This window comes from Candidatus Poriferisodalis sp., assembly GCF_965262965.1.
Classification (GTDB): domain Bacteria; phylum Actinomycetota; class Acidimicrobiia; order Acidimicrobiales; family Poriferisodalaceae; genus Poriferisodalis.
Genome location: NZ_OZ253573.1, coordinates 3,272,459 through 3,328,430, shown reverse-complemented (window position 1 = coordinate 3,328,430; position 55,972 = coordinate 3,272,459). Strand labels below are relative to the sequence as shown.

Sequence of the window (55,972 nt, the reverse complement as noted above, 5' to 3'; positions counted from 1 at the left end):
CGAGGCGGCCGCCGCAGGCGCCAAGGTGATGTGCTTCCAAGAGTTGTTCTACGGGCCCTACTTCTGCCAGGTGCAAGACGCCGAGTACTACTCCTACGCGGAAGCCATCCCCGATGGCCCGACCACCAAGCGCTTCTGTGAGCTCGCGGCCCAGCACGAGATGGTTCTGGTCGTGCCCATGTACGAGCGCGAGAAGGCCGGATTCCTGTACAACACCGCAGCCGTGATCGACGCCGACGGGACATATCTCGGCAAGTACCGCAAGAATCACATCCCGCAGGTCAAGGGGTTCTGGGAGAAGTTCTATTTCCGACCCGGCAACCTCGGCTACCCCGTATTTGAGACCGCAGTCGGCACCGTCGGCGTGTACATCTGCTACGACCGCCATTTCCCCGAAGGCTGGCGGGCCCTCGGACTCGCCGGAGCAGAGATCGTGTTCAACCCCTCCGCCACCAGCCGTGGACTGTCCGCCTACCTGTGGCAGCTGGAGCAGACCTCCGCTGCGGCGGCGAACATGTACTACGTCGGTGCCATCAACCGGGTCGGCGTCGAGCCGCTCGGCGACAACGACTTCTACGGCACGTCGTACTTCGCCAACCCGCGCGGCCAGATCGTGGACAAGGCCGCGTCGGACCAAAAGGACGAGCTCGTGGTGTGCGACCTCGACCTCGAGATGGTCGACGAGGTCCGCAACCAGTGGGCCTTCTACCGGGACCGCCGCCCCGACTCCTACGGGCCGCTGACGGCGCCCTGACCCAGGTGATCCAGATCCGGATCACCTACGACACCGCCACAACGCTGAGCTAGCCGCACAGGGGGACACGAAGATGGCGACGCTGATCACCGGAGGCACCGTTGTCAGCCCGACCGGGGCAGATCCGGCTGAGGTGCTCATAGACGGCGAGCAGATCGTGGCCGTTCTGCAACCAGGCAGCGATATCGCCGTTGCGGCCGAGCACGGCGCCGAAGTGGTCGACGCCAACGGACGGCTGGTGGTGCCCGGCGGGGTGGACGTGCACACCCACATGGAGCTGCCCTTCGGAGGCACCTACGCCTCCGACACTTTCGAGACGGGCTCGCGGGCCGCGGCCTGGGGCGGCACCACCACCATCGTCGACTTCGCGGTGCAAAAGACCGGCGAGAACGTGCGTGAGTGCCTTGACACCTGGATGGCCAAGGCCGAAGGCAACTGCGCCGTCGACTTCGGCTTCCACATGATCATCGGCGGCGTCGACAACGACTCACTCAAGGAAATGGACCTGCTGGTCAACGAGGGCATCACCAGCTTCAAGCTGTTCATGGCCTATCCGGGAGTGTTCCTCGCGGACGACGGACAGATCCTGCGGGCCATGCAGCAGGCCGCCGGCAACGGCGGGCTGATCATGATGCACGCGGAGAACGGCCTGGCTATCGACGTTCTGGCCGCGCAGGCCTTCGAGCGGGGCGAGACCGCACCGGTCACCCACGGCTACGTGCGACGCCCCGAGCTGGAGTCCGAGGCCACCCACCGGGCCATCCAGCTGGCCAAGGTGGGGGCATCACCGCTGTACATCGTGCACCTGTCGGCGGCCGAGGCCCTCGAGCAGGTGGCCTTGGCGCGCGACGCCGGCATGAACGTGTTCGCGGAGACCTGCCCGCAGTACCTGCACTTCAGCCTGGAGGAGCACCTCAACCGGCCCGGCTTCGAGGGCGCGGCCTATGTGTGCTCGACACCGATTCGCTCGCGGGCCGAAGGCCACCAGGACACACTTTGGAAGGGCCTGCGAACCAACGACTTGGCCGTCGTGTCCACCGACCACTGCCCGTTCTGCATGAAGGAGCAAAAGGAGCTGGGTCTCGGCGACTTCCGGGCGATTCCCAACGGAATCGGCGGCGTCGAGCACCGCATGGACATGATCTACCAAGGCGTGGTCACTGGCGAGATCGGCCTGGCTCGCTGGGTCGAGCTGTGCTCCACCACACCGGCCCGCATGATGGGCCTGTACCCACGCAAGGGGATCATCGCGGCAGGTGCCGACGCTGACGTCGTGATCTACGACCCCGACAAGCGGTGGACCATCAGCGTGGACAACCATCACATGAACATCGACCACTCTGCGTACGAGGGTGTCGAGGTGACCGGCCACGTCGACACCGTGTATTCGCGGGGCCGCAGGATCATCGACAACGGCCAGTACCTGGGGCGCGCTGGCGACGGGCAGTACCTGCCCCGTGGTCTCTGCCAATACCTGCGGTAGGAGGCGACGCCAAGACCCAGCTCGACCACACGTAATTCCCGCTGATCAGATCGGAGGATTGAGAACATGGACTTTGGCGTTGTTCTGCAAACGGATCCCCCCGCGTGGCGCGTGATCGACCTGGCCCGGCGGGCTGAGACCTTGGGCTTCTCCTACGGGTGGACCTTCGACAGTCACGTGCTGTGGCAGGAGCCGTACGTGATCTACAGCCAGATGCTGTCGGCCACGAATCGCATGGTCGTCGGCCCGATGGTCACCAACCCGGGCACCCGGAACCCGACGGTGACCGCTTCGATGTTCGCCACGCTCAACGACATGTTCGGCAATCGAACGGTATGCGGCATCGGCCGAGGCGACTCGGCCATGCGGGTGCTGGGGCACACCCCCACCAGCCTCGCCACTCTGGCCGAGTCGATGAAGGTCATCAAGGGCCTGGCCGAGGGCCGCGAGGTGGAATACAACGGCACCCGGCAGCAATTCCCGTGGTCGGCGGGCAGCCAGCTCGACATCTGGATGGCCGCCTACGGGCCGCGGGCGCTGCAGCTCTGCGGCGAGCAGGCCGATGGCTTCATCCTGCAGCTCGCCGACCCACAGATCACCGAGTGGACCGTCGCCGCCGTCCGGCGGGCCGCGGCAGAGGCTGGTCGCGATCCCGACGATCTCTATATATGCGTCGCCGCGCCTGCCTATGTCGGCGACGACCTCGCCCACCAGCGCGACCAGTGCCGGTGGTTCGGGGGCATGGTCGGCAACCACGTGGCCGACCTCGTCGAGCGTTACGGAGACACCGGCGGCGGGGTGCCTCAAGCACTCACCGACTACATCTCCGGGCGCCAGGGCTACGACTACGCCGAGCACGGAAAGGCCGGCAACATCCACACCGACTTCGTCCCCGACGACGTGATCGACCGGTTCTGCATTCTCGGCGACGCCAGCAGCCACATCGCCCGGCTCGCCGAGCTGCGTGATCTCGGCGTTGACCAGTTCGCCATCTACCTGATGCACGACGCCAAAGACGAGACACTGAGCGCCTACGGCCAACAGATCATTCCGGCATTGGGAACCTGACCGGCGCGTCGTGCAAGCTGACACCGCTGCCCCGGCGACGATCGACCCGATCGTCGGAGACCAGTTTCTTCGACAGCAGGCGGCCCGCGAGCGCCGCCGCGTCCGAGCCCGCCAAACCGTGCGGCAGGTGATCGTGCTGGCGCTGTTCGTGTGCCTGCTGGGCCTTGCCTATACCGCCTACAAGAAGGTGGGAACAGCCATCGACGACGGTCAGTCCAGTTGGCCTGTGATCGGGTCGTTCCTGCCCGAGACCAACGACCTGAAAATGCCCCCAATGCTGGACATCGTCGCGGGGATCTTCGCTGAGCCCAGGGGCACCGGCCAAGCCTTCTGGACAATCATCGCCACCGAAGCCGCCTTCACGCTGCGAGAGGCAGCGGTGGGGTTCACCATCGGGGTATTGGTCGGCTTGGGCATCGCCATCGTGCTCACCACCTCGGGGCGCTTGGAGCGTGCGTTCGTGCCCCACGTCATCGCCAGCCAGACCATCCCGCTGATCGCCATCGCGCCCATCATCGTGATCTGGGGCCGCAAGAGCTTGGACTTCCTGCCCTTCGATTGGCAGGACTGGATGTCGGTTTCGGTCATCGCTACCTACCTGACCTTCTTCCCGGTGACGATCAACGGCCTGCGAGGCCTGCAGTCCCCCCGGCCCGAGAACCTCGAGCTGATGGACTCCTACGCAGCACGATGGGGCCAAACGCTGTGGCGGCTGCGCTTGCCGGCGTCGCTGCCCTACTTGTTCGCTGCGTTCAAGATCGCAGCCACAGCCAGCGTCGTGGGCGCCATCGTGGGCGAGATCTCTGCCGGGGTGAGGGGCGGTTTGGGCCGCCGGGTGCTGCTGGAAGCCCAGCGCTACACGACGGGACCTGAGCGCCTCTATGTGGCCGTGCTCGGTGCGGCGGTTTTGGGGATCTTCGTCTTCGCGGTGATCTCATCCGTCGAGTACGCGCTGGTGGGACGCAAGGGCCGGGAAGCTGTCACATGAGCGACGGGCACATGAGCGACGGGCACATGAGCGATGCGGGCGAGAGCAACGACCTCGACGGCGCGGCGAACGCCGCCACGGCCGCCGTCGAGGTGGAGAACGTCTCCAAGGTGTTCAACCCGGGGCGCCCCAACGAGGTCGTCGCACTCACCGACATCGATCTCCGGATCGGCTCGGGCGAGTTCGTCACGCTGATCGGCCCGTCCGGCTGTGGCAAGAGCACCCTGCTGCGGCTGATCGCTGCGCTGATCGACGTGAGCGACGGGTCGGTCAATGTCAACGGCAAGCCGGCCGACCGTGCCCGCCTCGACCGCGACTACTCGATGGTGTTCCAGAGGGCAGGTCTGTTCGACTGGCGCAACGTGTCGCGCAACATCGAGTTGCCGCTCGAGCTGATGGGCTGGAAGGCGGCCGACCGTCGGCAGCGCTCAGCCGAAATGCTCGAATTGGTGAAGCTGGGCGAGTTCGCCCGGCACCACCCCGCAGAGCTGTCCGGCGGCATGCAGCAGCGCGTCGCCATCGCTCGGGCGATGTCGTTCGATCCGAAGCTGCTGTTGATGGACGAACCGTTCGGCGCGCTCGACGAGATGACGCGCGAGCACATGCAGAACGAGCTGCTGCGGATCTGGACCGAGACACAGACCACGGTGATCTTCGTGACCCACTCCATCAGCGAGGCGGTTTTCCTGTCCACGAGGGTGGTGGTGATGTCGCCCCGGCCGGGGAGGATCTCCGCTGTCATCGACACCGACCTCGGGGAGCGCAGCGAGACAACCCGCGACGACCCGGCGTACTTCGCCAACGTGACCGCGGTGCGAAACGCACTGCGAGGAGGTCACGAATCGTGACCGCGGCAAGGGCGCTGCTTCGCTCGTGGCTGCCGCCGGTGGTGGCCGCGCTGATCATGTTCGCCGGTTGGGAGGCACTCCTGGCTGTGCTGAACCCTGACGGCTTCGTGCTCCCGCCGCCCTCGCGCATTGGCAGTGCGGTGGCCGAGAACTTCGAAACCATCGCGACAGCCACCGGCATCACCGGTTTCATCATCGTCACCGGACTCCTCGCTGGGGTCGTGGCGGGAGCAACGGCTGCCGTGCTCGTCACAGCCTTCCGCTCGGCCAACGAGACGATCACACCGCTGGCTGTTGCCGTCAACGCAGTGCCGATCATCGCGCTGGCACCCATCTTCAACGCCTGGTTCGGGATTCTGTCGCCCCGCTCCAACCAGGCCGTCGTGGTCGTGCTGGTCTTCTTTCCGGTGTTCATCAACACAACCAGAGGGCTCGGACAGCCCGAACCCAGCCAGATCGAGCTCATGGAGTCCTACGGCGCCGGCAAGTGGAGGATCATGCGCGAAGTGCGAATCCCGAACGCCATGCCGTACTTCTTCACTGCGCTGAAGCTGGCCACGTCGCTGGCGGTGATCGCGGCCATCGTGGCCGAGTACTTCGGCGGCCGCCAGGACGCGCTCGGCAACGTCATCACCAACTCAGCGGGTTTGACCCGCTACGACGACGCGTGGGCCGCGGTGCTGGCGGGCTCGCTGGTGGGCATCGGCCTGTACGCGATTGCTGCGGTGCTCGAACGGCTGATCATGCCGTGGTACTTCGCAGCGCGGAAGGCGTCATGAACCGATTGCTGTTTGTGAGATCCCATTTGGGAACCTAATAGGGGGGAAATATGAAGGCTAAGAAAAATTTGATCCGGCTGATGGTGCCGCTGCTGGCGCTAGGCCTACTAGCCGCGGCCTGCACCGGCAGCGATGACGCAACCGATGAGCCCGAATTCGAGCCCATTTCCGAAGTGTCGCTGCAGCTGCAGTGGTTCACGCAGGCACAGTTCGCCGGCTACTACGCGGCCCAGGCGCTCGGCTTCTACGAAGACGTCGGACTCGACGTGGAGATTCTCGAGGGTGGCGTTGACATCGTTCCGGCCTCGGTTCTGGACTCAGGCGCTGCTGAATTCGCGGTCTCGTGGGTGCCGAGAGGTTTGGTGCCGCGAGAAGAGGGTGCCAACATCACCAACATTGCCCAAGTGTTCCAGCGAAGCGCCACTTTGCAGGTGTCCTTCGTTGGCTCCGGCATCACGGGGGTTAGTGACCTCGAGGGCCGCACGGTTGGCAACTGGGGATTCGGCAACGAATTCGAGCTGCTGGCGGGACTTCGCAAGAACGGGCTCGACCCGGATTCCGACGTCCAGTTGGTGCAGCAGAACTTCGACATGCTGGCTCTGATCGATGGACAGATCGATGCAGCGCAGGCAATGATCTACAACGAGTACGCCCAAGTGCTCGAGACGGTCAACCCTGACACCGGCGAGCTCTTCCAGCCTGGAGATCTCAACGTCATCAACTGGAATGACGTGGGCACGGCGATGCTGCAGGACGCTCTGTGGGCCGACGCCGACCGCCTCGACGAGGATCCGGCCTACCGCGATGCGGCTGTTCGGTTCGTTGAGGCCTCGTTGCGCGGCTGGATCCACTGCCGGGACAACCCCGCCGAGTGCGTGCAAATCGTGCTCGACAATGTCTCGACGCTGGGCGAGTCGCACCAGACATGGCAGATGAACGAGATCAGCGCTTTGATCTGGCCGTCTCCATTGGGCGCGGGCATCATGGATCCTGATCTGTGGGCACAGACCGTTGACGTGGCCACCAGCGAGGGCATTCTGGCTTCAGCTCCCACCGACGGCGCCTACCGCACCGATATCGCCGAAGAGGCGGTGGCGAATCTGCGGGAGGCCGGCATCGATGTCGTGGGCGACGGCTGGCAGCGAGTCACCGTCGAGCTGCTTCCCGGCGGCGAGTAGCCGCTCGCGCACTCACCAGACCGACTTGGGGGCGGCGGCGAGTCAATCGCCGTCGCCCCTGTCGGCCAGAGACCGCTTTGCGGGGAGTATTTGGGACGCTCGGGTCAGGATCTGGCCGGGCCTCGTCAAAGATGCGCCGGATCTTCACGGCGAATCGCGGGATGTCCTCGGTGATCGCGATATAGATCGACATGAGATGAGACTTGGCGATTGGCTCACTGCTCGACGGGTGGATCTGCTCCTGGCTGTCGCGGCGACAGTGGCGGCCGGGACTGGGCTGGCGTCCTGGGCGGTGGGTACCGGCTGGGCCCGCTGGTTAACGGTCGTGCACGCCCTCGCCGGCCTGAGCTTGCTGGCGCTGGCCCCGGCCAAGCTCCGGGGCTCGGTGCGCACCGGGCTGAAGCGCCGCCGCGCTACCCGGTGGCTGTCGATGCTGCTGGGAGCGCTGGTAACAGCCACCGTCGTGCTCGGCGTCCTCCACGCCACCGGGCTGTGGCACGGCGTGGGCTACTGGTCGGCGCTGTGGACCCATGTTCTGCTGGCCGCGCTGCTGGCCCCTTTGCTGGTGTGGCATATCGTCAGCCGACCAGGACGCCCGAAAGCGACCGACCTCGACCGCAGGGCACTGATCGGCGGGGGCATCGCACTGGCAGCCGCTGGCGCGGTGTATTGGATTCAGCAGCTGGCGGTAGGCGACAATCGGCGATTCACCGGCTCACACGAGATCGCCTCGTTCAACCCGGCAGATATGCCAACGACCATGTGGCTCAACGACCAGTCGCCCCGAGTGGCCGCTTCGGACTGGGACCTCACTGTCGCAGGCGAGCCGGTGACGCTCGAGACCTTGGGGGCCCGAGCCACGCCGGTGACGGCCGACCTCGACTGCACCGGCGGGTGGTGGAGCCGCCAGTCGTGGGACGCGGTGCCGCTGGCCGAGCTGATGCCGTCGGTGGACGCGCCCACGCTGGAAGTCACATCGCTGACCGGCTACAGCCGCCTGTTCCCCGCTCGCGACGTCGCCAACCTGTATCTGGCCGTCGGCTACAGCGGTAAGCCGCTGCGCCGCGGCCACGGCGCCCCGGTGCGACTGGTGGCACCTGGACGGCGGGGCTTCTGGTGGGTCAAGTGGGTAAGCCGCATCGATCCCGTCGACCGTCCTTGGTGGCTCCAACTCCCATTCCCGCTGGAATAGCTGCCCATTGCCGGCCGACGCCTCGCCTGGCCCCGCCGGGCGAGGCGAATGCAGCCGACTCACCTATATCTACATTCTCGATGTTATGGTCGAGAGTGTGAGTAGGTCAGCGCCGGCTCTGGCACCGCTCTTCAGGTCAGACCAGCAGCTTCGGATACTCGGGGTTCTTTTCGCCGGTACGGGAGACGAACTCACCGTCGGGGCAATCGCCGAACGGGCGCGCGTGGCACAAGCCACGGCGAGCAGAGAAGTGGCGCGCCTTGAAGAACACGGGCTCCTGGTCACCCGACTGCTGGGCCGCAACAGGCTCGTCCGCCCCAATTGGGATCTGCCGTGGGCCCCGGAACTCCGCTCCATACTGCTCCAAACTGTCGGCGTGCTGGGACGTCTCGGTGACGCTCTGGCCGGTGTAGAGGATGTGGACGATGCGTTTGTCTACGGCTCGTGGGCACGCCGCTTTGTCGGCGAGCCCGGCCTCTTTCCCAACGACATCGATGTCGCTGTGATTGGCATCGCGCCGCTGCGGGTGGTTCGCGCGGCATGCCGTGACGTCGAAGAGGATCTGCGGGTAGAGGTCAACCCCATCGTGATCGATCATGAGAGCTGGGACTCCCCTTCGCCGGAACCATTCGTCGCTCAAATTCGAGAGCAGCCCCTGGCGCCGATCATGCTAGAAGTCGAGCGTGACGTCTGACTGGCTCGCTGAAGCGATCGCGACCCGCCGGATCGAACGAGTCAAGGCCAACATGGGAGCGGCTGGCGAACGCGTCAACGACGCCCGACGACACATCGCGTCGGCGCGCAAACTCGCTGAGAGCGACACAACCCTCGCCATGTCCGCATGCCACGACGCCATCCGCAAGGCCGTGGTTGGGCACATGTCGGCAAACGGGCTCCGAGTACGCTGTGGCGGAGGCGCCCACCGCTTGACGATTGACTGCGCCAGGCGCGAATTGGCAGGGTCCATTTCCACGAGCGACCTCGTCGATGCGAACGAGATCCGCCAGGATCGAGCGCTCGCAGAGTACGGGGACTTTGCTTCCAGGAAGCTCAACGCGACTCATGTCCGCGCAGCAGCCGATGTAGCCGAACGCATCGTCAACGCCGTCGCGCGTGCGCTCGCTTCTTGAGCCGCCCGGATAAGGCACGGTCGAGGCTGCAGACCTCGGCAAGGCCGAATCAGCACCCGACCAGCGCTTAGGAAACAGCAGCGCCGTCGCTCGCGCAGATCCCGTTATCCCGCCCGGGCCACAGCCCGGCGATCAATCTCCCAATGGTTGGAGCCTTCGGCGACCCTCACCGCCAGCCGCTCAGGCGCGTCGACCGCCACCTCCAGCATCCTGAGGCGCGACAGCCACAGCCGCACCAACACAACATCACTCGCCATCGAGGCCCTCCAGGGTTCGACGTCTCCAAACATCGATCCCAGCAGGGCCTCGCCCCCTACAAACGGAACCTCAAACCACCGTCATCCCACACAACCGCGAAGAGCCGGAAAATGTCACCTCCGTGCCCGCGTATGCGGGCCAAGAGACTCACACGCGAGCGTCGAAGGCGCCGCGTTGCTGCACCACCGGAAACGGGGCGGTCCTAGGTGCGGCTGTCATTTGGCGATCGACCCGTCTTGAGGGAGTCGATCGCGCGTGACGCGTCCCCCTTGGTGATGCCTTCGAGACTCATCGTCTGACGACGCTCTTGCAAGAGGAGCCTCAAATAATCGATCTGTCTTGCAGTCGCTGGATCCGTGCTCGCGTACATCGCCCGGCGTACGGATGCCTCGCGCCGCTCACGCCAGCCAGTGTCGGACCGTACAACCAAGGCTTGGAAGCTCCGTTCGTCGGATCGGTCATACAGTGCAGCGGCGAGCAGCAGGACGGCTTCAGCGTCGCTGGCAGCACGGTGCGCGTTCGGGATTTCGATGCCGAGATCCCGGCAGAGTGCTCCGAGAGTGAACTTCCCTACACGGTCTGAAAGCACCAAATCGGCGATCCGCAGTGTGCATGCATGCGTCGACGGCTCCCAGTCGATCCTGTAGTGGCGCAGCGTCTTGGCAATGCAATCGATGTCGAACTCGGCGTTGTGCGCCACGATTCCCCGCTCACCGATCTCGTCCCGCACCTGAGGCCATATCGCCGAGAATCGAGGAGCAGCGTTCGTATCAGCGGCAGTGATGCCATGTACGTCAATATTCGCCCTCTCGTACCGGTTTGCTGGCGGCTGCGCCAGCCAAGATCGACGCCGAAGCGCTCCCCCGCTGTTCGCTGTCACGACGGCTATTTCGCAGATGCTCCGGCGTTGCTCATTCGCAGTTTCGACATCGACGGCAGCGAATCCGCTGAGGGCATTCAAACGTAGGTTCGACGTTGACCCGATTTCTTTGACGTCTGCGGTGCCGGTCCAGTCGTTGCCCATGCCGTCTCCCCGGATCGTTGGGCATCTGTATCCACAGCGTGCCACGCGTGCCAGCAGAATCTCCCAACGCCCATACACACGGTCTGATGCGCGCGTGAAGTGCCGCCGTTGTGGGTGCACAGATTCCGGGAATGACCGTACCCAGCACCGAATAGTGAACCACTTAATGTCGCTGAGTGACCGCTCGTGGCCAGTGTGAGGAATGCCCACTCAACCTACGTACGGACTCGATCGAGCCATGCAACGGAGCCATCGCCGTCATCTTCCTTCGGCACCCCGGCGCTCAGTGATTCACGGCCATCAGCCGTCTCACACCACGTTGACAGAGGGGGGGCGAACTCCATCGGTGGTTGCAAGTGAACGGTCATGATGACCGTTGCCAACACATGCAGCCGACCGATGGAGGTGTCGAGTATGGCAGCGAGGCTGAGTTTGGATGAGCGGGTGTTCATCGAGTCGTCGCTGGGGGCGGGCCGCAGCGTCGCGGACGCAGCGGCCCGGCTGGGCCGTGATCCGTCGACGGTGCATCGCAAGCTGGCCCGCTGCGGCGGGCGGGCGGGCTATGACGCCCGCGCGGCGCACGCGTGGGCGTGCGCGAGGGCGCGACGCGTTCGGGTCTCCAAGCTGGCGGATGATCCGGTGCTGGCCGCGGCGGTCACTGAGCGCTTGAAGCTGAGGTGGTCCCCGCACGCAGCGGCGGCGGACCTGCGCGAGGCGGGCATGAGCGTGTGCGCGGAGACGATCTATCGGGCGTGCTGCGCGAACGACGCGCGCAGCGGCCTGCCCGCCGGCTCCTGGGACAAGCTGCCGCGGCGCTGCCGGCGCCGTCGGCCGCGCAGCGTCGCGCAGGCCCAAAAGCCCAGCCCGCTGGGGCAATACCGGCCGATAGCCGACCGGGCCGCCGACGTCGAGGACCGTACAGAGCCCGGCCACTGGGACCGGGACCTCATCGTCGGCAAAGCGAACCTCACCGCCGCGGTCACCCTCGCCGAGCGCACCAGCCGCTACTGCTTGACTGCCGCGCTGCCCGACGGCTACAGCGCGCCCCAGGTCGCCGCCGCGGTCACCGCGGCGCTGGGCCGCCAGCCCGGCGGGCTGGTGCGCACCCTCACCTGGGACCAAGGCCGCGAGAAGGCCCGCCGGGCCGACATCGAAGCAGCGCTCGGCATCGAGGTGTTCTTCTGCGAGCCGCGCTCGCCGTGGCAGCGACCCACCAACGAGCAGACCAACGCGCTCATGCGCCGATGGCTCCCCAAAGGCACCAGCCTCGACATCGCGCAGCTGCGGCTCTCGGTCATCGAGGACAAACTCAACCACATGCCCCGCCGACTCCACCACTGGCAATCAGCCGCCGACATCTACACTCAACTCACTTGCAACCACCGCTAGAGCTTGCCACTGCACTGAAATGGGCAGCACGGACTACGAAGGCCTACCCCCGCTGGCGCGGGGAGCACATCACTGCGACTCGGCCGGGATCCGTGACCGAGGGCCTACCCCCGCTGGCGCGGGGAGCACGCTGGTCGCCGCGCCAGGCATCCCGCTGTTTTGGGCCTACCCCCGCTGGCGCGGGGAGCACCAGTACACCTTCACGCGGACGACCTACTTGGGGGGCCTACCCCCGCTGGCGCGGGGAGCACGGAAACGAGATCGCCTACCAGAACGGCCACTACGGCCTACCCCCGCTGGCGCGGGGAGCACCACTACGTAGTCGACGTCGACGGGGTGCGCCTGGGCCTACCCCCGCTGGCGCGGGGAGCACGACGGAACCGACTACGACGATCACGACTTCAATGGCCTACCCCCGCTGGCGCGGGGAGCACCCTGCTGCCCTGGGCCCGGGCGATCACACGTCAATATTAAAATCTAAGTTGGCGTGTCCGTAGCTTATATTTCTATCAAAATCTGATTTATTACAAAGGTCGAAGGTATTTAGCTGGTATGAGTTTAAGTTTTTAGTGTTCGGAATCCATAACGAGAGGTAAAGTTCAGTCCTATGGAAATTATAAAAGCTCCCACCTCCTTGACCGTCGCCGCTTATAAATAGGAAGGGACTCGTCCTTTCCTGCAGGGAACCGAGTTCACCGTAGCCGTTATTGGGAATGGGGTTGCCATTAATATCTTCTTGATTAGAAGCCCACGTACTTTCACCTTGGTCTATATTATCCGGAGTCCATCCCTTAATACCTTCTTTAGCTTCGTTTTCGTTAGTAATAGTAGCATGCGCTGTTGAGCCGGTATCCAGTATGCCAATGGCAGCATATGTGAATCCTAGAATAGCAACACCCGCTATGCCGACCGCTGTAGTTCGACGGGCAATTTGCGATAGACGAGATTTGCCCAAGCGCCTTTTTCTAAAATACACCTACATGTCCAATCTTTTGTGTTACTTTTTGTGCTTACGCTCAATAATATAGCAACAATTCTACCATCTAGAGAACGGATTGTATGCCCTAATCATATTTATTACAACACCCTGGAGAGGTGGCATATATCCAAGGCAATAATTAAAATATCTTAATTCCAATAATGCGGGAGGTAGCGTGGCGCAAATATATGTTGCAGTATAACTGACTGAAGCTTGGATGAATCGCATTAAATCTTAACGTTTAACTTTAATGTTGTGCCACCCCGCTCCCTCCCCTCGACAATTGCCGAGAGAAGGGGGCGGGGTGACCAAGAGCCTTCGTGTTCCTGAAAGAGTATCTAGGGAGGCACTCTTTTACCAGGAATTACTGATCCAATGGTCGCTACGCACTCCTCGGGGATCTGCTTCTTCAGGCTCGGACCGTGCACCATCTCTGTAATATTGGTCGTGATCCGGATGATAGCATCTTGAGTTTACTATGCCTTCTACACCCAATTGCGTCCGTCTCATAGACCAGCCTAGCGGACAGGCTTTGAGGATGCTGAATGCTGCCATTTCTGACGAGGATAGTTGAGAGCAACCATACCCCAACTCAAAATCTCCGCACCTATCGTCGTAGAATTCTTCTATCATCTGTACTAAGATTTGAGAATCTTCAGAATCGTCACACTCGGAGCGGCCATAAACATACCCGCATGCCAGTGCAAAATCCTCAATTGCCAGTTCTTCCGCCACCCATACAGGGCTAGCCCCAATTTCTAGCACAAACTCTGTTGTATCCTCCTCTTCCTCGGTCACGGTCTCCGTCTCGGAGCCGGTCTCCTCGGGTTCGGAAGTCTCGCCGTTGTTCCCTTCTTCAGGATCTTCGACAGATACCTCCTCCTCTTCCTCGGTCACGGTCTCCGTCTCGGAGCCGGTCTCCTCGGGTTCGGAAGTCTCGCCGTTGTTCCCTTCTTCAGGATCTTCGACAGATACCTCCTCCTCTTCCTCGGTCACGGTCTCCGTCTCGGAGCCGGTATCCTCGGGTTGAGTAGTGACTGGCACGGTGCTAGTTGTCGGCACTGTTTCGATCACTTCTGAGGTGTCTGTCTTGGCTTCAGCTGAACGCTCTTCGTCTGGTTGCACGGTGGTCTCAGGAGGCTCCGGAGAGTCCCGATTTTCCGCTACAACCACTTGTTCTCCTGGATCACCACCGCTGGCTGCCATCTGTATGACGACAACTGTGCCTGCGATTAACGAGACCGCAACCACCACCTTGAAAACGTTTGCCAGTTTAAACCAGCGCCTGCTTCCGGAGGGATTGACTGCGGATGGGTTGCTTGCTTGCTTTCTAGAATTCATGCCGTTCTCCTCCTTGTTAAAGTAGGCACGATTACAACAATCATTCCAGGCGGCTGCCTAAGATGATTGCCACCAGTCCGCTTCAGTTGTTGTTTAGAAACGGAAAAGGGGCAATCTCCTAGGGCAATACTTGCGAGCCAAGACGGGTAACCGTCGAGAGCGAACTCAGTATCTCGCTCTGCACCGCATCCAGCCTGATAGGCCACGCATAGCTCCTCGACCCGCTTGTGAGGCATGGTGGCCGAGAGCACCACAACCGGTGTTGCGAGTGCGGCGAGCCATTCCAGCGCCCTGCAGAGCAACTTGCGCATGTAGGGATCCAGCGAATGCGCCTCGTCGATGACCAGCACGCCCGTTGCGGCTCCAAGGATGCGCAAAGGAGAGTGCTTGGACCGCAGCGCCCCGAGCAGCACCTGATCGATAGTCCCGACACCGAAAGGAGCCAGCAGAGACTTGCGCGTCCCCTGCATCCAAGCTGCTGCCGCCCGCGTTGCAGCAGATTCGTCGGACACAGCGACATGTGCGTCGCCCTCGGTCAGCAGCGCTTGGGAGTGGACACGTCTGAGGGCTGGCGACTCTCCGGCCGGTATCAGCCGCTCCATGCATCGCTCCAACCGGCTGTACAGCCCTTCCGCGGTTGCAACCGTCGGCATGGCGAAGAACATCCCATACCGTTCGGATGCGACTGCGAGCTTGGAAGCAGCGAGCAATGCTGCCTCGGTCTTGCCCTCGCCTGTTGGAGCGCAGATCACGACGATTCCCGGACCTGTCGGACGGAACGCGTCGCTGACGCTTGACTGCAGATCGGTCCAGCTCGGTTCGCCGCGGTGGATGAGGTCTGCTGGAACTGGTCGCTTCCACATACCGGGAGCAACCAACCCCGTCGCTCGCAGATGGTCGCCAGACAGCGCCAGTGCACGCTTGTAGTGCCCGGCGGGGTCGAAACCTTCGGCGTCAAGTGCGTTCTGATGCTCATTGATGAGGTCGTGGGATGATGCGATCCAGTCAGCAAGTACCACGACGGCGAGCGTCATCGACGCAGCGGGTGTCGCAATGAGATGGCTCGGCATCTCGCCAAGCACCGAATCGAGTGTTGCCCAAAGCCAGCGACGGGCATGATCCAATTCCGGCGGCGGGCTCTGATCTGTCTGCGCTGCTCCACCCCACGCAGACAGCTCCTGAGCATTGAGTAGCGGTACGAGACCGTGGTGTCCGCCGATGATCTGAGCGACCCTCGCCCGTGCGCGCACCGGGATCGAATCGAGTCGGTCCCAAGTCAGCAGTGCCCCAATTCGATCATGCTTGCCAGCGCTGCTTGAGTCCCGATGCCCGCGTGCCCAGGCGGGGCAAGCCACCTTGTCGAAGTTCTGAAAGCCGCACGAGGCCTTCCCGATGTCATGCCATCCGGCCAACACACGTGCTACCTGAACCCACTCGTCAGGCGAGGCGCCCAAGTGACGCGCGATGGCTTCGATCATGCTGCGCGGAAGCATCTGAGCCGTGATCGCCTCCGCCGCCGCTGCTGTGTCCAACAAGTGGCATACCAATGGGTACGGCTCGTCGAGGGAGTGCGACTTTCCCCACAGCGACAGGCCAACTGGCCGAGTTCGGGTCACAGTGCACCTCCGATCGCCTTGGCACGAGGCTTGGTCAGCATCACCGTTCGGATGCACCGGCCTCGCACTGCTCGTTCCAGTCGATCTGCACGACATGCATCTTCGCGCGCGGGTGTGACACGCGCGAGGAAATTGTCCTCATGACTATTACTTGAGCGGCTTTCGGGCCAAGCATGCCGGGGCGCGATGCGTGCGCATCTGGCTGCGCTGCGCACTGCTGCAGCGAACCTCAGCGCTCTGCTGGGGCTTACGTGTCGGGCGCAACGGCGACCGGCTGAAAGCTGCATTGACATTGAAAGGCCCCGCCATTCCAAGTCAAGCGCGAGGCGTCCTGAAAGGCGGGGAAGATTGGACGCTGGCTACCCCGGCGTCGGCCGCGGCTGTGCCGGTTGAGTGCGCTCGCTCAGCTCTGCACCGGGGCCGACCACAGCGAACAGGCGCTCGGCGTGGGTGCTCAGCAGGGTGAGGCGGCAGGTCTTCGGCTCGCGTGCTGCGGTCTGTTCCAGGTAGGTGACCCGCAGGGCTGTTTGGCCGGTGCCGCCGAGCAGGCGGTTGCTTCGCGGTCCCTTGTCCCACCAGCGGAATCGAAACCCACAGCCGGATGGCATCCGTGACGTCATCGCCCTGCGGCACCGCCCCCGCGCACAGTCCAAGGATCCACGATATCGAGGCCCATGCCGGCGAAATCGGCCACTTGGCGCGTGGCCACCGACATCTCGGGAATGGGACGAATCAACTCCGAGACGACGTCCGTGTCCAGAACGAACATCGTCGTCTAGCTGAACACAGGCGGCACGCAGGCGCAGTCGCGCCTTGATCCGATCGTCAAGGTTGCGGATGGTGATGCTTGCCATCGCTCCAGATCCCCCCGGCGGTGGCTCTCTGCCCTCAGACTGAACCTAGCGGGGTGATTGCAATGCAATCATCAGTTGCGCACCGCTCGGCAGCGAACCGGGCGATGCTCAACGCAGCTGACACGTGGCGCCGCAGGTAATCCTCGTCGATACTCGATTCGGGCCTATCAGCGGCATAGGTGCCGCCTTGGCGCCACGGATGCAATTTGTCGAGGTCGACCATGCCCGCCGCCGCCTCTCTGCTTGGCACACCGACGCGATCAACCACTCCAGAGGCGATCGGCGGGCGCGACGATGATCCGGTCGTCGAGCCGGTATGTCACCTCGCCGGTGTTCAGCACGAAGCCCGCATTGAACGCCTCGCCGAGGATGTCGCGTAGTACGCGCAAGCCTCGGGCATCGCGGTGGTCGACACGGGCTGCGGCCTTCACCTCGAACGCCGTTACCGCGCCGTCGCTGTGCTCGATGACGAGGTCGACTTCTTGACCGTCGTGGGTGCGCCAATGGCCGACCGAGGCGATCCCGCTGGCCCACGAGGCCTGCTTGAGCAATTCGCCTACCACGAATGTCTCGAACAGATGGCCGAACTCCGTGATTGCAGCTGGATCGGGGCGGCCCAGTCGTTCCGGCGTGACACCCATGAGCCGGGCCGCCAAGCCGCTGTCAAGCACATGCACCTTCGGCGAGGCAGCGGCGCGCGCCCGCAGAGTGCGACCCCAGGCTTCCAGGCGGCGAACGAGGAACAGGTCCTCAAGCAGTTTCGTGTACATCTCCGCCGTTGCAGCAGCAAGCCCCACTGCGCGGCCGGCACTCGCCATATTCAGCACTTGAGCCGTCTGCCCTGCGAGACGTCGCAGCAGAGCGGGCAGTAGCGCTCCTTGGCGGACCTTGGCCAGCTCGGTGACATCGCGGACCAGCGACACACGTACGTAGTCGTCGAACCAGCGACGGCGCGCCTCGTCACTGCGGGCCACTGCGAGGGGAAGACCGCCCATGCAGGTTCTTGCTATGTAGTCGAAACGAGTCGTCGGCGAACGATGAGACGAGACGAGCGACGCGGGCTCGCTCATCGCAGTCTCCAAGAAGATCTCGGTGAATCCGGCCATCTCGCCCTGCGAGAACGGCAGCACATCGACGATATGGATGCGGCCAGTCAGCGCTTGGGCAGCCAGCGGCAGCGCGTCGAATCGTGTGGAGCCAGTGATGACGAAGCGTCCAGCCGAAAGCTGACGATTCAGTTCGGCCTTTATGGCATCGAGCACGACCGGCGCCTTGTGGAACTCGTCGATGCACACCGGCGACGGGCCTGCCACGAACGTCGCCGGATCGGCGGACACTGCGTCACGCATCGCAGGCTGATCGAGATCGATCACGCGCACCCCGTGGCGGCCCGCGGCTTCGGCCAGGAGAGTCGACTTGCCCACCGTGCGCGGCCCCTGCAGCGCCACCACCGGTTCCTCGGCGAGCCGATCCCTCACGATCTGCGCAATCCGTCGATCGACACGCTGCGTCATGTCTCCAGCCTACTCGAACTGGGGATTTGGAGGCTGTTTTGCCAGGGATTTGGAGGGGTGATTGCTGGGGATTTGGAGGGGTCTGAACCAGGGAATTGGAGAGTCGGCGATCACCTGTTCATCGTGCCCATCGATTCGCTGTGGGCGACTTAGCCCACAGACCAGGGATTCACAATGTCGAAGCCGCAAGGTCCGAAGGCGCCACATCAGTGAGTCACTGGTCAGGCCTCGTCAACGATGCACCGGATCTTCGCGGCGAATCGCGGGATGTCCTCGGTGACCGCTTGCCAGAGCACGTCGATATCGGTCTTCCAGTACTCATGGATCAGGAAATTCCGCATGTCGGCCGCTGCTCGGAGTTCGTCAAGATCGGACGCTGAACCGAGACTTGAGGCGAGCCGCGTGGCAGCCTCCCCGATGACGAGCAGCCGGTAGGCGCACGCGTCTTGGCGAATCGCATCGCGTCTGAATTCATCGTGGCCGACTGCTGCATAGAGCGCAACTGCCTCGGCCGCTTCCAGAATGTGCTGCCACCGATGCCGGTCCGCGTCGGTCACAGTGTGATGGCCTCAGCGAGGACCGCTTCACGCTGCGCATCGGTCATGCCGCCGTCGGTCGCAAGATGCACCGGAGCCTCAAGGAGTTGCTCCAGCTCCATCCTCAGCCGAGCCAGATCGAACAGCCCGGTCCCGCGACCCGTTGAGACGAGGATGTCGATGTCGCTGTCGGGGCGCGCTTCGCCACGAGCGACCGAGCCGAAGATGCGTATGTCGCTGATTCCGTACTTTCGGGCGGTCGCGGAGATGTGCCGGCGGCTTCGCAACACTCGGTCAAGCTGGGTCGAGCGGCCAGGTCCACCGCCTTGCGCGAGAAACTGCTCCAAGCTCGCTTGCAGCACGGCAGTCACCGACGGGAGTGCCGGCTGCTGAGCGATGAACCGATCCAGTTCGGCCTCAAGATTGTCAGGAATGGTCACCGTGACGCGCCTCATGCGCTGACGTTACCAGTTGGCAGCATCACTTACATCAGTTGATTCAACTGATGCTGCCAACCGTTCGGAAGGGCCATCGCCCATACAGTGGCTGACCTAGATCGACATGAGATGAGACTTGGCAATTGGCTCACTGCTCGGCGTCCTCCACGCCACCGGGCTGTGGCACGGGGTGGGCTACTGGTCGGCGCTGTGGACCCATGTTCTGCTGGCCGCACTGCTGGCCCCCCTGTTGGTGTGGCATATCGTCAGCCGACCAGGACGCCTCAAAGCGGCCGACCTCGACTGCACCGGCGGGTGGTGGAGCCGCCAGTCGTGGGACGCGGTGCCGCTGGCCGAGCTGATGGGGTCGGTGGACGCGCCCACGCTGGAAGTCACATCGGTGACCGGCTACAGCCGCCTGTTCCCCGCTCGCGACGTCGTCAACCTGTACCTGGCCATCGGCTACAGCGGTAAGCCGCTGCGCCGCGGCCACGGCGCCCCGGTGCGACTGGTGGCACCCGGACGGCGGGGCTTCTGGTGGGTCAAGTGGGTGACCCGCATCGACCCCGTCGACCGCCCTTGGTGGCTCCAACTCCCATTCCCGCTGGAATAACCGGCCATCGCTGGCCACCGCACCGCCTAGGCCACCGAGACGCCTCCGAGCACGAGGCGCGAACTGCGCCGGTTGGGTTGGTTGTGCAGTGAGTGTGCGCGCCATGCGCAGCTAGCGTCCGCGATATGGACGCGGACACCCCAACGGCCGGCAGCGGTGACGCAGAGGGATCCGACGCGGAGCCGGTGGTGCTGTACACCGAGGCCGACACTGTTGCTTTCATCACCCTGAACCGGCCCGAGCGCATGAACACGCTGACCGAGGGCGTCATTGCGGGGGTAGCGGACGGGATCGATCAGAGCGAATCGTGATGCTGGCCAACGCTCCCTCACAGGGCTTCGAGCCGGGAAACCCAGTCGTCGAAGCGGGGGCATGCCGCGCGGATGCGTGGCAGACCAATCTTCAACGCGATCGCGGGCCCGTGGAATCGCTTCTTGTAGTCGGCGACGCACTGCTCGATTCTCTTGCTCGGAGCAGTTGTCGGGCTGTCGTTGATGTCTTCCGGTGTCGGAAATCCGCCCGCAATCTCGCTGAGCATCGTGAGCACCGACCTCGGCAAATTCGGCAGGACGCTGAATGAGTTCGGATCCGCGAAGAGCAGCGCTTCGAACTCGTACTGCTGCACGTAGGCGAACTGGGGAACGAGGCGAGGTTCTTTCCGGGGATGCGTCCCGATTGCCATCTCAATTCGTGCCTCAAGGTCCTGCACCGTTTCGCCTGGCTGGCGGTGACGGAAGCCGTAGAAATCCACCAGCGACGTGACCGCGTCGTAGCTCCAAGACAGCCTTGCCATGTGCGGCGCCAGCCGGTCGACGTGGATGTCGCCGCCACGGCGCCCAGGCTTGACTGGATCAACCAAGACACCATGCTCGCTGAGATGCGGCGACAACAGTTGCTTGACGAACTCTTCCTCGGTTTCGCCTTCGACGGCGACTGCCACGCGCCTCATGGGCGGCCGCCGAGCAGATTCATCTGCCAGAGTTCTCCCGTCGTGTAGTTCTCTTCAAGCCAACGCAGGTAGTCGTTGCGGTCCAACCGGCGCACCGCGGTCTTGGAGTTCTCCAGCTCCATCACCACAATCTCGCTGAGGTCGAAGGCGTCGACGAGATGGGGCGACTGAGTAGCCACGATGACTTGGCACTGATCGGACACCGATTCGATCATCGACCCGATCAGGGATACAGCCGCAGGGTGCAAGCCAAGTTCCGGCTCATCGAGGACGATCACCTTGGGCAGCATGTCGGACGGAAGGTTGAGAAGCGTGACCAGCGCGAAGAATCTGAGTGACCCATCCGATGTCAGATGGGCGCCGAACGTCTTGTCCCAATCCGTTGCGCGCCACCGCAGGATCGCCTTTCCGTGCCGTTCCTCGATGAGGAACTGATCAAAATTGGGCAGGATGCGTCGGATGTTGCCTTGGACCCATTCGTAGTGATCCGGGTATTCGTCCAGGAGTCGGAGAAGCACAGCGGCCAAGTTGCCGCCGTCAGAGCGCAGCAAGCGGTTGTCGCTCATGTCCCATGGTCGCTTCATGGCGGCACCTAGGGACGTGTCATGAAACTGGAAGGTGTGGCAGTCCCTCAGCAGGTTGCAGACCACACGCGCCGTCGTCGGATTCACATCCGAAATGTGACCCTTGGCGGCGTCATCGATCCTCGCTTCGGTGTGACCGCTTCCCGCCGAGTTCCATGGAGCCAACCCCAGCCCTTTGTCGGGATCGCTGAATCGCCAGCGCTCATCGCTGAAGATGAAGCGATCGGGAGCACCGTAGGAAAGTGAGATCGAGTACTCGTTGAGTCCGCTCTGCGTCTTGAGGCGAATATCGGCCTCCATCCGCGGTGTCACCTTGTTCCCCATGAACAACTGATCGTCGGCACCGCCGTACTGGTTGACGAACTGCTCGAGACGACGAGACCGCAGCATCCAGCCCAACATCTCAAAGAAGCGAACGAAGTTTGACTTGCCCGAACCATTCGCGCCGATGAGAACCGTTACGCCGCCCAGTCCGCCCAACTCCACGTCGGCCAGCGAGCGGAATCCACGAATTGCTACGGAGTCCAACGTCACCGAGCCTGAAGACACGTCCGATTGCGGCGGCTCATGACCCTCGTTCGGAGATTTGTTGTCCATCAGTGGCTCAATCTCTCGTAGTGGACGCTGAACGCAGCATCGGCCCGTGGTCGGGGATGGCCGAATTCGGTTCGATCCTATGGTGCCGCCCACGAGCGCCAAAGGTTCAAATCGAGCCTCCTGAGGACTCGATGAGTCACCTGTTGAGGAATTGGAGGTCATCTTCTTGGGAATCTGGAGGAAGCCGAGTCAGAGGCAAATGTGAGTGAGCCCATCATGCACAGCTAGCGTCCGCGGCATGGACGCGGACACGGGAACTGCCGGCAGCGGTGCCGCAGAGGGATCCGGCCCGGAGCCGGTGGTGCTGTACACCGAGGCCGACACTGTTGCTTTTATCACCCTGAACCGGCCCGAGCGCATGAACACGCTGACCGAGGGCGTCATTGCGGGGGTGGCGGACGGGATCGATCGGGCGACGGCGTCGAGAAACGTCCGCTCGATCGTGCTCCAGGGCAACGGCCCGACGCTGACCGCGGGCTATGACCTCAACCCGGGCGGTGGCAGCACCCGTGGCGGCAGCCACGGCAATGTGGCAGCGAGCACTGGAGAATCGAGTTCAGAGGAGTTCTACGACACGTGGGGCAGCCCATACAGCGCTCCTGGTCCGAAGCCTCGCGAGGGTGCCTGGGACCCTGTCCGGGACTGGCAGTTCATGGGCCACAACGTGAAGCGGTTCATGAAGATCTGGGAATGCCCCAAGCCGGTGCTCGGGCAGATCCACGGCTGGGCAATCGGCGGGGCCACCGACATGATCCTGTGCTGTGACCTGCTGTTCATGGCCTCAGATGCGCACATCGGCTATGCCCCCTCACGCATCTACGGCACGCCCACCACGATGATGTGGGTGTATCGGCTAGGCCTCGAGCACGCCAAGCAGTTCTTGCTGTCGGGCGACGCCATCGACGCTGAGACGGCGCACCGCATCGGGCTCGTCGCCTACGTCTACCCGCCTGAAGAGCTCGGCGACCGTGTCGAGGCATTTGCACGCAAGCTCGCGCATATCCCAGCGAATCAGCTTGCGCTCAACAAGCTGCTCATCAACCAGGCGTTCGAGAACATGGGCCTGCGCACCAGCCAACTGCTCGGCACGTTCTTTGACGGTGTCACTCGGCATACCGAGGAGGCGTACCGCTGGGTGGAGGACTTCGAGACGAAGGGCTTCCGCCAGGTCATCGCCGAGCGGGATGCGCCTCACGGCGACTACGGCGAGCGGCCACGATGAGCGGGCAGTCGGGCGACAGCGTGACGTTGGTGCTGCTGCATGGATTGGGCGCCAATTGCCATGTGTGGGACGGCGTGGCCGAGCTGTTGGGTGCTGGCGGCACCGCTGTTCTTGCACCCGACTTCCGAGGGCATGGTGCCGCACCGTGGAGCGGCCACTACTCGTTCGGGGCGATGGCAGCTGACGTGGCCGAGGTGCTGCAACGTGACTACGGCGGGCGTCCGTACGCCGTCGTGGGTCACTCCATGGGCGGAGCAGTCGGGCTCGCGCTCGCCTCGGGCTGGTTCGGACCGCCGCCGACACAAGTGGCGACAGTCGGCGTGAAGCTGCGCTGGTCCGACGAAGAACTGTCTCGCGTCGACGGCTTGGCGGCGCGGCCGCCCCGCATGTTCGAAGACCGGGACGGCGCCGTCGAGTGGTTCATGAAGCTGTCGGGGCTCTTTGGCGTGTTCGCACCCGATGACCCGCGTCTCGCAGCAACGATCGATGCTGGCGTGGTCGCCGATCCGGCCTCAGGCGCGGTAGGTGCAGATTCGCCCTGGAGAACCACCCAGGATCCCGCCACCGTCGGCGTTGGCCCCCCCGACATGACGGGCTTGCTGCCCGCCGCGAAGTGCCCGCTGGCGATGGCGCTGGGTGAGTTCGATCCGCTAGTAGCGCCCGATCATCACGACGATCTGGCCGATGCTGCGACGAACCCGCACGCGGCTGGTGCTGCCGCTCCACATGTGTTCAGCGGCCTCGGCCACAACGCCATGGTGGAGGACCCCCGCGCTGTCGCAGCGTGGCTCGCGACGCTTCCTGCGTTCGCTGAGACTTCTTGAAGCTCAGGCTGAGGAAGGAGCAGCGTCGGGCGGGAGCCGGCGAGCGCGGCGAACCGCCCAGACCGCGAGCGCCACGGCCGCAATGGTGACGAGCATCAGCGCTGTGTGCACCAGCTTGAAGCCTGTGGTCTGCGTGCTGTCGGCCCAGAGCTGCGCTGTGCGGATGGGCCAATAGATCACCGACAGCGTTGCCAGCATCACGAACCATCTCGGGCCGAACTTTCCCGAGACAGCCCAGGCCAGCGTCGCAACCCCGAGATCAACGAACACGAAGGCAACCAGCACGCGCCACAGCGTTCCCCAGAAGCCGAGGTCACCAGCTTGAGCGACGTTGACGATGCGGGTCAACCAGATCGCCACGGTCCACGCCGCCAGAATCAGCAGCGGAATCCGCGCTCCCTTCGGGTGCAGCGGCGTCTTGTTTCTGGGCTGGGTCACCTTGATGATGCCGTCGGGCGTGCGGGCGTCGGGACCATCACTATCCCTCTTCGAGTGGAAGCTCACCGGCGATCTTGACGCACTCGCCGCCGTCGATGTCCATGATGTGACCGGTGATCCAGGTCGCGCCAGCGGACAAGAACAGTGCCGCCTCGCCGATGTCGGACGGCTCGCCGAGACGCCTCATCGGAAGCTGGTCGGCGATCATCTTGCCGCGCGGCCCATCCCAGAGCACCCGCGCAAAATCCGTCCTAATCAATCCCGGAGCGATGCAGTTCACGCGGACTTTGGGGCCGATCTCCGCAGCCAGTTGCCGAGTCATGTGCATGAGGGCGTCCTTGAACATGCAATAGACGCCCAACGCTTGGGACGTGTGGTGGCCGCCCACCGAAGCGATATTGATAACCGAGCCGCCATGTTCGGACATCCACATCTGCCACGCCGTTTGCGTCCACTGCAGCGGTGCGCGCAGGTTCACCTCGTAGGTCTTGTCCAGGCGCGGCACATCGCAGTCGACCATCGGCCCGGCCCAGGGGTTTGTCGCTGCGTTGTTGACCAGGATGTCGAGCGAGCCGTAGCGCTCGATGGTCTCACCCATCACGCGCTCGGCCTGGTCGAGATGGCCGATGTGCGAGGCGATGTAGTCGCACTCGCCGCCGATGTCCGCAACAGCGGCCTCGCACTTGTCGGCCTTGCGGCTCGTGATCATCACATTGGCGCCTGCGTCGGCGAATGCCTTCGCGATGCCTTTGCCGATGCCGGCCGAGCCGCCGGTCACCAGCGCAGTCTTGCCATCCAGTCGCAGTTCCATGCCTGGTCCCTTTCAGTCGTGCACGCTGGCGCGTGCGCGCCTCGATATTGCAGATGGGGTCGTGGCCCCTCTATTTCTTGCCGATCTCGTTCCACGGCCCGCCGTCGGCACGTGGCTCGCGCGGCAATCCGAGCACTCGGTCGCCCACGATGTTGCGCTGAACCTCGGACGTGCCCGCGTAGATGGTGCCGGGCCTCGCGCCCATGAAGGTCTGCACCCATGAGAGCGAGGAGAACTCTGCGCCGACCGCGTCGGTGTTGATGCCGTTCACCGCCGGATGACCGCTGGGGGCAGTGGCTTCCATGCCCAGAATCTCCAGCGAGAACTCCGTAAGCCAGTGGTGGTACTCGCTCCACAGCAGCTTGTGCAGCGACGATTCCGGCCCGGGGGCCTTGCCCGCCAGCACGTTGGTGACGTTGCGCTGGCCCATCCACTTCATGATCTCGACCTTGGCGTGAGCCTGCGCGAGCTTCTGGCGCACCAACGGATTCTCAGTGGCCCCCCGCTCGACGGCAACGGCAGTCACCCGGTCCAGCTCGTTGCGGAACCGCAGCGCATCGGTGGTGGCGCCGTGACCGCGTTCGAAACCGAGGAGCACGTTTGCGACCCGCCAGCCGTCGTTCACGTCACCGACCACGCTCTCCTTCGCCGTCTTGGCGTCGGTGAAGAACACCTCGTTGAAGTCGTGGCGGTTGTTGATGTTGATGATCGGGCGCATCTCGACGCCGGGTTGGTCCACCGGGACCAGCAGGAACGAGATGCCGCGGTGCTTGGCCTCGGTGGGGTTCGTCCGGCACAGCACGAAGATCCAGTTGGCCGTGTGGCCGCTGGAGGTCCAGATCTTCTGGCCGTTGATGACCCACTCATCGCCGTCGAGCACTGCGCGGGTGCCCAGGTTGGCGAGATCCGAGCCGCTGTCGGGCTCGCTGTAGCCCTGACACCAACGATGCTCGCCGGAGATGATCCTGGGCAGGAAGTGGCGCTTTTGCTCTTCGGTGCCGCACTCGATGATGGCGTTGCCCACCATCGTGATGCTGAAGCCGTCGTTGTCGCCGCCCGTCGGCACGCCTGCGGTCAAGAACTCCTCGGCGAGCACGACACGCTCCACCTCGGTGAGCCCGGCGCCCCCAAATTCGATCGGCCACGACACGGCCAGCAACTGGTTCTCGGCCAGAAGCGCACGCCACTCCTCGACGAACTTCTCCCGTGCCTCCTCGGAGAGATCGCCCATTCCGCCCCAGTTGGGCGGCAAGTGCTCGGCCAGGAACGCCTGGATCTTCTCCCGGTAGTCCTCAGCCTCTTCGGTGTAGGTGGGATCCATGGTTGCGCTCCCCTGTTGCTCGCCGCTGAGTCTGCCACGCGGCTGGTCGCAATGGCTCAGGGCCTGTAGCCAAACGAACTTGGCCCGGGCCGCAGCGAGCGGCGGGCCAGATCTGCCCATTCGCACAGCAGCGGGCGGGTGTCGCGAGGGTCGATGATCTCCTCGACCTCGAAGAACTCCGCCGAACGATGCGGCGAGCGCACCAGGTTCAACCGCTCGCGTATGTCCTCCAGGAGCTCGTCGGGCGTGTCGCTGTCGGCGAGGTCCTGCTTGTAAGCGACTTCGATGCCGCCCTCGATCGGCAGCGAGCCCCAGTCGCCCGACGGCCAGGCGAAGCGGAAGCTGCGCGCGCCGGGTTTGTTGTTGGCGGCGCCCGCGACACCGAAGGCCTTGCGGATCACCACGCACGCGAACGGAGCGGTCAACTGCCCGAGGGCCGCCAGCGCAGCCGATCCGAACCGGATGGTGCCGCTCTCCTCGGACTCCTTGCCGATGAGAAAGCCTGGGCAATCCTCAAGGTGCACGACCGGCAGATGGAACGTGGAGGCGGTGTCGAGCAGGCGGATCAGCTTGCGGCATCCATCGGCGGTCCAGCCGCCTCCGTACACGTAGGGATCCTCAGCGAACACCGCCACCGGCCAGCCGTCGAGGCGAGCAAGGCCGGTGACGATCGAGCGTCCCCAGCGGCTTCCGATCTCGAAGAAGCTGCCCTGATCGAACACCGATTCGATAATGGATCGCATCTTGTAGACCCGCCGCGGCTCGCGGGGCACGATGGAGATCAGCTCTGAGTCACGGCGCTGCGCGCTGTCGCCGCTGAGCGCCCGCTCAGGCAGTTCGTCGACGTTTGAAGGCAGGTACGACAGGAATTGCCGTGCGCGCTCGAACGCCTCGGCTTCACTGCCGACCACGTCGTCGATGGCGCCGTTCGCAGTGTGAATGTCGGCATGCCCCAGCTCTTCCTTGCCGTGGTCGCCCAGTGACGCCTGCTCCACCAAGGCCGGTCCGGCGATCATCATCTGCGCGGTGTCGCGCACGATCACCGAGTAGTGCGCCGTGGCCACCCGGGCCGCGCCGATGCCCGCAACCGAGCCCAGTGCCAGCGACACCGACGGCGCCACTGAGAGGTGGTTCACGATGGTGTCCCAGCCGCGCAGCTCGGGGATGTACGTGCGGCCGGCCATCTCGATGGATTTCACCGAGCCGCCGCCGCCCATGCCGTCCACCAGCCGGATGTGCGGCAGCCGCATCTCGTAGGCCATGGTCTCGGCTGCGTTGCGTTTCTCCGGGATGGTGGCGTCCGACGAGCCGCCCCGCACTGTGAAGTCGTCGCCGGACAGGATGACGGGGCGGTCGTCGATGCGGGCCACGCCGAACAAGAAGTTCGACGGCGTCAGGTGGACGAGGTTGCCGTGATCGTCATATTCGGCCACGCCGGCGGTCTTGCCGATCTCGTGGAACGAACCCTTGTCGGCCACGGCGTCGATGCGCTCACGCACGGTCATCTTGCCGAAAAAGTGCTGGCGTTCGACCTTGTCGGGTCCGCCCAGCGCCTCGGCGAACTCCTCGCGGCGCCGAAGCTCGGCAATCTCGCGTTCCCAAGTCATCCGGCCCCCTGTTCTGTCTCGCCCCGCGGGTCATGGGGCCGCTGCTGTCCACACTCGACCACAGGATCCAAGTGCTCGCAGGGTACGCGCATCGCCGAGGGTACGGATAGTGCCGAGGTGCTCTGTGAGCGCACTGCTTCTGGCGCGTGTCTTGCCTGGAGTTTGGCTGCTGTCGGGCTGTTGCTCTCGTGTCCAAGTGGACAGGCCGTTGCGAAAATAACAGTGATTTTCATGTTATTTCCATTTACTGTCTCAATGGTGTCTGCGGATGCGCCGTTCGTTCGGTTGCCCGGTGCCATCGAGCTGAATCGCGACGAGACGCTCGCTGTGTTGGACGCACTCGACAACGCAAAAGCGGCAGCTCGAAGCGCGCATGAGCAGCGGGTTGCAGAGGCTGCGATCCTGATCATCACGCATAAGCTCTGGAACGAGCTCGCGGACATTCTCGAAATGAACGGAGGGCACGATGTCTAGGCCGCCGACCATGCGACACCTCGTCCCGGGGGACCAGCCAGTGCGTGCGCGACTTGCCGCGGAGCGGCTTGGGGTTGATCTGTTCGACATCTACTGCATGATCGAATGGGGCGAGATCGTGGGCGGCCCCGATCCGGATCGCAACGTCGCAGTTCCCGCCGCCGAGATTGACCGCGTGCTTGCTGCTGGCGGTGCCCCGAACTATGCCGAAGTGCTCAGGAAGTACGGATCAGGCGCTGACGTCCCTGAGGCCGAAACACGCCGACTGTCAGCGATGCACGACACGCTCGTGTCCTGCGCGCCGATCGCGCCGTCGGGCTAGCAATCTCGGGCGGACCCACGCCTGGACCGAGCACCGCGTGGTGCGCGGCCAGATCAACCAGCGGTGGGGTCGACCAACAGCTTGACGGCGGGGTTGCGCTTCGTGGCGAGATCGTCGATCGTCTGTGGCAGCTCGTCGAGGGTGACCGTACCGTTCACGAGCGGAGTGACGCTGATGCGGCCGTCGGCGATGAAGCCCGCCGCAGCACGCATCTCGTCGAGGGTGAACGCCAGCGAGGTGTCCACTGAGATCTCCTTGAACAGCCAGCGGTTCGGGCGGATCGTGGCGTCGCTGCCGGTCACGCCGACGATGCAGACCGAGCCGCCGTAACGCACCATGCCAACCGACTGCTCGATGGTCTGTGGGATGCCGGCACAGTCGAAGGCGATGTCGGCCCGCAAGCCACCCGTCGCCTCGTTCACCGCCTCCCGCATCTGTGCGCCGGGCTCGACCGCGACATCGGCACCGGTGTCGAGTGCAAGACGGCGTCGGTCGGCGTCGGGCTCGACAGCGATCACATGCCCCGCTCCCGCCAGACGCGCACACTGCGCTACGAGCAGGCCGATCGGGCCGCAGCCGACGACGCACACCACATCGCCAGCACGCATACGGCTGCGGCGCACAGCATGCAGCGCCACCGAGACGGGCTCGATCACTGCAGCGTCGTCGTCGGTGAGCTCGTCGGGCACCCGCACCAGCCGGTCGGCACTTGCTGCCATGAACGGCGCGAAGCCACCCGAGGCCGGCGCGTTCGCACCGATGTAGTACGAGCGCGCCGTCGAGCAGTAGGCGGCGAGGTCGGCCCGGCACTCGGCGCAGCGACCGCAGCCTGGAGCTAGCCCGCCCGTCACTCGGTCGCCCGTGCCGACGACACGAACGTCGGAGCCCACGGCGACAATCGTGCCGACCCACTCGTGGCCGCAGATACCTGGCGCGTAGGGCCAGCCCTCGACATACGCGTGCACGTCACTCCCGCAGATCCCGCAGAGCGATATCTCTACGAGCGCATCGCCGGGCCCAGGCGTCGGTTCGTCGACCTCCCGCAATTCGAAATGCCCCTTGCCGGTCACCAGTCCCGTCCGCATACCCACATCGTCGCGCACGGCCTACGAGATCGCACTGGGCAGGGCGGAGCGCAAAACAGCGCCCGGACAAAGCGCGAGACAGCGCCCCGTCAGAGCGCGATGCGGCGTCCGGACAAAGCGCGAGACAGCGCCCGGACATATGGTGCGCGCATGGAATTGAGACTCGATGGCCGTACAGCGCTCATCACCGGCGGCAGCCGAGGTCTTGGCCGCGCTATGGCAGAGACATTCGCCGCAGCGGGTGCATCAGTTGCGGTGGTGGCACGTGACCGCGAGGTGCTCGACGAGACGCTGTCAGCGCTGCAGGCTGCGAACGCTCATGGCGACCATGCGGCAATCTCGGCTGACGTCCGTCAGGCCACAGAGGTCGCTCGGGCCTATGCCGAGGCGGTGCAAGCCTGCGGGCCGATCGACATCCTCGTCAACAACAGCGGGACCTCGAACGCCAAGCCTTTCTTGGACATCGACGATGACGACTGGCAGAACGACTTCGATCTGAAGCTCTTCTCCGCTGTACGCCTGTGCCGCTTGTGCCTCCCCCACATGCGCACCCACCGCTGGGGTCGCATCATCAACTCGCTGAACATCGGAGCGAAGGCCGCAAGCGCGCAAACCTGCCCGACCGCCGCGACCCGGGCGGCAGGCTTGGCAATGACGAAAGCACTCGCCTCGGAGTTCGCCGCCGACGGCGTCCTCGTGAACGCGCTCATTACCGGCCTGCTGGTCACTCACCAGTGGCGCACGCGCTGGGAGCGCGACGGAGCCGGCACCACATTCGATGAATTCACGGCCGCGGTCGGAGACCGCATTCCCGCTGGCCGCATGGGCGACGCCCAGGAGTTCGCCAACCTCGCCCTATTCCTGGCCAGCGACGCCGCCAGCTACGTCACCGGCACCGCAATCAACATCGACGGCGGTCTCTCCCCCGTCGTCTGAGCGGCACCACACCCCAACCCGCCGTCGCAATCAATACTGCGGCGGGCTCTCCCCCGTCGTCTCGTCGGGGATCAGCGCCTCCAGACGTGACATGAAGTGGGGCGGCGGGCGACGAGGCTTGCCGGCGTTGTCGCAGACCGCCGCGGTCAGTTGTGCCTGCACGAGCACGGTGTCGTCGGCCTCGCGAATGATGCGCTGGTTCCATTTCGTACTGGCTCGGCGCAGCTCGGCAACTTCGGTTTCGATTCGCAGCGTGTCACGCGCAGTCGCCGGCTCGCGAAAGCGCACCTCGAGGTTGGTCACCACGATCTGAACGTTCTCGTCGGACAGGTCCGGAAGCGCCATGCCGGCGTCCTCGAGCGCCACGCAACGAGCAGCCTCGAAGTACGACACGTAGACCGCGTGATTGACGTGGTTGTAGGGGTCCAGCTCACCGAATCGAGGCACGATCTGGGTCGAATGCGTCGCCATGGCCGCAACGCTACGGCGAGGACACACCGAGATGTCTGGCCGTCAGCCCGACGCGCTGCCCCACGGAGACTCCCAACGCCTCGTAGCGTTCGGGGTCGTGAGCGTCATCGCGACGATCGACGTCGGAACCAATTCGTTCCATCTCGTGGTCGCTTCTGTTGACCCCGACGGTCACCTCGAGGTGCTTACGCGCGAGCGGGAGCCAGTCCGGCTGGGTTCGGGCGGTGAGGACATGAAGCGGCTTGAACCTGCCGCTATCGACCGCGGCATCGCCGCATTGGACCGGATGCGCCGGATCGCCACGCACGCCGGCGCTACCACAATCAACGCAGTCGCTACGAGCGCCGTGCGCGAGGCCGCCAACCGGCACGAGTTCGTGACACGAGCGCGTGACGAAGCCGGCATTCACATCGAAGTTGTGTCCGGCATTGAGGAAGCGCGGCTGATTCACCAGGGCGTGCTGGGGGCGGTGCCGGTCTTCGACGAGCGTCACCTCATCATCGACATTGGTGGCGGCTCGACGGAGTTCATTGTGGGCGAAGGTGCCGAGCCGCAGCTGCTGCGCAGCCTCAAGCTCGGCGCAATCAGGTTGACGGATCGCTTCTTCCCCGAGGGCCGAACATGCAAGCGCACGGTTCGAGAGTGCCGCCACTACATCGAGTCCTTCCTCGGGCACCTGCCCTCGGAGATCGCGGAGCTGGGATTCACCACGGTGGTCGGCTCCTCGGGGACGATCACCGCGCTGGCCCGCATGTGCGCGATCCGGCGCGGCGACCGCGACAACCGCACCGGACGCCTCTCGTTCAATGAGACCGAGTTGCGTTCGCTCACAGCCGATCTCGTTGCGGCAAACACTCCGCAGCAGCGCATGTCGATCGATGGTCTGGAGGAGCGTCGCGCCGACATCATCGTGGGCGGTGCGCTGCTGCTGTCCGAGACATGCAGGTTGCTGGGCGTCAAGCGCATGGAGGTCTCCGACTACGCCTTGCGCGAAGGAATCTTGTTCGAACAGCTGCGACGAGCCGCATCACCAGAACTGGATCCGTTCCATCGCCTCGGGGATATTCGGCGCTCAGGCGTCATGTACGTGGCGAACAGCTACCACGAAGACCTCGGGCACGCCGAGCACATCACCGATCTGGCGCTCGAGCTGTTTGACGAGCTGGGTCGACTGCATCAACTCGACGACCAGGACCGCGAGCTGTTCGAAGCGGCGTCACTGCTGCACAACGTGGGCATCTTCATCTCCCACAGCGCTCACCACCGCCACGGGTACTACATCATCCGAAACAGCGAGCATCTCACCGGATTCACCGAACGCGAGATCGAGATCATCGCCCAAGTCGCCCGCTACCACCGCAAGAGCGCTCCCAAGTCGAAGCACGCCGACTTCGCATCTCTGAGCTCGGCCGACCAGGACAGAGTGCGCTGGATGGCGGCGATGCTGCGTGTGGCAATCGGCTTGGACCGTTCCAATCGTCAGGTGGTGACGCGCGTGCGTCTCGCCGACGGCACCGAGTGCCACACGACCGAGGACGCCGACACCTTGCGGCTGATCGTGCGAGTTCCACCCGACGAGGACACGTCTGTCGAGCTCTTCACCGCCCAGGCGCGAAGCGCGCTGCTCGAATCGGTGACAGGTCGGGCCGTTGTCATCGAGGCCGAAGAGATTGCATATACCGGCCGAGCAGCGCACCCCACCAATGGAGTTCATGCGGCGGCAGCGCCACAGGACGCCGCACAGGCGCCCGCCGCACTGCGCTTACGGCCCTGACGGGAGCCCGCCGACGCAACCCTGGTGCCTCAGCGCTCCGGCAGGTACAGCACCCAGCCGACGAGGATGAGGTCGGGATCGGTCAACGCGCCGCCGTAGGACTGGGCGCGGCCCTCGTTGGCCTCGAAGATGACAGGCCAGTGGCTGGAGTGAGCCAGGTGCGCGGCCGCGATCTTCTGCAACGTGTCGCCAAGCTGGACTGTGTAGAGCACGATGTCGCCGTTCTGCCCGTCCTCAGCCTGCCCGTCCTCAGCCTGCCCGTCCTCAGCCTGTTCGCCTTCTTCTTCGCCGTCGCCGCCGGCGGCCAGCGCCGAAATGCGATTGCCGCCGTCAACGGGGTACTGCTCGGCGCTGATCACACCGCCGAGGTCTTCGGTGATGTAGTCGGCCAACGCCTGCTGGTAAGTGACGCCCAAGCGGGTGAAGTTGATGTCGCCCAGCGGGTAGCAGTCTCCGCCATTGCCGAGAAAGTCGACGGTCGCCAGCGCGATCGGTGCTCCCGGCACGACGTCACCGTCGCGCACGAGTTGCGTGCCGTCGTCCAGCGTGACCGAACGCAGGCGGCTGCCGGTCGGCTCAATGAGCCCGCAGTCGCCGTCGCGGTCGATTCCCTGGGCCACTCCATCGGGGTCGTAGGTGACGGTCATACCCGAGACATGCGGGTACTGGCCCGATGCGCCCGGCAGTCCGCTGAGCGCTCGTTCAAGCAGCTCAGCGAGCGTGGCCCGCGACACCGTGCCGGTCACGAGGACGTTGTTGAACGGGGCGATGTCCCAAGTGGTGCCAACGCTGACTTGACCGGCGGGGATGACCGAGTCGTTGCGAAGCCCGCCGCCGTTGCCGATAGCCACCTGCGGCGCAGCTACGCCGAATCCGGGTGCCAGCTGCGCGCCCCGGACGCGCAGTGCGTCGGCCATCAGACTGCCGATGTTCGTCGACTGGGTACGCAGCACCGACTTGCGGCCTTCAAGGTCAACCTCGCTGGTGCCGATCTCGGCGCTGTCGACCAGCGCCACCTGAGATGTCAGCGGTTCGACCACTTCGGTCTGCATGGTCGCGTCAGGCTCGCGGTCGAGCGCGACCCCAATCGAGGAGCCAGTCGCCGCGGTGACGTTCCCGTCTGCATCGAAGGTCACCACCAGCTTGCCGATGCAGCGATAGCCGCCGGGCGCGGTCACCACCGGCACCTGCGCGCCAGCGGCATCGGCAACCCACTTGGGATATGGCGCCACGGGCTCGTCGTCGGGCTGGCATGTGTCGCCGGGGTTGGCCAGCAGATCGTCGCCACCTCCGGCAATCACCACATCCACGCCGGTGAGCTCGGCAACCAGCGCGACCTCTTCGTCCACGTCCTGCAAGTGGCTGACGAGCACGATCTTGTTGACGCCCTCGGACGCCAACCGGTCAGCCTCGGCCTGCACCGCCGGGAGCACAGCGCTGACGACGACGTTGCGGGGACTGGAGATATTGGGCAGCCACGGTGTCACCGCGCCGATCACGCCGATGCGCTCATCGGCGCTCTCGATCACCGTCGATGGAGCGACCAAACTACGTTCAGCCAATGCGGCCAGGGCGGGTTCGGCCGAGACATCGATGTTGGCGCTCAGGAACGGGATCTGAGGGCTGAAGCCTTCGATGAACCGCGCCGTGACCTCGGGCCCGAAGTCGAAGTCGTGGTTGCCGAGCGCCGTCGCGTCGTACAGGCCGCTGAGTGCCACCGAGTCGTACATCGGCCCGTCGCGGTCGAGCGACACGCCCAGTTCCAGCGACGCCAAGAAGTTGTCGCCGGAGGTCAGCGTTACCACCGGGCCGTCGCCGGCCGCAGCAGCCTGCAGCTCCCGCATCTGGGCCACAAAGCGGGCTATCCCGGGAAAGCCCGAGTCGGGATCCGGCAACAGCTTCGACTCGCCGTCGTTGTTGTGCAGGATCGTCAATGTCACCGGACCCGCAGAGATCAGCGTCGGCACGGCGTCGGCGCCATCGGACTGCGCGCCGAGCGGCTCCGCTGCGAAAGGCAGCGCCGCCAGCATCACAATTGCGGCCACCGCAGCTCGCAGGTACTTCGTCTTCCGCCGCCGCACTGCGCGTTCTGATCCATTCGCTGTTGGTGACATTCGTCGACTCCTCAGGTGACTCGACGCACAGTGTCGCCGTTCGGTGTGACAGCAATGCCACGGGTCCCCAACGCGAGAGGAAATCTTGCGCGCACGGGCCACGGGGCCAGGACAGTAGCTTCGCCGTCTGATCCCGTCCGAGCACCGATCCTCGATGACTGGTCGCCTTGCTGGGCGCGACGACGCCCACACTCGCAGAAGGACTACGACCGTGTACTCAGCTCTCGGCCAATGGTGTTTCCGGCACGCGTGGCGCGTCCTCGGAGCGTGGCTGATCTTCGCAGTGGCTGCCGCCGTGCTCGCCGGCACCCTGGGCGCCTCCTACGGTGCGTCGCTTTCGACACCCGACTCCGAGAGCAGCCGGGGCGCCGACGTGCTCGAAGACCACTTCGGCAGCGTCGGCTCCAACATCAGCGGCACCATCGTGCTCAAGGCCGATGCCGGCGTGAACGACCCAGCCGTGCGGTCGGCCATGACCGAACTGCTCGCCACGGTCGATGCCATTGACGAGGTGACGGTCGGTTCGCCCTACGACCGTGACGGCGGCCGCCGAATCGCCACTCAAGGGCCGGGCGCCGGCAAGTACGCCTACGCCGACGTCGAGCTCAGCCGCAGCTTCAACGTGGACGAAGCCGGAACTCTGGGCCTTGAGATCATCGACCTCATCGATGCCAGCGGACTGCGCTCGATGGACGGCGTCGAAGTCGAGATGGGCGGTTCCTGGCTGGCCCGCCAGGAGCCACCCGAAACCGAGGCCATCGGACTCGCGTTCGCGGTGTTCGTGCTGATTGCGGCCGTCGGCTCGGTGGTTGCCATGGGCGTGACGGTCGGCACGGCACTGGTTGGGGTCGGCATCGGCGTGCTGGCCATCACGGCGCTGAGCAACACCGTGACCGTGCCCGAGTTCGCGCCCACCTTGGGGGTCATGATCGGCCTCGGCGTAGGTATCGACTACGCGCTGATCATCCTCAACCGCTTCCGGGAGTGGGTCAGCCGGGGGCTTGAGCCCCCCGAGGCCGTGGGTGCAGCGCTGGACTCCGCGGGCCGCTCGGTGGTGTTCGCCGGCGCAACGGTGGTGGTGTCGCTGCTGGGCCTGCTGCTCATCGGCCTGCCGTTCGTGGCCGGCATCGGACTTTCTGCGGCCGTCACGGTCGCGATCGTGATGGTCGGCTCGATGACCGTGCTTCCCGCCGTGTTGGGCCTTGTCGGCGACCGCATGACCACCACGAGGGTCCGCGGCATCGCAGCCGCGGCGCTGGTGGCAGTCGCCCTGCTAGGTCTCGGCACCGGCATCCGTCCCCTGGTCGCCGCGCTTCCTGCGGCCGCTGCGGTGCTGATCGCCGGAGCGTTCGGCGGTGCCCGCAACCCGCTGCGACGCATCCTGCGGCACCGCCAGCCGAAGGCGCTGCGGGACACAGCGTGGTACCGCCTCAGCCGGGTGGTCCAGGCACGCCCGTGGTTTTTCGCTCTGGGTGGCACGGCGGTGCTCCTCGTGCTGGCGGCCCCAGTGCTTGGCCTGCGACTCGGCTTCTCCGACGAAGGCAACTACCCGCCCGACACCACCACACGCAAGGCCTATGACCTGCTGGCCGAGGGATTCGGCCCAGGTGCGAACGGCCCGTTGTTCATCGTGGCCGAGACAACCGCCCCTGGCGATCTCGGGGCGCTCAACGGGCTCTCGGTGGCGCTGAACCAGTCCGACGGCGTCGCCTTTGCGTCTCCGGCGGTGCCGAGCCCCGACGGCGGGGCGGCGCTGATCCGGGTTCAGCCGACCACCGGCCCCCAGGACGCCGACACCGAGGCGCTGGTGCACTTACTGCGTGACAACGTGATTCCCGCCACGCTCGACGACACCGGCGTCGACGCCCTGGTCGGCGGCGCGGTGGCGTTCCAGATCGACTTCAGCGACTTCCTCGCCGAGCGCATGCTGATCTTCTTCGCAGCAGTACTGGGAGCGTCGTTCCTGCTGCTGATGGCAGTATTCCGCTCGCTGATCGTGCCGCTCAAGGCCGTCGTCATGAACATGCTGTCGATCGGAGCGTCCTACGGCGTGCTGGTGGCCGTGTTCCAGTGGGGCTGGTTCGGCGGCGTGCTCGGGATCGAAGCGGCGCCGATCGAGCCCTTCATCCCGATGATGCTCTTCGCGGTCCTGTTCGGACTGTCGATGGACTACGAAGTCTTCCTGCTGTCGCGCATGAAGGAGGAGTACGAGCGCACCGGCGACCCGGTCAACTCCGTCGCCGACGGCCTCGCCGCCACCGCCAGGGTCATCACTGCCGCAGCGGCGATCATGGTGGTGGTCTTCGGCAGCTTCGTGCTGGAGGACAATCGGGTTGTCAAGCTGTTCGGCATGGGTCTCGCGACGGCCATCGCCATCGACGCGACGCTGGTTCGGATGCTCATCGTGCCCTCCACCATGGAGTTGCTCGGCGCCCGCAACTGGTGGCTGCCGCGCTGGCTCGACCGGATCATCCCGAATCTTCGTATCGAGGGCGAGCTGCGTGAGCAGTCGGAACGGCCCGCCTGAGGGCAAACCACAACGCCGCCCAGCGGGAACAGCGCCGCCGTTGAGGGTCAACCAACCGCGAAGTCGTTGACCTCTGCTCCGCTGGCGCGTACGAGCTCACCGGGTGTCAGCTCGAACACTGTGTCGGGGGTCCCTGCCGCCGCCCAAACGGTGTCGTACCCCAGCAACGCCCGGTCCGCCACTGCCCGCAGCGGACGAGCGTGGCCGAATGGGGGCGTGCCGCCGATCGCATAGCCGGTGGCTGCTCGCACCCCGTCGGCGTCGGCTCGCGTGATCTTTCCGCCGAGCACGCTCCCGAGCTGTGCTGTGTCCACACGGTTGGAACCCGATGTCAGCGCCAGCACGGCCTCGCCGTCGCACAGGAACACCAGCGACTTCACGATCTGGCCCAGCTCGCAGCCCACCGCAGCAGCCGCTTGCTCGGCCGTGCGCGTGCCTTCGGGAAAGCGCAGGATCTCCGGCGCCATCCCCACCTCTTGTGCTCCGGCTAAGAATCGCTCGCGAGCGCTGGCGCGCCCCGAGCTCGTGTGATTGCTGTCGGCCACTGCCATGTGCGCGGTCTGGCTATTCAGCCCACGCCTTGATCTGGGAGATGACCTCGAGGGGGTTCTCGGTTTCGGGCGGGATGTCGATGTCCAGATAGCTCACGCCGACCGAGCGGTACACCTCTACACGCTCCTTTACCCGCTCGGGATCGCCGGTGAGGCTCGCACGGTCCACGTAGTCGGCAGGCACTGCGGCGAACGCCTCGTCGCGCTTTCCGGTGAGGAACAGGTCTTGGATCTTCTCGGCCTCCTCCACGTAGCCGTAGCGCTTGAACAGGTCGTTGTAGAAGTTCTTGTCGCGTGCGCCCATGCCGCCCACGTAGAAGCCGACGTTGTTCCGCACGCCCGTGCGCACCGAATCGACCATCGGGCCGTCGCCAAGCGCCACGGTGCCGCCGGCCACGATCTGCAGGTCGCCGAGGTCGTCGGCCCGACGGGAACCGCCGGTTTCTAGAGACTCGCCCCACACGTCGTTGAACTTCTCGGGCAGGAAGTGGATCGGCTGCCAGACGTTGGCCAGCTCTGCGGTCAGCTCGACGTTGCGCGGCCCGATCGAGGCCACCGCAATCGGAATGTCCTGGCGGTACGGCTTGCCAATGCGCTTGAGCGGCTTGCCCAGCCCGCTGCCCTCGCCCTCGGGCAGGGGCAGGCTGATGGCACGACCGTCGTGGACAACCTTGTCGCCTGCCCACACCTTGCGGCAGATCTCGATCACGTCACGGGTGCGCCCGAGCGGCTTCGAGAACGGCACGCCGTGCCAGCCTTCGATCACCTGCGGTCCCGAGGTGCCGAGGCCGAGGATGAAGCGGCCTTCGGAGAGGGTGTCGATCGTCATTGCCGTCTGGGCGATGATGGTTGGGCTGCGCGAGTAGATCGGCAGGATGCCGGTCATCAGCTGCACGCGCTCGGTCTTGGCCGCGACGTACGCAAGGGTGGAGACCAGGTCGAAGCCGTAGATCTCGCCGCCCCACAGCATGTCGACGCCGGCAGCTTCGAGATCGGCCACATGCCGACTCAGCCGCTTGGGATCCAAGCTCGCACCAGCTCCAATTGCCATGGATATCTTCATCGATGTACTCCATCCGCTGGGGGGTCGGCGCGCATGTTAGAAGCAACACCACACCGACGTCAGGCCAACGCATGAGCGATGCCACGCACACGGGTGCCAGCAAAGTCCCGAATGACCCCTCAGTCGACGACACCGCCGACGAGATCATCGACACGTTGCGTCGCTGGGTGGATGACGTTGTCGTGCCGGGATCCTCGGCGCTCGAGCTTGCCGACGAGTACCCCACCGAGATGGCCGAACAGATGGAGGCGTTCGGTCTGTTCGGCGCGACCATCGGTGAATCGCACGGCGGACTCGACCTCGATCACCTCACCTACGCACGAGTGATCGAGGAACTCTCGCGGGGCTGGATGTCGCTCGCAGGCATCGTCAACAGCCACCTCATCTGCGCCAAGCTCATCTCGCGGTTCGGCACCGCAGACCAGCAGGACCGCTCGCTGCCGCGCATGGCCACCGGCAAGCTGCGCGGCTGTTTCTCGCTGTCCGAACCCGACAGCGGCTCCGACGCCGCCGCCCTGCGCTGCCGAGCCGTCCGCGACGGTGACGAGTTCGTCATCAACGGCACGAAGATGTGGGTCACCAACGGCGAGCGCGCTGGCATCGTGGCGCTGTTGGCGCGCGTGCCCGAAGGCGACGCGTCCGGCAGCTCGGGCATCACCTGCTTCCTGGTGGACAAGACGCCCGGCAAGACCTCGGGAGGCATCACCGTCAGCCGCAAGATCGACAAGATCGGGTACCGCGGCATCGAGACCGTCGAGATGTCCTACGTGGACCACCGAGTGCCCGCTGACCGGATTCTTGGAGGCGATGGTCTTGGCGGCGATGGTCCCGATGGTGCCGGGGGCATCGGCAACGGGCTTCGCTGGGCACTCGCCGCGCTGGAGCTGGGCCGCATCAATGTCGCCGCCCGCGGCGTCGGCGTCGCCCAGGCTGCCTACGACGCCGCGGTGGCCTACGCCAAGGAGCGTGAGGCCTTCGGGAAGCCCATCGCCAAGCACCAGGCCATCGCATTCAAGATCGCCGAAATGGCAACCAAGCTTCACGCGGCACGGCTCATGACCTATGACGCCGCACGCAAGGCTGACGCCGGCGAGCGGGTCGATCTCGCTGCGGGCATGGCCAAGCTGTTCGCCTCGGAGACCGCGGCCGAGTTGGCGTTGGACGCCATGCGCATTCACGGCGGCAACGGCTACAGCACCGAATATCCGGTGGAGCGCTACTACCGAGATGCTCCCCTCATGATCATCGGCGAGGGCACCAGCGAGATCCAGAAGCTCGTCATCAGCCGGGCGCTGCTCGCCGACGATTGAGCGTCGCGGCGCGGTGTGCTGTGACACTGTGCGCATAGGTTGACGACCACGCACATGGAGGCATGGGAAATGGCAGACCGCAAGTCCTTCTGGGCGTGGTGCCTGGAATCCGAAGAACCGACCGACGCTGATCGGGCGGCACTGGCAGCGAAGCTGTCCGCCGAGTACGGCACGCAGATCACGGCCAAGCCGGTGCCGTCAGTGGACGACGCCGATCTGCGCGCCCCGCGCATCCCGATTCCGGACTCGGTCGCCGACTGGTGCTCAACGAGCACCTACGACCGGGCCCGTTACGCCTACGGCGCCCACTTCACCGAGCGCGTGCGGGCCTTCAACCTCGACTTCCCCAATCCGCCCGACGTCGTGGCTCACCCTCGCAACGAGACCGAGGTGGAAGCCACGCTGGACTGGTGCGATGCCAACGGCTACATCGCCGTGCCGTACGGAGGCGGATCGTCGGTGGTCTGGGGCCTCGCGCCGCCGCAGGATCGCGGGCCGACGGTCATCATCTCGCTCGATCAGCTGGACCAAGTGCTCGAGATCGACGACGTGTCGCGCGCGGCTCGCATCCAAGCCGGCGTGTTCGGACCGCATCTCGAAGACCAGCTGCGCCCCAGCGGGCACACGTTGCGGCACTTTCCGCAGTCGTTCCGTTTCTCGACCCTCGGCGGTTGGATCGCCACCCGCTCCGGCGGCCACTACGCCACCAATCACACCCACATCGACGAGTTCGTGGAATCGGCACGGATGATCACACCCTCGGGCTGGTGGGAGTCACGCCGCCTGCCCGGGTCGGGGGCGGGCCCCAGCCCCGACCGCATGGTGATCGGCTCGGAGGGCATCTACGGGATCATCACCGAGGCGTGGATGCGAATCCAGAAGCGGCCCACGTTCCGGGCCACCGCCGGAATCACGTTCCCGTCATGGGAAGCCGGATATGAGGCCGTCCGACACCTCGTCCAGGCAAAGCTGTGGCCCGCCAATCTGCGAATTCTCGACCCTGCAGAGGCCAGCCGGGCTGCTGGAATGGACGGCCAGAATGCGCTGGTCATTGTGTCGTTCGAGTCAGCAGAGCTGACCCAGCGCCACAACATCGCACAAGCAGCCGAGATCGCACGCAACTGCGGTGGGCACCTTCCTGACGACGAGATCCACATCGACGACGGCACGGGAACTCCCACGGGTCGCGGCGGCGCCGTCGGGGCGTGGCGCAATGCGTTCATCGGCGTCGGCAATGGTGTCGAGACCTCGCTGGGCCTCATCAACGACACCTTCGAGACCGCGATCACCTGGGACCAGTGGCCCGAATTCGACGCCGTTGTGCGTGAAAAGGTAGGCGCTGTGCTGGCTGAGGTGTTCGGCAAGCACCACTCGCTGTCGTGCCGGTTCACCCACGTGTACACCGACGGCCCTGCGCCGTACTACACGTGGTCAGGCATGGGCACCCAGGGCGGCGAGCTCGAGCAGTGGCAGTCCGTCAAGGACGCCGCCAACGAAGCGCTCGTGTCTGCGGGCGGAACCTCCACCCACCACCATGCGGTGGGCCGCATGCACCGGCCGAACGCCTACGACCGCCAGCGCCCCGAGCTGTTCGCCGAGGCCATCCGAGCCGCGAAGAAGCGCCTCGACCCCAACGGCATCCTGAACCCCGGCGTCCTCATCGACCCCTAGAACGCGACGAGCGGCCGCCGTCGTCGGCCTGCTCGGAACGGAACGAGGGCCCACGGGCGCCACACGCCCATCGGCCCTCTCCGTGGCTGATGCTTGTCGACTCCCTGACTGGGGGCCGGTGCCGTCTGGCACCGGCCCCACCGCAGTCAGTGAGTGCTTGCCGTGCCGTCCCTCACAGGGACCGCGCTCGGCCTACCTGCAGCGCCTGCCTAGCGGCAGCCGCCGTTGTCCTTGTCCCAGGCACAGTTGCCTGAGGCGCCGTTCACGTCGATGACGAGCGACACGACCCAGGACGCAGAACTCGAGTCGTACTGACTGAAGTCCGTGCCCTCGATCGGGAAGGCGTCGGCGTTGCCGTTCATGGCGAACGTGATGCCGTCGAGGAATATCGGATGGTGGATATTGATCGATCGCACCGCCAGCATGAAGTTCGTGCGTGTCAGGCCACCCGGCAGCTCTGCGGCGATGCGCAGCGCCTCGACGTACGGGTAGCCGATCATGTAGCCGTTGCCGAACATCGCGATGTCAGGATCGAGATCGTTCGCCTCCAAGCTCGCACGGACGAACTGGATGAACGCATCGTTCTCGATCAGCACCGGGTCGGTGGTGTCCTTGACACCGCCGCCGACGATCAGCCAGCCGTTGCCGTCATCGCCCGCAGGGGAAATCCAGCTCGCTGGCGCCTTGCAGACCGACGGTGTGAACGCTGCGGACAGCTCCTCCTTCAGACCCGAGGCCGCGACTTCCTGAATCGCCAGCAGGCAGGCATTGCCTGCCGTCATCGAGATGAACACGTCCGGGTTGTTCGCCGAAATCGTCGTGACCTCGTTGGTGATGGTCGGTGCCGCAGGATCGTGCCGCACGGGGACGAACTCGCTGACCACATCCGGATTGTTGTGGGCGTACTCCTCGAAGCCCAGCTCGTAGGCAAGACCGAAGTCGTTGTCCATGATCAGGCCCGCAACGACCACCGGAAGCTCGTCGGCAAGGTTCTCCTTGATCCAGTTGCCCCACAGCACCGCTTCAGTCGAGTACGACAGGATGCTGCCGGTTGTCCACGGGTGAATTTCAGGGTCGCCCCAGGCCGGGTGACCCGTCCACACGAACGGCTGTGGGATGCACTCTGCGTTCAGCGTGTCGTACACGGCCAGCGTGTTCGGCGATCCCAGCGTGTGGATCGAGAAGACGTTGTCGTTCTCGATCAGCTCGTCCACGAACTCGATGGTCTGCGCGGCGACATAGGCATCGTCATAGGACTTCATCACGACATTGCGACCGGCAATACCGCCCACGGAGTTGACGTGCCCGAGATACGTCTGCCAGCCCAAGCGAGCGTTGCCGTACAGCGCCAGCGTGCCCGACTGCGGGCCCGTCTGGCCGATGCGGATCTCGTCATCGGTAATGCCCTCGGTGTTCGACCAGTCGCCTGGGCACTCGTTGAGGTCAATGGTGAAGCCCGCGGCGCCACGCAGGATCTTGTCGTCTCCGACGCCGTACTCGCCGGATTCGATCTTCGCGGTCAGCTCCTCGATGATGACCGCACGATTGTGCTCGGCCTCTTCCCAGATGCCGTCGATGGTGGAGCGATCGAACTCCATCATGTCGTCCATCTCGTCGTCGACCATCTCGTCATCTTCTTGCGACGCCTGCTCGACGACGTCCTGGCTGAGACCGCCGGCCTCTTCCTCTGGCTCGTCGCCGGCCATCTCCTCCTCTTCGTCGGCCATGTCCTCTTCGTCGGCCATCTCCTCGTCTTCGACCATCTCCTCTTCGGCGTCGGCCTCAGTGGCAGCGCCGTCGTCGTCGTCATCGCCTCCGCCGCATGCGGCCGCGACAAGCGAGAACGCGAAGAGCAAAGCCAATAGGCGAAGCAGTCGGTTCTTGGAAAGTTGCATCAGTCCATCCCTCCTAGGTGGATTGCATTCCACGACAGGACCCCTTGGGGCATCGATTCGTCCTCGTCCCCCAGAGCAAGGCCGTCGCGTCAGTGCCGCGAGAGTAATCGCGATACGCGCGGCCATCTTGCGTGAGTCGCGACGATCCCATGACATTTTCGTGGCGCGGCTCTACGCCGCGGCCCATCGCGACAGCCTGACCGGCGAGTCGGGGGGCATTTCCGGCCCCACAGCACTGTTGGGCCAACCCGCCTAGCGTGACCGCCATGGAATGGGGAGTCACACTGCCGCACCTGGGCCACATCGCTACGCGTGATGCGCTTATCGAGTTCTCGACCGCCGTCGACGATCTGGGTTTCGACTCAGGCTGGGCTTCGGACCACGTCTGCTGGCCCGCCGAGCTCGTCTCGCAGTACCCGTACAGTGACGATGGCTCGTTCCCAGCGCCGCCCAAGACGGGCTGGCTCGACCCGATCGGAACGCTGCAGTTCGTTGCTGCGGTGACCCAGAACCTGCGCTTGGGCTTCAGCGTGCTGATCCTGCCGTACCGACCGCCGGTCGAGACTGCCAAGCGGCTGGCCACCATCGACGTGCTGTCGGGCGGACGGCTGATCCTGGGTGTCGGCGTCGGCTGGATGCGCGAGGAGGCTGAGGTGCTGGGAATGCCGTGGGACCGGCGTGGCAAGCGCTCTGACGAGCAACTCGAGGTGTTCCAGAGGTTGTTCGGCGAGGACGACCCCAGCTACGACGGCGAGTTCTATTCATTCCCAACCGTCGGGTTCGAGCCGAAGCCAGTGCAGGACCCAGTGCCGGTGTGGGTGGGAGGCAACTCGGCGGCCGCCTACCGGAGAGTGGCGCAGTTCGGACACGGCTTCCACGCGGCGTTCGAGACGCTGGACGAAGTTGGCGCCGGATGGGCGGCCGTCGGCGAGGAATGTGACGTCGCCGGTCGCGACCGCAGCGAGATCACACTGTCGCTTCGCTACTACCTCGACCCGGCGGCAGTCATGAAACCGGCCGTGTCGATCGCGGGCAGCATCGAGCAGATGATCGACAGCGTCGCGCAGGTCGCCGAGACCGGCGTCACACACTTGGTGCTCGACCCTGTCGCTCGCGGCGGCGTCGCGGGCCGTCTCGACGCGCTGCGCGCCTTCATGTCCGACGTCGCGCCCCACTTCGATTGACACACTGAGGCGCCAGCCGGGCCGGTTCGGCGGCACACTCTTCGATCGTGCTGTCGGCTTCCTCGCTCGCCAAGTCGTATCCGCCGCGACGGCTGTTCAGCGATGTCGACGTGCAACTCGAGGCGGGACGCCGAATTGCGCTGGTGGGCGGCAACGGCATCGGGAAGACGACTCTGCTCGAAATCCTCGCAGGCGTCGGCCAGCCCGACGAAGGCCAGGTGCACGTCCGCGGCGGCACCCGGATTGGCTACCTGCCCCAAGAGCTCGACGAGGCAGGCGACGGCACTGTGCTGGAAACGACGCTCGCAGGAGCCGGCGACTTCACCGAGATGTCGGCCGAGCTGGGGCGGCTCTCCGAGCGGATGGCTGACGTCGATGCCTCTGACCACGATGACGTGGTGTCGCGGTACGGCGAACTCGAAGCCCGCTTCCGCCAGCTCGGCGGGTACGGCTTCGAAGCCGAAGCGCACCGTGTGCTGGCGGGACTCGGCTTCGCTTCCGAGGACGCGGATCGGCCAGTCCGGCAGCTATCGGGTGGATGGCGGATGCGTGTGGCGCTCGCGCGTCTGCTGCTTTCAGCGCCCGACATCCTCCTCCTTGACGAGCCCACCAACCACCTCGACGTCGACTCGGTGGCCTGGCTCGAGGACCAGCTCGCCGCGTGGGCGGGCGCGCTGCTGTTCGTCAGCCACGACCGCGACTTCATCGACGCCGTGGCAAACCGGGTCATCGAGATGGACGGCGTCGGCGCCTACGAGCATGTCGGCGGCTTTGCCGAATTCGTCGCCGCCCGAGAGGAACGATTGGCGGCCGCGGAGGCGGCAGCCGCCGCACAGTCGCGGCGCCGGGCGCACACCGAGCGATTCATCGAACGCTTCCGGTACAAGGCCACCAAGGCACGCCAGGTCCAGAGCCGCATCAAGGCGCTCGACAAACTTGAAGAGATCGAAGTTCCCGACCGCAAGGAGCTCGCGGCTCGGTTCGGATTCGGCACACCGCGCCGCTCGTCACGCGTCGTGATGGAACTCATCGGCGCTGCGATCGGCTATCCCGACGGGGACGAGCCCGTGCTGACCGGCGTCGATCTGGTCATCGAACGTGGCACCAAGATCGGCGTTGTCGGACCGAATGGCGCGGGCAAGACCACGCTGCTGCGCGTCCTGCAAGGTGAGTTGGACGTGGTCGGCGGCGAGATGCACCGCGGCCGCAACGTGGACATGGCCACATTCGCTCAGCACCTCGCCGAGGTGATGAACCCTCGACGCACGGTGGTAGAAGAATTCACAGCGTCTGTCGGCGTCCAGCCGGGCCGCAATGTGCGCACCATGCTCGGCGGCTTCGGATTCGCCGGCGATGCCGCTGACCGCAAGGTGGCAGAGCTGTCCGGGGGCGAGCGCACCCGGTTGGCGCTTGCCATCACCATGGCAAATCCGGTCAACCTGCTCGTGCTTGACGAGCCGACCAACCACCTCGACCTCCCTAGCTGCGACCTGCTCGAGGATGCGCTGTCGGTGTATCCCGGGACGGTCCTGCTGGTCACGCACGATCGGCACCTGATCCGCAACGTCGCCGACTCGCTCGTGGTGGTGCGCGACGGCACCGCGGGGTGGCATCCGGGCGTCGACGAGGACCTGCTCCGGCCGCCCGGTCTCGGTCCGAAGCGCACCGCCGGCGGAACCACAAGGCCTCGGGAACAAACGAGCCGATCCGCGGCGACTACCGCTGCGTCGCGCCCTTCGTCGAGTCGATCATCGGCGGCGGAACGACGACGGGACGAAGCACGCCAACGCCAGAGCGCGCACGACGCAACCGCCGATCTGCGCCGGGAATTGGCTGCAGCCGAGCGACTCTGGGAAGCCGCGGAACACCGTATCGCCGAGCTGCAAGCTCGCCTCGGCGACTCGGCCACCTACGAAGACCCAGACCTCGCCCGCAAAGTCGCTGAGGACTACGGATCTGCCAAGTCCGCGGCGTCGCGTCACATGGCAGAGTGCGAGGCGCTCCAACGGCGTATCGACCGCATCACCGCCCAGCTGTAACCGCGGCGCGACCTCGACGGTGCCGACGTCGAGGGCGCGCCAGTCATCTCACTCGGGTCTGCCGCTGCGGCGATGAGGACTACCAGCCCGCGCAGCCCTCGCCCGGCGGCGTCACATCAACGTGGTCGACCGACACACTGCGACCGCGATCACCGACACCGGTCTCGAACGTCACCAAGCACGCGGTGCCGTTGCTGGGCATGCCCATCGGGGCGCCCGGGTACCACGCGATGACCTCGCCGACGGACACGTCGGTGGTCACGTGCCAGTGGCCGAGCGCGACGTAGTCAGCCCCAGTTGCCTCGATCTCTTCGGCGGCGATCGGCGACGATCGGTGCGCGTCGTCTGCGGTCCGTTGGAAATGACCATGCCCTGCGGCGATGAACCAGCCTCTATCCGGACGAAGCGGCACACCGGCGAGGGGCCGGTAGTCCGAATCGTGTGAGTCCATCGCCCGTCCCCACAAGGTCAGGTCGTGCTCATCGAAGTGCAGGGTCGCGCCTTCGGGATCGTCGAGAAAGATCACTCCGGCGCCGGTGACCTCGAGCCGATGCTCATGGTCGGCGTGGGTACCCCACAACGTCCGCTCGTCATGGACGTCGTGGTTGCCAGGGATGATCACGACCGACGCGTCGAGGTCACCGAGCAGATTCATCGTGTGCGCAACGTCGGACCGCTTCAGCCGAGCGTGGTCGAAGAGGTCGCCGGCGATCAGCAGTACGTCGGCGTCGTGGGCCGCGGCGGTCTCGACCAAGGCGTGAATAGAGCACTGACAGACATCGCGGTGCGTCCCGTGGGGTCCCCGGACATGACCCACGTGAACATCGGATGTGTGCAGGACCCGCAATGTGTGTCCGGTTTCGGGCAACGCCTTCGGCAACCCAGTCTCGGCCAATCCCTTCACAGCGAAACAGCTTGCCACGGCGCGCTGCCGGGGACTTCGCCCCGAGACTTCGGCCCCAGCCTTTTGCCCCAGCCTTCGACTCGTCACAGTGGTGAACCGCCTGTCAACCGGGTGTCAGCCGTGCGACTACACCCGTTTGCGGGCCATACATCCACATGTCACCCCTGGGCGCTACCTTCGACACGGTGCGGATCTTGGTGACCAACGATGACGGCATCGAGTCCGAGGGCCTGCACGTGCTCGCCAGCGCCATGACCGCACACGGCGATGTCGTGGTCGTGGCTCCCGATTCGGAGTATTCGGGCGCCGGAGCTGCCATCGGGCCGTTGCACATCATGGATCCGCAGGTGCACAAGGTCCGGTTCGAAGGCATTGCCGATGCCTGGGCAGTCTCGGGGGCACCGGCGCTGTGTGTGATGTTTGCCCGCCTCGGAGCATTCGGACCCGTCGACCTCGTCGTGTCGGGCATCAATCCCGGCGCGAACGTGGGCCGCTCGGTGTACCACTCGGGCACGGTGGGCGCAGTGCTGACGGGCCGGAACGGCAATATTCCGGGTTTGGCGGTCAGCCAGACTGTCGACGGCTTCGGTGTCGAGGGGCAGGGCTGGGAGGACGCCATCGCCGACCAGAAGTGGCACTCGGCAGCCGAGATCGCGAGCGTCGTGCTGGGCGGCCTGCTGGCCGACCATCAGCGAGAGGTGTGGGCCGTCAACTTGAACGTGCCGAACCTCGAAGTGTCCGAGATGAAGGGGTGGCGCTTCACTGAGGTCGGCACCCAGCCGCCGCGGTCGATCACCTCAGTCAACCTCGAGCCTCACCCGGACAATACCGAGGCATTCCGCGTGGCGATGAACTGGGGCGATGCCGTCGACCTGCCCATCGAGATCGACACGGGCGCCGTGGTGCACGATCGGATCTCCGTGTCATTTCTGTCCAGGATCGCCGCCGAGACACCGCCGGTGGATTCGAAACTCGCCGCCTGCCTCGACGGGCTGTTCTGACACCGCCGAATCGGGGGGTCTCCGTCGCGGAGGCCCCATCGCAGAGATCTCATCGCGGAGGCCTCTCAGCGACCCCCAGCCAAGCCGCTGCGGAGTGCTCGTTCAGACGTTGACGCGCCAGCCGTTCACTCGAATGCGCCGTACTACCCCCACTACTGCAACCACCGCAAGCGTCAACGCCACGATCGTTCCCCATTGAGCCAGATCGCCGTAGTCGCGGTGCTCGACTGCGAGCCCAGAACCCACGCCGGCGGCCGCGCCGAGCGCAGTCATCAGCACATCGGCGGTGGCCTGAACGCTGACGCGACGCTCCACCGAGAACGACACGGTGAGCAGCGAGCTTGCGGCCACCACGCAGCAACTCCAGCCGATGCCCACGAAGAACAGACCTGACAGATGCCCAGTGGCATGAGCAGCATCGGTGTTGGCGGCAGTCTGTGCACCGAACGCGAGCACGATCGCTCCGATGACAATGACCGGCTGGCCGCCGATTCGGTCAACGAGCCAGCCGACGTACGGCGAGAAGGCGAACATGCCCGCAATGTGCAGAGACAGCATGACGCCGATGAGCAGCTCGTTCTGATCGCCTTGAGCCATGTGAATCGGCGACACCGTCATGATGCCCACCATCACGGCTTGGGACAGCATCATTGCGATGAGCGCGACCGAAGCAACCGGGTGCGCCAGGATTCGACCGGCCTCGGACAGGCTCGGCAGCTTGACGCTCACAGCACCCGCGTCGGCAGCCACGACATGCAAGGGGTCGGGGCGCAGGCGACTCGAGATCGTGAACGCAGCGACTCCGAACAGAACCAGCGCCATCGCGTACGGCAATGCGAAGCCTCGAAGCGAGTCGCTGTCGGCGAGCAAGCCCTTGACACCGAGCGCAACAGTGGGCCCGAGCACCGAGCCGACCGTGCTGGCCCACAGCACCAAGCTGATCGACTTCGCTCGATTCTCGTCGGTCGCGAGGTCTGCCCCGGCGTAGCGAGACGCTAGGTTCGCTGCCTGGCCGGTGCCGATGAGCACCATGCCGATCACGAGAATCGAGTAGCGCCCGGCGAAGGCCGAGAGCAGTGCCAGCGTCGCGCCGATTGCGCCCGTCAGGTAGCCGGCACGAAGCCCTATCCGGCGGCCGTGACGTGCCATGAGCACAGCGATCGGCAGGCCGGCGAGCGTGCCGCCGATGCTGAGACACACCGCTGCGAGTGAGGCTTTCGTCTCGCTGCCCGTCATCTGCTGGGCGAGCAGTGTCGAGGCGGAGAACGACGCGGTCATCGCCAAGCCGCCGGGAATGACGCCGGCCTGCAGCACCCGAACCGTGCGCCGTGCCAGCTCGGCGCGCTCGGGCGAGCCGGGGAGGTAGGCGGCCTGGTCGCCCGGGGCCGACATGGACTGTGTCATCGCCCGTACCCTCCCTGCGGGTGTCAGCTCCTGACGGAGACCGCCTGCGAAAACTACAGGCAGCAGGCAATTCGCGCCGGGACGCTGCGGTGTCATGACGGCGGGATTGGCGCCTGACGAGGCGTGACAGAGTTCGAAAGAAGGCACACGACATGCGAGACATCACCGGGTCCGTGGCGATGATCAGCGGAGCCAATCGGGGCATCGGCGCGGCACTCGCCGCGGCGCTGCACGCCGACGGCTGGGCGCTGTCGCTGGGGGCGCGCGACCTCTCGTCTCTCGAGGAGTCGGCCGCGGCGTATCGGACCGATTCGAGCGGCACTCCCGCGGTGAGCCTGCACCACTACGAGGTGACCGACCGAGCCGGCGCCGATCGCTGGACAGCCGAGACGCTCGACGACCATGGCCGCATCGACTGCCTCATCAACAACGCGGGCGTCGCTTCGACCGACACCCTCGACGAGCTGACCGAGGAAACCCTCGACCTGCTGTGGGAGGTCAACGCGAAGGGCCCGTTCCGCATGATCCGGGCTGCGTTGCCGCACCTGCGTCGCAGCGGCGAAGGTCGGATCGTGAACGTGATCTCGATGTCAGGCAAACGGGTTCGGGGCACGTTCGCCCCTGGGTACGCCATGAGCAAGCACGCCGCGATGTCGCTGCACCATTCGGTCCGCCACGAGACCTTCGGTGACGGGATCCGTTGCACCGCAGTCTGCCCCGGCTACGTCCAGACCGACATGACGGCAGAATTCGGCGTCGACCCTTCGATCATGATTCAGGCAGACGACCTCGCTCACACAGTCGCGACCATCCTGCGACTGCCGAACACGGCGTCGGTGGCCGAGCTGCTGGTCACCACCGAACCCGAGACGATCGCTTAGGGCGCTGCCGGCCGGCGGCGCTCTTTGACCAGTTCGGTGGCCTCGTCTCTGCCGTCGTGCAAGGTACCGAACCACTTGTCCATGGGCACCAGCGACGTGCCGTAATTGCAGTCGAAGAACCGGTGGTGGAGCGTGTGAAAGCGGTTGCCGCCGGCGACGGTGCGCCCGCCGGCCACGACATATCGGTCGAATCCCGAGTGCGACGGAGCGGGCGACAGCAGCAGGTAGGTGGCGGTCAACGTGATCGGCCCTTCGTCGTTTTGTGGGATGAGGGTGGGTTGAGGGTCCGTTTGTAGGGGTCGAGGCCCTGGGGGGATCGGTGTTTGGAGACGCCGAACCCTGGAGGGCCTCGATGAAGCGTGATGTTGTGTCGGTGCGGCTGTGGCTGCCGCGGACTGAGGTGCTGGGGGTGGTCGTCGACGCGCCTGAGCGGCTGGTGGTTCGGGTGCGTTCGACGGTGCGCCGCCCGTGCTGTTCTGATTGCGGGACCCCGAGCGGGAAGGTTCATGATCGCCGGGACCGCGAGGTCCGGGACTTGGAGGTGGCGCGCCGGCTGGTGGCCGACGCGCGGGCGATGACGGTCAACGCCGCAGCTCGCCGCCACGCGCTGAGCTGGAGGCTGGTCAACGCGCTGGTGGTGGCCTGGGCAGGTCTGGTCGCCGACCGCCGGCGGCGGCAGAGGTGCCGGGTGCTGGTGGTGGAGGGGACCTCGATCCGCGAACGGCACCGGTACGTCACGGTGCTGGCGAACGGCGACGCCGGCGAGGTGCTCGCCATGGTGCCCCACCGCGATGCCCAGGCGCTGTCGGGGTTTCTGGCCGCGCAAGGGCCCCGATGGTGCAAAGCCGTGAAGGTCGTGGTGTGCGACGGCTCCAAGGCGTACAAGGCCGCGATCGAGGTGCGGCTCGGCCATGCCCGCCATGTGCTGGACAGGTTCCACGTGATCAGATGGTTCGCGGCGGGGCTCACCGCGGTGCGCCGCGACGTGCAGCGCCGCCCCGAGGGCTCAGTGCCCGCGTTCGACCCCGAAGTGTTCCGGGCGCGGTTCTTGCTGATGCGCCGACCCGACAAGCTCGACGCGGCCGAGCAGTCCCGCCTCGACGCGCTGTTCGCCGCCCATCCGCGGCTCAAAGCAGCCTGGGACGCGCTCGCCGAGCTGCACGGCCTCTACCTTGCCGACGACCGCGAAGGCGCCCTCGCCGCGCTCGACCGGTTCGCCGACATCTACCGCACCGGGCTGATCCCCGAGTTCAGCGACACCGTCGACACCTTCCTCGCCTGGCACAACCAGATCCTCGCCTGGCACCAAACGGGGCGGCCCCCCAACGGCCGCATCGACCGCACCAACAACCTGCTCCAGGTCCTGCGCCGCAAAGCCCACGGCTTCACCAACTACGCCAACTTCGAAGCCCGCGGCCTTCTCCTAACATGAACCCCGCCGAGCCCAGCAGCCCCAATCCCAAAAAAGACGAAGGCTCACGTGATCAGGTACGGGTTCGCGGGGATCAGCAGGAACATCGCCACCGTCAGCGCTGCGGTGTACGCGACGTTCGCGAGGCCGCCGCTCGCCGACACCGTCCAGATGCGGTCATTGGCGTACAGCCATAGCATCAGCGATTCGTACAGCGTTGCGATGGCGCACGCGCTGACCAGCGACCAGAACACGTTGTCGCGGGTCTGATTGCGGAACAGGAACGGTCGTCGCCCGACTGACAGCCAGCGCTCGTCGTACTTGTGCTGGGTGCCCTGGCTGCGACGGATGTACAGCCGCCAGTGCAGGCTCCCCACGATCGCAACCATGAGCCCGCCATTGCGCAGGTACACCAACCCGATTGCCCAGATTTCGGGCGTCGCGAAACGGTCGACCGACGGTGTCAGCCAGAGCCAGGCCACGACGCCGGCAGCGATCCACAACCCGTTCTGCCACCAGAAGAACTGAGTGAGAAGCCAGCGCGCCATGGCCAGCGGTCGAGGCGGCCGTTCATAGAGCGGCGCAAGCGTGACTTCCCCGATACCCACGGCGCGGAGCCCACGGCCACGCGCAGCGGTGTCTGGCCATCGATTGCGCTGCATGTTTGCGTAGATCCCGTACCTGATGCCGTTCGGAAAATCAGTCCCGAGGTGTTGCTGCAACAACGCGATGTACCTAGCGTCAGTCCAATGAGCAGTGGGCCGGGAACGAGGTCTTCGAAAGCCACTTGGCGCCGCTGGATCCGTCATCATCGGCAGCCGGTGTCCGAGCGTTCGGCGACGGCTGTGGTGGCAGGCCTGCAGGACTTCATCGAACAGTTCGACGAGCGTTCGGCCGCTGCGGGGCGGCCAACGGCAGCCAGTGGAGGTTTGATCCTCTTCTACCGGGCAATGCCGCACGAACTGTCGCTCGACGGTCTGGCCGAAGCGGTCGGGTGGCAGCGGTTCGCCGTGACGCGGACGCCGCCTGACGGGCCATTGACTTTGCATCCGGCGGTGGGCGCCGTGGAGCAGCATCGGCACGGCTTCCCACAGCCCACCGCTGACGCCTTCGAGTTGCAGCCGCGGCACATTTCGCTGGCGCTCGTGCCGGGCGTGGCGTTCGACTTGCGTGGCACGCGGCTGGGGCACGGCGTGGGTTACTACGACCGATTGTTGGCGCGCCTGCCCGACGAGTGCCCCCGTGTCGGAGTGGCCACACGCGAGCTGGTCTTTGACCATCTGCCGATGGAAGCCCACGATGTGGCGATGACCCACCTCGCCACCGAGGGCGGCGTCGTCGCCCTCGACCCCAACAGCGGCTAGTAGCTGGCGTCCCCGAATCGCGGACGACCAGTCAGTGGGTTGTGATGGTCATCTCGACAGTACGGTGGGCAGCGCCGCAGCCGAACGGGCCCGAACCGTCCTGGCCAAGAACGCGACACCCCGCTTGCGAAAGGAGCCGACATGGCGACACAACTGCGCCGCTACGACGTCGTCGAGGGCGAGATGGATTCGTTACTCGAGTGGTTCCCCGACATCATCGCCGTGCGGGCGAAGTTTGGTTTCAAGGTCGAGTTCATGTATGCCGACCGTGAGAACAATCAGCTCGTCTGGGCAGTCAGCCACCCCGGCGACTACGAAGCCGCCTACCAGGAATTCGCAGCGTCGCCCGAGCGGGCGGCCGTATTCGCCGGCCAGCCGGAACGAGTCACGGGCATGACCGTGTCGATGGTGGACACCGTCATCGCCCCCGGTTCAGACTGACGGCGAGCCTGACCGGACTGACCGGCACCTGGTTCGAGATGCGGCTAGCGCGGCGGTGGGAGCACGCCCATCCAACACACAACGCCGATGTCATCTTCTGAGATGGCCGAGGAAGTTGACGGCAATTCGACTGGCAAGAGTCCGTGGAAGTCGACAACCTCGGAGATCCGAATGGCCGCTGTGGCTCCGTCGATCGACCCATCGTCCAGCGTCCGCCTGACTTCGCCGAGGTCCCTTCGCACGGCGGTGCTGCGCTCGACGGCCAGCGCCTCGAAGACCTCGTTCGCCGACGGCGGCTGCGGAACTGATGGATCCGCCAATAGTCCCCGTGCCCACCGCTGAATGGGTCCTAGCGACCGACCCTCAAGCAGCGCCTGGACTCCTTCATTGTGATCGTCGATGATCGACTGAACTGCGTCACTCCAAGCTGATTCAAGATCAAGATCCGGTGCGTCAACGCCAGGGGCAGAGCCCGGGTCGATGCGGCGCAGAATGGTCGCCGGGACCGAGGACATCTGCCCATCGTCAGCGACGTAACGCCAGTGTTTATGACCATCGGGCGTCCGGCAAGCGAAGAAGACGCCCGACGGGCCTACTGATGGAACCGCCGGGCCTTGCACGAACTGCGAACCGATTCCCCAGGGCAGGTTGAGCAGCCGCTCAATCTCGCCTTCAGCAGCCGCTCGCTGGAGCTCTGCCCGCAGCAGTTCGCCGCTGAGCACCTGGCCTTCAGCGGCCGGGTCATCTTCATCTAGCAGGGTTGCGTCGTCACTCTCAAGACGCAAGGCATAGGAGCGGATCTCCTCTTCCACTTGC

55 protein-coding genes, 2 pseudogenes and 1 CRISPR repeat array (2 of these 58 cut by a window edge) are annotated in these 55,972 nt (G+C 65.2%); of the genes and pseudogenes, 29 read left to right on the top strand and 28 right to left on the bottom strand.

The window, feature by feature from the left end; translation table 11 throughout:
- From ACQY5K_RS15950 to ACQY5K_RS15905, 10 genes are all read left to right on the top strand, one after another.
- A protein-coding gene (locus ACQY5K_RS15950; protein ID WP_428117250.1) for a nitrilase-related carbon-nitrogen hydrolase crosses the window boundary here: on the top strand, window positions 1-754 show its 3' portion. Its footprint begins 89 nt before the window's first position; only the last 754 of its 843 coding nucleotides appear in the window; the start codon falls outside the window, past its left edge; it ends in the stop codon at window positions 752-754.
- 73 nt (window positions 755-827) lie between these two features.
- Complete coding sequence (hydA, locus tag ACQY5K_RS15945) at window positions 828-2,237, top strand: dihydropyrimidinase (protein WP_428117247.1); 1,410 nt, start codon at window positions 828-830, stop codon at window positions 2,235-2,237.
- Window positions 2,238-2,303: 66 nt separating this feature from the next.
- Window positions 2,304-3,305, top strand: a complete 1,002-nt coding sequence (locus ACQY5K_RS15940; RefSeq protein WP_428117244.1) for a TIGR03842 family LLM class F420-dependent oxidoreductase — start codon at window positions 2,304-2,306, stop codon at window positions 3,303-3,305.
- Between the two features lie 10 nt (window positions 3,306-3,315).
- Window positions 3,316-4,293 carry an ABC transporter permease gene (locus tag ACQY5K_RS15935; protein ID WP_428117241.1) on the top strand — a complete coding sequence of 326 codons (978 nt, stop codon included), beginning with the start codon at window positions 3,316-3,318 and terminating at the stop codon, window positions 4,291-4,293.
- Between the two features lie 26 nt (window positions 4,294-4,319).
- Window positions 4,320-5,141 (top strand): ABC transporter ATP-binding protein, encoded by an 822-nt coding sequence (locus ACQY5K_RS15930; protein ID WP_428122734.1) that lies wholly within the window; start codon window positions 4,320-4,322, stop codon window positions 5,139-5,141.
- Window positions 5,138-5,920: an ABC transporter permease gene (locus ACQY5K_RS15925; RefSeq protein WP_428117238.1), complete on the top strand. Its 783-nt coding sequence runs from the start codon at window positions 5,138-5,140 to the stop codon at window positions 5,918-5,920. The genes ACQY5K_RS15930 and ACQY5K_RS15925 overlap by 4 nt, the downstream gene beginning before the upstream one ends.
- Before the next feature lie 50 nt (window positions 5,921-5,970).
- Window positions 5,971-7,098 carry an ABC transporter substrate-binding protein gene (locus ACQY5K_RS15920; RefSeq protein WP_428117236.1) on the top strand — a complete coding sequence of 376 codons (1,128 nt, stop codon included), beginning with the start codon at window positions 5,971-5,973 and terminating at the stop codon, window positions 7,096-7,098.
- Window positions 7,099-7,294: 196 nt separating this feature from the next.
- A complete protein-coding gene (locus ACQY5K_RS15915; RefSeq protein WP_428117233.1) occupies window positions 7,295-8,290 on the top strand; it encodes a molybdopterin-dependent oxidoreductase in 996 nt (331 codons plus the stop codon).
- Between the two features lie 97 nt (window positions 8,291-8,387).
- Window positions 8,388-8,984: an ArsR/SmtB family transcription factor gene (locus tag ACQY5K_RS15910; protein WP_428117230.1), complete on the top strand. Its 597-nt coding sequence runs from the start codon at window positions 8,388-8,390 to the stop codon at window positions 8,982-8,984.
- The gene (locus ACQY5K_RS15905) at window positions 8,974-9,420 is read left to right on the top strand and encodes a HEPN domain-containing protein (protein WP_428117227.1); all 447 of its coding nucleotides are present in this window, start codon (window positions 8,974-8,976) and stop codon (window positions 9,418-9,420) included. Before ACQY5K_RS15910 ends, ACQY5K_RS15905 begins: the two co-directional genes overlap by 11 nt.
- 104 nt (window positions 9,421-9,524) lie before the next feature.
- Here ACQY5K_RS15905 and ACQY5K_RS15900 read toward each other — a convergent pair whose 3' ends face one another.
- Both ACQY5K_RS15900 and ACQY5K_RS15895 read right to left on the bottom strand, forming a co-directional pair.
- Entirely contained in the window at window positions 9,525-9,677 is a 153-nt protein-coding gene (locus tag ACQY5K_RS15900) for a hypothetical protein (protein ID WP_428117224.1), read from the bottom strand.
- A gap of 203 nt (window positions 9,678-9,880) precedes the next feature.
- Window positions 9,881-10,702 carry an exonuclease domain-containing protein gene (locus ACQY5K_RS15895; protein ID WP_428117221.1) on the bottom strand — a complete coding sequence of 274 codons (822 nt, stop codon included), beginning with the start codon at window positions 10,700-10,702 and terminating at the stop codon, window positions 9,881-9,883.
- Window positions 10,703-11,116: 414 nt separating this feature from the next.
- On the opposite strand from ACQY5K_RS15895, the gene ACQY5K_RS15890 reads away from it, so the two are divergent.
- Window positions 11,117-12,091, top strand: coding sequence for an IS30 family transposase (locus tag ACQY5K_RS15890; protein WP_428117218.1), 975 nt, complete (start codon window positions 11,117-11,119; stop codon window positions 12,089-12,091).
- A 40-nt stretch (window positions 12,092-12,131) separates the two neighbouring features.
- A CRISPR array of direct repeats spans window positions 12,132-12,525; the repeat unit is 28 nt; unit sequence GGCCTACCCCCGCTGGCGCGGGGAGCAC.
- 23 nt (window positions 12,526-12,548) lie between these two features.
- Here ACQY5K_RS15890 and ACQY5K_RS15885 read toward each other — a convergent pair.
- The 9 genes and pseudogenes from ACQY5K_RS15885 to ACQY5K_RS15845 all read right to left on the bottom strand — a co-directional run bounded on the left by ACQY5K_RS15885 (window position 12,549) and on the right by ACQY5K_RS15845 (window position 19,386).
- A complete protein-coding gene (locus ACQY5K_RS15885; RefSeq protein ID WP_428117215.1) occupies window positions 12,549-13,046 on the bottom strand; it encodes a hypothetical protein in 498 nt (165 codons plus the stop codon).
- 378 nt (window positions 13,047-13,424) lie between these two features.
- Complete coding sequence (locus ACQY5K_RS15880) at window positions 13,425-14,411, bottom strand: hypothetical protein (protein ID WP_428117212.1); 987 nt, start codon at window positions 14,409-14,411, stop codon at window positions 13,425-13,427.
- Window positions 14,408-16,027: a CRISPR-associated endonuclease Cas3'' gene (locus ACQY5K_RS15875; protein WP_428117209.1), complete on the bottom strand. Its 1,620-nt coding sequence runs from the start codon at window positions 16,025-16,027 to the stop codon at window positions 14,408-14,410. The genes ACQY5K_RS15880 and ACQY5K_RS15875 overlap by 4 nt, the downstream gene beginning before the upstream one ends.
- A gap of 359 nt (window positions 16,028-16,386) precedes the next feature.
- On the bottom strand, window positions 16,387-16,647 hold the full coding sequence (locus ACQY5K_RS15870) for a hypothetical protein (RefSeq protein ID WP_428122864.1): 261 nt from the start codon (window positions 16,645-16,647) through the stop codon (window positions 16,387-16,389).
- The gene (locus ACQY5K_RS15865) at window positions 16,644-16,796 is read right to left on the bottom strand and encodes a hypothetical protein (RefSeq protein WP_428122862.1); all 153 of its coding nucleotides are present in this window, start codon (window positions 16,794-16,796) and stop codon (window positions 16,644-16,646) included. The genes ACQY5K_RS15870 and ACQY5K_RS15865 overlap by 4 nt, the downstream gene beginning before the upstream one ends.
- A gap of 22 nt (window positions 16,797-16,818) precedes the next feature.
- Window positions 16,819-16,881, bottom strand: a pseudogene (locus ACQY5K_RS15860) (FitA-like ribbon-helix-helix domain-containing protein); the annotation flags it as partial.
- A 260-nt stretch (window positions 16,882-17,141) separates the two neighbouring features.
- Window positions 17,142-18,395, bottom strand: a complete 1,254-nt coding sequence (locus tag ACQY5K_RS15855; RefSeq protein WP_428117206.1) for an ATP-binding protein — start codon at window positions 18,393-18,395, stop codon at window positions 17,142-17,144.
- A 221-nt stretch (window positions 18,396-18,616) separates the two neighbouring features.
- Window positions 18,617-18,952: a HepT-like ribonuclease domain-containing protein gene (locus ACQY5K_RS15850; RefSeq protein ID WP_428117203.1), complete on the bottom strand. Its 336-nt coding sequence runs from the start codon at window positions 18,950-18,952 to the stop codon at window positions 18,617-18,619.
- Window positions 18,949-19,386: a nucleotidyltransferase family protein gene (locus ACQY5K_RS15845; protein ID WP_420442976.1), complete on the bottom strand. Its 438-nt coding sequence runs from the start codon at window positions 19,384-19,386 to the stop codon at window positions 18,949-18,951. The genes ACQY5K_RS15850 and ACQY5K_RS15845 overlap by 4 nt, the downstream gene beginning before the upstream one ends.
- Before the next feature lie 118 nt (window positions 19,387-19,504).
- Between ACQY5K_RS15845 and ACQY5K_RS15840 the strand changes: the two genes are divergently transcribed.
- Window positions 19,505-19,981 carry a molybdopterin-dependent oxidoreductase gene (locus ACQY5K_RS15840; protein WP_428117199.1) on the top strand — a complete coding sequence of 159 codons (477 nt, stop codon included), beginning with the start codon at window positions 19,505-19,507 and terminating at the stop codon, window positions 19,979-19,981.
- A 125-nt stretch (window positions 19,982-20,106) separates the two neighbouring features.
- Window positions 20,107-20,292 carry a hypothetical protein gene (locus ACQY5K_RS15835; RefSeq protein ID WP_428117196.1) on the top strand — a complete coding sequence of 62 codons (186 nt, stop codon included), beginning with the start codon at window positions 20,107-20,109 and terminating at the stop codon, window positions 20,290-20,292.
- Window positions 20,293-20,309: 17 nt separating this feature from the next.
- Here the strand turns inward: ACQY5K_RS15835 and ACQY5K_RS15830 are convergent, their stop codons facing one another.
- On the bottom strand, window positions 20,310-20,930 hold the full coding sequence (locus tag ACQY5K_RS15830) for a DUF4276 family protein (RefSeq protein ID WP_428117193.1): 621 nt from the start codon (window positions 20,928-20,930) through the stop codon (window positions 20,310-20,312).
- Window positions 20,927-22,111: an AAA family ATPase gene (locus tag ACQY5K_RS15825; RefSeq protein ID WP_428117191.1), complete on the bottom strand. Its 1,185-nt coding sequence runs from the start codon at window positions 22,109-22,111 to the stop codon at window positions 20,927-20,929. The genes ACQY5K_RS15830 and ACQY5K_RS15825 overlap by 4 nt, the downstream gene beginning before the upstream one ends.
- A gap of 238 nt (window positions 22,112-22,349) precedes the next feature.
- Here ACQY5K_RS15825 and ACQY5K_RS15820 point away from each other — a divergent pair, with 238 nt between their 5' ends.
- Both ACQY5K_RS15820 and ACQY5K_RS15815 read left to right on the top strand, forming a co-directional pair.
- The gene (locus ACQY5K_RS15820) at window positions 22,350-23,333 is read left to right on the top strand and encodes a crotonase/enoyl-CoA hydratase family protein (protein WP_428117188.1); all 984 of its coding nucleotides are present in this window, start codon (window positions 22,350-22,352) and stop codon (window positions 23,331-23,333) included.
- Window positions 23,330-24,157 carry an alpha/beta fold hydrolase gene (locus ACQY5K_RS15815; RefSeq protein ID WP_428117186.1) on the top strand — a complete coding sequence of 276 codons (828 nt, stop codon included), beginning with the start codon at window positions 23,330-23,332 and terminating at the stop codon, window positions 24,155-24,157. The genes ACQY5K_RS15820 and ACQY5K_RS15815 overlap by 4 nt, the downstream gene beginning before the upstream one ends.
- Before the next feature lie 3 nt (window positions 24,158-24,160).
- Here the strand turns inward: ACQY5K_RS15815 and ACQY5K_RS15810 are convergent, their stop codons facing one another.
- The 4 genes from ACQY5K_RS15810 to ACQY5K_RS15795 all read right to left on the bottom strand — a co-directional run bounded on the left by ACQY5K_RS15810 (window position 24,161) and on the right by ACQY5K_RS15795 (window position 28,334).
- A complete protein-coding gene (locus ACQY5K_RS15810) occupies window positions 24,161-24,661 on the bottom strand; it encodes a hypothetical protein (protein WP_428117184.1) in 501 nt (166 codons plus the stop codon).
- Window positions 24,636-25,406: an SDR family oxidoreductase gene (locus ACQY5K_RS15805; RefSeq protein WP_428117182.1), complete on the bottom strand. Its 771-nt coding sequence runs from the start codon at window positions 25,404-25,406 to the stop codon at window positions 24,636-24,638. The genes ACQY5K_RS15810 and ACQY5K_RS15805 overlap by 26 nt, the downstream gene beginning before the upstream one ends.
- Before the next feature lie 70 nt (window positions 25,407-25,476).
- The gene (locus ACQY5K_RS15800) at window positions 25,477-26,727 is read right to left on the bottom strand and encodes an acyl-CoA dehydrogenase family protein (RefSeq protein ID WP_428117178.1); all 1,251 of its coding nucleotides are present in this window, start codon (window positions 26,725-26,727) and stop codon (window positions 25,477-25,479) included.
- Window positions 26,728-26,783: 56 nt separating this feature from the next.
- The gene (locus ACQY5K_RS15795) at window positions 26,784-28,334 is read right to left on the bottom strand and encodes an acyl-CoA carboxylase subunit beta (protein ID WP_428117175.1); all 1,551 of its coding nucleotides are present in this window, start codon (window positions 28,332-28,334) and stop codon (window positions 26,784-26,786) included.
- Window positions 28,335-28,565: 231 nt separating this feature from the next.
- Between ACQY5K_RS15795 and ACQY5K_RS15790 the strand changes: the two genes are divergently transcribed.
- Together ACQY5K_RS15790 and ACQY5K_RS15785 are read left to right on the top strand one after the other, a co-directional pair.
- A complete protein-coding gene (locus ACQY5K_RS15790) occupies window positions 28,566-28,808 on the top strand; it encodes a hypothetical protein (RefSeq protein ID WP_428117173.1) in 243 nt (80 codons plus the stop codon).
- Window positions 28,801-29,130, top strand: coding sequence for a hypothetical protein (locus ACQY5K_RS15785; protein WP_428117170.1), 330 nt, complete (start codon window positions 28,801-28,803; stop codon window positions 29,128-29,130). The genes ACQY5K_RS15790 and ACQY5K_RS15785 overlap by 8 nt, the downstream gene beginning before the upstream one ends.
- Before the next feature lie 53 nt (window positions 29,131-29,183).
- Here the strand turns inward: ACQY5K_RS15785 and ACQY5K_RS15780 are convergent, their stop codons facing one another.
- Entirely contained in the window at window positions 29,184-30,215 is a 1,032-nt protein-coding gene (locus ACQY5K_RS15780) for a zinc-dependent alcohol dehydrogenase (protein ID WP_428117167.1), read from the bottom strand.
- Between the two features lie 150 nt (window positions 30,216-30,365).
- Here ACQY5K_RS15780 and ACQY5K_RS15775 point away from each other — a divergent pair, with 150 nt between their 5' ends.
- A complete protein-coding gene (locus ACQY5K_RS15775; protein WP_428117164.1) occupies window positions 30,366-31,151 on the top strand; it encodes an SDR family oxidoreductase in 786 nt (261 codons plus the stop codon).
- Between the two features lie 30 nt (window positions 31,152-31,181).
- Here the strand turns inward: ACQY5K_RS15775 and ACQY5K_RS15770 are convergent, their stop codons facing one another.
- Window positions 31,182-31,622: an acyl-CoA thioesterase gene (locus ACQY5K_RS15770; RefSeq protein WP_428117162.1), complete on the bottom strand. Its 441-nt coding sequence runs from the start codon at window positions 31,620-31,622 to the stop codon at window positions 31,182-31,184.
- Here ACQY5K_RS15770 and ACQY5K_RS15765 point away from each other — a divergent pair.
- Window positions 31,621-33,396, top strand: coding sequence for a Ppx/GppA phosphatase family protein (locus tag ACQY5K_RS15765; protein WP_428117159.1), 1,776 nt, complete (start codon window positions 31,621-31,623; stop codon window positions 33,394-33,396). The genes ACQY5K_RS15770 and ACQY5K_RS15765 overlap by 2 nt on opposite strands.
- Window positions 33,397-33,425: 29 nt before the next feature.
- On the opposite strand, the gene ACQY5K_RS15760 is transcribed toward ACQY5K_RS15765, so the two are convergent.
- Window positions 33,426-35,510, bottom strand: a complete 2,085-nt coding sequence (locus tag ACQY5K_RS15760) for a 5'-nucleotidase C-terminal domain-containing protein (RefSeq protein ID WP_428117156.1) — start codon at window positions 35,508-35,510, stop codon at window positions 33,426-33,428.
- 211 nt (window positions 35,511-35,721) lie between these two features.
- Here ACQY5K_RS15760 and ACQY5K_RS15755 point away from each other — a divergent pair, with 211 nt between their 5' ends.
- Complete coding sequence (locus ACQY5K_RS15755; RefSeq protein ID WP_428117153.1) at window positions 35,722-38,037, top strand: MMPL family transporter; 2,316 nt, start codon at window positions 35,722-35,724, stop codon at window positions 38,035-38,037.
- A gap of 47 nt (window positions 38,038-38,084) precedes the next feature.
- On the opposite strand, the gene ACQY5K_RS15750 is transcribed toward ACQY5K_RS15755, so the two are convergent.
- Both ACQY5K_RS15750 and ACQY5K_RS15745 read right to left on the bottom strand, forming a co-directional pair.
- Window positions 38,085-38,504, bottom strand: a complete 420-nt coding sequence (locus ACQY5K_RS15750) for a YbaK/EbsC family protein (protein WP_428117150.1) — start codon at window positions 38,502-38,504, stop codon at window positions 38,085-38,087.
- Window positions 38,505-38,601: 97 nt separating this feature from the next.
- Window positions 38,602-39,654 (bottom strand): annotated as a pseudogene (locus tag ACQY5K_RS15745) (LLM class F420-dependent oxidoreductase); the annotation flags it as partial.
- Window positions 39,655-39,722: 68 nt separating this feature from the next.
- Here ACQY5K_RS15745 and ACQY5K_RS15740 point away from each other — a divergent pair.
- Entirely contained in the window at window positions 39,723-40,961 is a 1,239-nt protein-coding gene (locus ACQY5K_RS15740; protein WP_428117148.1) for an acyl-CoA dehydrogenase family protein, read from the top strand.
- A gap of 54 nt (window positions 40,962-41,015) precedes the next feature.
- On the top strand, window positions 41,016-42,632 hold the full coding sequence (locus ACQY5K_RS15735) for an FAD-binding oxidoreductase (RefSeq protein ID WP_428117145.1): 1,617 nt from the start codon (window positions 41,016-41,018) through the stop codon (window positions 42,630-42,632).
- Window positions 42,633-42,841: 209 nt separating this feature from the next.
- On the opposite strand, the gene ACQY5K_RS15730 is transcribed toward ACQY5K_RS15735, so the two are convergent.
- Window positions 42,842-44,527 (bottom strand): ABC transporter substrate-binding protein, encoded by a 1,686-nt coding sequence (locus ACQY5K_RS15730; protein ID WP_428117142.1) that lies wholly within the window; start codon window positions 44,525-44,527, stop codon window positions 42,842-42,844.
- 266 nt (window positions 44,528-44,793) lie between these two features.
- Between ACQY5K_RS15730 and ACQY5K_RS15725 the strand changes: the two genes are divergently transcribed.
- Both ACQY5K_RS15725 and ACQY5K_RS15720 read left to right on the top strand, forming a co-directional pair.
- Entirely contained in the window at window positions 44,794-45,711 is a 918-nt protein-coding gene (locus ACQY5K_RS15725; protein ID WP_419920990.1) for an LLM class F420-dependent oxidoreductase, read from the top strand.
- 47 nt (window positions 45,712-45,758) lie between these two features.
- The gene (locus tag ACQY5K_RS15720) at window positions 45,759-47,750 is read left to right on the top strand and encodes an ABC-F family ATP-binding cassette domain-containing protein (RefSeq protein ID WP_428117139.1); all 1,992 of its coding nucleotides are present in this window, start codon (window positions 45,759-45,761) and stop codon (window positions 47,748-47,750) included.
- A gap of 79 nt (window positions 47,751-47,829) precedes the next feature.
- On the opposite strand, the gene ACQY5K_RS15715 is transcribed toward ACQY5K_RS15720, so the two are convergent.
- Window positions 47,830-48,654 carry a metallophosphoesterase family protein gene (locus ACQY5K_RS15715; protein ID WP_428117136.1) on the bottom strand — a complete coding sequence of 275 codons (825 nt, stop codon included), beginning with the start codon at window positions 48,652-48,654 and terminating at the stop codon, window positions 47,830-47,832.
- Between the two features lie 185 nt (window positions 48,655-48,839).
- Between ACQY5K_RS15715 and surE the strand changes: the two genes are divergently transcribed.
- The gene (gene surE, locus ACQY5K_RS15710) at window positions 48,840-49,655 is read left to right on the top strand and encodes a 5'/3'-nucleotidase SurE (RefSeq protein ID WP_428117133.1); all 816 of its coding nucleotides are present in this window, start codon (window positions 48,840-48,842) and stop codon (window positions 49,653-49,655) included.
- A gap of 102 nt (window positions 49,656-49,757) precedes the next feature.
- On the opposite strand, the gene ACQY5K_RS15705 is transcribed toward surE, so the two are convergent.
- Window positions 49,758-51,059 carry an MFS transporter gene (locus ACQY5K_RS15705; RefSeq protein WP_428117131.1) on the bottom strand — a complete coding sequence of 434 codons (1,302 nt, stop codon included), beginning with the start codon at window positions 51,057-51,059 and terminating at the stop codon, window positions 49,758-49,760.
- Window positions 51,060-51,211: 152 nt separating this feature from the next.
- Between ACQY5K_RS15705 and ACQY5K_RS15700 the strand changes: the two genes are divergently transcribed.
- On the top strand, window positions 51,212-51,940 hold the full coding sequence (locus tag ACQY5K_RS15700) for an SDR family NAD(P)-dependent oxidoreductase (protein ID WP_428117128.1): 729 nt from the start codon (window positions 51,212-51,214) through the stop codon (window positions 51,938-51,940).
- On the opposite strand, the gene ACQY5K_RS15695 is transcribed toward ACQY5K_RS15700, so the two are convergent.
- Window positions 51,937-52,179, bottom strand: coding sequence for a hypothetical protein (locus ACQY5K_RS15695; RefSeq protein WP_428117125.1), 243 nt, complete (start codon window positions 52,177-52,179; stop codon window positions 51,937-51,939). The genes ACQY5K_RS15700 and ACQY5K_RS15695 overlap by 4 nt on opposite strands.
- Window positions 52,180-52,292: 113 nt before the next feature.
- Here ACQY5K_RS15695 and ACQY5K_RS15690 point away from each other — a divergent pair, with 113 nt between their 5' ends.
- On the top strand, window positions 52,293-53,372 hold the full coding sequence (locus ACQY5K_RS15690; RefSeq protein WP_428117123.1) for an ISL3 family transposase: 1,080 nt from the start codon (window positions 52,293-52,295) through the stop codon (window positions 53,370-53,372).
- A 44-nt stretch (window positions 53,373-53,416) separates the two neighbouring features.
- Here the strand turns inward: ACQY5K_RS15690 and ACQY5K_RS15685 are convergent, their stop codons facing one another.
- Window positions 53,417-53,959, bottom strand: a complete 543-nt coding sequence (locus ACQY5K_RS15685; RefSeq protein WP_428117120.1) for a hypothetical protein — start codon at window positions 53,957-53,959, stop codon at window positions 53,417-53,419.
- A gap of 141 nt (window positions 53,960-54,100) precedes the next feature.
- Here ACQY5K_RS15685 and ACQY5K_RS15680 point away from each other — a divergent pair, with 141 nt between their 5' ends.
- Window positions 54,101-54,715 carry a 5-formyltetrahydrofolate cyclo-ligase gene (locus tag ACQY5K_RS15680; protein WP_428117118.1) on the top strand — a complete coding sequence of 205 codons (615 nt, stop codon included), beginning with the start codon at window positions 54,101-54,103 and terminating at the stop codon, window positions 54,713-54,715.
- A gap of 141 nt (window positions 54,716-54,856) precedes the next feature.
- Window positions 54,857-55,156, top strand: coding sequence for a hypothetical protein (locus ACQY5K_RS15675; RefSeq protein ID WP_428117116.1), 300 nt, complete (start codon window positions 54,857-54,859; stop codon window positions 55,154-55,156).
- 44 nt (window positions 55,157-55,200) lie between these two features.
- Here the strand turns inward: ACQY5K_RS15675 and ACQY5K_RS15670 are convergent, their stop codons facing one another.
- Window positions 55,201-55,972 carry the final stretch of a helicase-related protein gene (locus ACQY5K_RS15670; RefSeq protein WP_428117113.1) on the bottom strand. It continues 2,399 nt past the right edge of the window, so the window shows 772 of its 3,171 coding nt (coding positions 2,400-3,171); its start codon lies off the right edge, out of view — the gene reads right to left on this strand; the stop codon is at window positions 55,201-55,203.

Coding starts and splice junctions, on each gene's coding strand:
- hydA (WP_428117247.1), top strand. CDS start 828: ATGGCGACGCTGATCACCGGAGGCACCGTTGTCAGCCCGACCGGGGCA.
- ACQY5K_RS15940 (WP_428117244.1), top strand. CDS start 2,304: ATGGACTTTGGCGTTGTTCTGCAAACGGATCCCCCCGCGTGGCGCGTG.
- ACQY5K_RS15930 (WP_428122734.1), top strand. CDS start 4,320: ATGAGCGATGCGGGCGAGAGCAACGACCTCGACGGCGCGGCGAACGCC.
- ACQY5K_RS15920 (WP_428117236.1), top strand. CDS start 5,971: ATGAAGGCTAAGAAAAATTTGATCCGGCTGATGGTGCCGCTGCTGGCG.
- ACQY5K_RS15915 (WP_428117233.1), top strand. CDS start 7,295: ATGAGACTTGGCGATTGGCTCACTGCTCGACGGGTGGATCTGCTCCTG.
- ACQY5K_RS15900 (WP_428117224.1), bottom strand. CDS start 9,677: ATGGCGAGTGATGTTGTGTTGGTGCGGCTGTGGCTGTCGCGCCTCAGG.
- ACQY5K_RS15895 (WP_428117221.1), bottom strand. CDS start 10,702: ATGGGCAACGACTGGACCGGCACCGCAGACGTCAAAGAAATCGGGTCA.
- ACQY5K_RS15890 (WP_428117218.1), top strand. CDS start 11,117: ATGGCAGCGAGGCTGAGTTTGGATGAGCGGGTGTTCATCGAGTCGTCG.
- ACQY5K_RS15880 (WP_428117212.1), bottom strand. CDS start 14,411: ATGAATTCTAGAAAGCAAGCAAGCAACCCATCCGCAGTCAATCCCTCC.
- ACQY5K_RS15870 (WP_428122864.1), bottom strand. CDS start 16,647: ATGACGTCACGGATGCCATCCGGCTGTGGGTTTCGATTCCGCTGGTGG.
- ACQY5K_RS15865 (WP_428122862.1), bottom strand. CDS start 16,796: ATGTTCGTTCTGGACACGGACGTCGTCTCGGAGTTGATTCGTCCCATT.
- ACQY5K_RS15855 (WP_428117206.1), bottom strand. CDS start 18,395: ATGACGCAGCGTGTCGATCGACGGATTGCGCAGATCGTGAGGGATCGG.
- ACQY5K_RS15845 (WP_420442976.1), bottom strand. CDS start 19,386: ATGAGGCGCGTCACGGTGACCATTCCTGACAATCTTGAGGCCGAACTG.
- ACQY5K_RS15835 (WP_428117196.1), top strand. CDS start 20,107: ATGGACGCGGACACCCCAACGGCCGGCAGCGGTGACGCAGAGGGATCC.
- ACQY5K_RS15830 (WP_428117193.1), bottom strand. CDS start 20,930: ATGAGGCGCGTGGCAGTCGCCGTCGAAGGCGAAACCGAGGAAGAGTTC.
- ACQY5K_RS15825 (WP_428117191.1), bottom strand. CDS start 22,111: ATGGACAACAAATCTCCGAACGAGGGTCATGAGCCGCCGCAATCGGAC.
- ACQY5K_RS15820 (WP_428117188.1), top strand. CDS start 22,350: ATGGACGCGGACACGGGAACTGCCGGCAGCGGTGCCGCAGAGGGATCC.
- ACQY5K_RS15815 (WP_428117186.1), top strand. CDS start 23,330: ATGAGCGGGCAGTCGGGCGACAGCGTGACGTTGGTGCTGCTGCATGGA.
- ACQY5K_RS15805 (WP_428117182.1), bottom strand. CDS start 25,406: ATGGAACTGCGACTGGATGGCAAGACTGCGCTGGTGACCGGCGGCTCG.
- ACQY5K_RS15800 (WP_428117178.1), bottom strand. CDS start 26,727: ATGGATCCCACCTACACCGAAGAGGCTGAGGACTACCGGGAGAAGATC.
- ACQY5K_RS15795 (WP_428117175.1), bottom strand. CDS start 28,334: ATGACTTGGGAACGCGAGATTGCCGAGCTTCGGCGCCGCGAGGAGTTC.
- ACQY5K_RS15790 (WP_428117173.1), top strand. CDS start 28,566: ATGTTATTTCCATTTACTGTCTCAATGGTGTCTGCGGATGCGCCGTTC.
- ACQY5K_RS15785 (WP_428117170.1), top strand. CDS start 28,801: ATGTCTAGGCCGCCGACCATGCGACACCTCGTCCCGGGGGACCAGCCA.
- ACQY5K_RS15780 (WP_428117167.1), bottom strand. CDS start 30,215: ATGCGGACGGGACTGGTGACCGGCAAGGGGCATTTCGAATTGCGGGAG.
- ACQY5K_RS15775 (WP_428117164.1), top strand. CDS start 30,366: ATGGAATTGAGACTCGATGGCCGTACAGCGCTCATCACCGGCGGCAGC.
- ACQY5K_RS15765 (WP_428117159.1), top strand. CDS start 31,621: ATGGCCGCAACGCTACGGCGAGGACACACCGAGATGTCTGGCCGTCAG.
- ACQY5K_RS15770 (WP_428117162.1), bottom strand. CDS start 31,622: ATGGCGACGCATTCGACCCAGATCGTGCCTCGATTCGGTGAGCTGGAC.
- ACQY5K_RS15760 (WP_428117156.1), bottom strand. CDS start 35,510: ATGTCACCAACAGCGAATGGATCAGAACGCGCAGTGCGGCGGCGGAAG.
- ACQY5K_RS15750 (WP_428117150.1), bottom strand. CDS start 38,504: ATGGCGCCGGAGATCCTGCGCTTTCCCGAAGGCACGCGCACGGCCGAG.
- ACQY5K_RS15740 (WP_428117148.1), top strand. CDS start 39,723: ATGAGCGATGCCACGCACACGGGTGCCAGCAAAGTCCCGAATGACCCC.
- ACQY5K_RS15735 (WP_428117145.1), top strand. CDS start 41,016: ATGGAGGCATGGGAAATGGCAGACCGCAAGTCCTTCTGGGCGTGGTGC.
- ACQY5K_RS15730 (WP_428117142.1), bottom strand. CDS start 44,527: ATGCAACTTTCCAAGAACCGACTGCTTCGCCTATTGGCTTTGCTCTTC.
- ACQY5K_RS15725 (WP_419920990.1), top strand. CDS start 44,794: ATGGAATGGGGAGTCACACTGCCGCACCTGGGCCACATCGCTACGCGT.
- ACQY5K_RS15705 (WP_428117131.1), bottom strand. CDS start 51,059: ATGACACAGTCCATGTCGGCCCCGGGCGACCAGGCCGCCTACCTCCCC.
- ACQY5K_RS15700 (WP_428117128.1), top strand. CDS start 51,212: ATGCGAGACATCACCGGGTCCGTGGCGATGATCAGCGGAGCCAATCGG.
- ACQY5K_RS15690 (WP_428117123.1), top strand. CDS start 52,293: ATGAAGCGTGATGTTGTGTCGGTGCGGCTGTGGCTGCCGCGGACTGAG.
- ACQY5K_RS15680 (WP_428117118.1), top strand. CDS start 54,101: ATGAGCAGTGGGCCGGGAACGAGGTCTTCGAAAGCCACTTGGCGCCGC.
- ACQY5K_RS15675 (WP_428117116.1), top strand. CDS start 54,857: ATGGCGACACAACTGCGCCGCTACGACGTCGTCGAGGGCGAGATGGAT.